Raw genomic sequence first — 54834 nt, forward strand, 5'->3', positions numbered from 1 at the left:
GGGCGGCTTCGGGAACAACCTGGTCCAGCGGGTGCCCGTGCTCTGCGTGCCGGAAGCCGGCTGAGACCGGCTGCGGCCGGACCACCTCCGCTTCTCCCGGTCTTCCCTCCCCGATCTTCCCGATCTTCCCGATCTTCCCGAGTTGCGAAGCCGCCCCCCATGAGGTTGGTTCGAAGGAGAGCCCCTGTTGGGGGTGAGCCATCGTGCTGTTCACCGATCGCGTCGACGCGGGGCAGCGCCTCGCCGAAGCACTGCGGCATCTGCGGGAGGCCGATCCCGTGGTGCTCGGACTGCCCCGGGGCGGAGTGCCGGTGGCCTTCCAGGTGGCGCGGGCCCTCGGAGCGCCACTGGATGTGATCGTCGTTCGGAAGCTGGGCGTCCCGTACCACCGTGAGCTGGGGTTCGGGGCCATCGGCGAGGGCGGGGTACGGATCATCAGCGACGACATCGTCCGCCGGGGCCATGTCTCGGAGAAGGACGTCGCGTCGGTCGAGCGGGCCGAGGCGGCCGAACTCACGCGGCAGGCGGAGCGGTTCCGGGCCGACCGGCCGCGGATCGACATCAAGGGCCGGACCGTGATCGTCGTGGACGACGGGATCGCGACCGGGGCGACGGCCGCGGCGGCCTGCGAGGTCGTACGGGCGCAGGGCGCGGCGCGGGTGGTGCTGGCGGCGCCCGTGGCCCCGCCGGACGCGATCACCTGGCTGTCCACCGAGGCCGACGAGGTGGTGTGTCTGTCGACACCGCGCGCGTTCTCGGCGGTCGGGGAGTGGTACCAGGACTTCTCGCAGACCGCCGACGAGGAGGTCGTCACCCTGCTGGCGCGGTCCGCCGCCGATCCGCCGGGGGCGGCGAAGTCCGAGGAGGTCGCGGTGGACGCGGGCGGGGCCGTACTCGCCGGTGAACTCGCCCTGCCGGACGGGGCGGCCGCGGTCGTGATGTTCGCCCACGGCTCCGGGAGCAGCCGGCGCAGTCCGCGCAACCGGGCGGTCGCGAGCGCCCTGAACCGGGCGGGCCTCGGCACCCTGCTCTTCGATCTGCTCACCGAGCCCGAGGCCGCCGACCGTGCGAACGTCTTCGACATCGAGGTCCTCGCCGGCAGGCTCGCGGACGCCACCCAGTGGCTGCGCACCCGCACCCCCGTTCCGATCGGCTACTTCGGCGCGTCCACCGGGGCGGCCGCCGCACTGTGGGCGGCGTCGGGCACCGGCCCGGAGGTCGGCGCCGTCGTCTCGCGCGGCGGCCGCCCCGATCTGGCCGGGCCCCGGCTGCCCGGCGTACGGGCGCCGACGCTGCTGATCGTCGGGGGCCGTGACACCACGGTCCTGGATCTCAACCGCCAGGCGCAGTCGGCGCTGCGCTGCGAGTGCCGCCTGGAGGTCGTGCCGGGAGCGACGCATCTCTTCGAGGAGCCGGGAGCCCTGGACGAGGTCTCCGTGCTCGCCCGCGACTGGTTCACGATGCACCTGACGCCGCAGGAGCCGTAGTGCGGGCCGGGCTGCCGGCACACCCGCGGCACCCGCAGCACCCGCAGCACCCGCCGGGTCAGCGGGGCAGCGGCAACCCCGTGTAGTTCTCCGCCAGTTCGGCCGCCGCATGGGGCGAGGCGGCGATCCGCTCCAGCTGCGACAGCTGGAGCTTCGTCTCGAACGGCGACTGAGCCGGACCGGTGTGCAGCATCGTCGTCATGGCGTACGAGAAGTGCTCCGCCCGCCAGACCCGCCGCAGGCAGGTGTCCGAGTAGGCGTCGAGCAGTTCCGTCCCGCCCCCCTCGCGCCACCGGGCCAGGGCACGGGCCAGTACGACCACATCGGCGACCGCCAGGTTGAGCCCCTTCGCCCCGGTCGGCGGGACGATGTGGGCCGCGTCGCCCGCGAGGAAGACCCGGCCGTACCGCATCGGTTCGGTGACATGGCTGCGCATCGGGAGCACCGCCTTGGACGTCACCCTGCCGCGCTCCAGCTTCCAGCCCGGGTCGCCGTCGAGGGTGAGACGGGCGTCGAGCTCGTCCCAGATCCGCTCGCTCGACCAGTCGGCGGGGTCGGTGCCGTTCGGCACCTGGAGGTAGAGGCGGCTCACGGTGGCCGACCGCATGCTGGCGAGGGCGAAGCCGCGCTCCGAATGGGCGTAGACCAACTCGTCGTACACGGGCGGCGCTTCGGCGAGGACGCCCAGCCAGGAGTACGGGTACGTCCGCTCGTACGTGGTGCGCAGGGCCTCGGGGACGGAGTCCCGGGTCACGCCGTGGAATCCGTCGCAGCCGACGACGTAGTCGCAGCTCAGGGTCTGCTCGCGGCCTTCGTGTACGTAACGGACGACCGGGGTGTCGCCGTCGGCGCCCTCGACGGAGGTGACCTCGGCCCCGAAGAGGAGCCGGTCGCCCTCGGCGAGCTGAAGGGCGACGAGGTCCTTCACGACCTCGGTCTGCGCGTACACCATGACGCTCCGGCCGCCGGTGAGGGAGGGGAAGTCGATCCGGTGCGCGCGTCGGCCGAAGCGCAGCTCGATGCCGTCGTGCGGGATGCCCTCGGCGTCCATGCGCGCCCCGGCGCCGGCGGCGCGCAGCGCGTCCACGGTGGCCTGTTCGAGGATCCCCGCGCGCTGGCGCTGTTCGACGTAGGCGCGGTCGCGGAGCTCCAGGACCACGCTGTCGATGCCCGCGTTGTGCAGGAGCCGGGCCAGGAGCAGCCCGGCGGGGCCGCCGCCGATGATGCCGACGGTGGTGGTGTGCATCAGAGTTCCTCGCTCCTCCGCCCGGGTGGGCGACTACCCGAAGTGGGCCTGCATGGCCGTGAGTAGGGATTGTGGCTGTTCGACTCCCGCGAGGTGTCCGGCGCGTGGCAGTTCGAGGAGCTGGGCGTTCCTGATGCCGTCGGCGAGTTCACGGGCGTGGGCGGGCGGCGTCGCCCGGTCGTCGCGGCCGGCGACGACGAGGGTGGGTGTGCTGATCCGGGGCAGCTCGGGCCGCAGATCGAGACCCGCCAGGATCTCGCAGCAGGTCGCGTAGGCGGCCGGGTCGGCGGACCGCAGATCGGCGACGAGGGCGTGGTGCTCCGTGAAGGCCGGGGTGAACCAGCGCGCGGGGGCGGTCCCGGCGAGCGGTTCCATGCCCTGCTCGCGGACGAGTCGGGCCCGCTCCAGCCAGGGTCCGGGTGCGCCGAAGCGTGCCGAGGAGCACACCAGGGCGAGACCCGTCACCCGGGCGGGACGGTGCGCGGCCAGCCAGGTGCCGACGGCGCCGCCGAGGGAGACCCCGGCGTAGGCGAAGGTCTCGGCGCCGAGGGCGTCGGCGAGCCGGAGGACGTGCCGGCCGAGGTCGGCGACGGACGCTCCTTCGGCGGGGAGCAGGCCGGGGCGCGACCCGCCGTGGCCGGGGAGGTCCCAGCGGATGACGCGGTGGTCGCGGGCGAGGGCGGACGCCTGGGCTTCCCAGACGCGCAGCGAGGTGCCGAGGGACGGCCCGAGGATGAGGACGGGGGCGTCCTTCGGACCCTCGGCACGGTGATGGAGCAGGTGGTCGGCACCGACGGTGGTGTTCCGGGTGCGGCCCGGTGGGTGGCTCTGCGGTGCGTCGGTCCGCGGTGAGTCGGTCCGTGCCCGCCGCTGCGGCCCGTCCGGCCACCCGTCCCGCCCGTACGCGCCTGTGGGACGCGCGGTCATGGGGTCGGCCGGGGGTGCTCCGCGTGACAGGGCCCGGTCCACCAGCGCGGGCGCGCAGCCCAGGTACGCCGCCGGGTCGGCGAGGGGTGCCAGGGCCGGGTCCTGGAAGAGGGCCGTGCCCTGCTCCGTCACCCTCCGCCGCGCCGCCGCCCGGCCCATCGTCGGCGCGAGCTCCTCCACCACCCGCTCCGAGACCACCATCCCGCCGGTCAGTTCGAGGTTCTGCCGCATCCGGTCGGCCCGTACGACCAGTCCCTCGCACAGTTCGGCGGCGGCTCGTGCCGCACCCCCCACCAGCCGCAGTGCCTCCCGCAGCGGCTGCCACTCCGCGTGCCAGGCCCCTGCCGGGCGTTCGTCCTCGGCGGCGAGCGAGCCGAGGAGGATCACCGCGAGTGCCGGGACCTGACGGGCCGTGGAGGCGATCAGCGTCGCCCGCACCGGGTTGCTCTTGTGCGGCATGGCGGACGAACCGCCGCCCGTGCCCTCCGCCAGCTCCCCCACCTCCGTGCGCGACAGCACCAGCACGTCCGCCGCGAGCTTCCCCAGCGCTCCCGCGCCGAACGCCAGCGCCGCGCCCAGGTCGGCGACCGGTGTACGCAGCACGTGCCAGGGCAGCTGCGGTGCGGCGAGGCCGAGTTCGCGCGCGTAGGCCGATGCCAGGGAAAGGCCGTCCGCACCGAACGCCGCCAGGGTGCCCGCGGCGCCGCCGAGCTGGGCCGGCAGCGAGTGCCGTACCCGGGTCAGCCGTTCGCACGCGTCCAGGACGAGAAACCGCCAGCCCGCCGCCTTGAGGCCGAAGGTGGTCGGCACGGCGTGCTGGGTGAGGGTGCGGCCCGGCATCGGGGTCGTGCGATGCGCGGCGGCGAGTGTGCCGAGCGCCGCCGCGGTCCGTTCCAGATCGGCGGTCATCAGCTCCAGTGCCCGTGCGGCCACCAGCATCAGGGCGCTGTCGAGGATGTCCTGGCTGGTCGCGCCGCGATGCACGAACTCCGCGTGGTCCGGCTCCCGTTCGGCCACCGCCGCGGTGAGGTCGGCGACCAGCGGGATCACGGGGTTCCCGCCCTCCCGTGCCCGCAGCGCCAACGACCGGGCGTCGAACCGCTCGGCCCGTGCCACGGCCGTGACGGTCCCCCCGGCCGCCGCGTCGAGGACGCGCGCCAGCGCCGCCTCGGCGTCCAGCAGTGCCTGGAGGAAGGCCGCGTCGCCGGTCGCGACTTCGACGGGGCTGCCCGCCCGTACCGGCGAGAACAGCCCCACGTCGTCACCCGGAGGAGTCCCCGATGCCGCTGATGTCGCCGATGTCGTCGGCGTCTGCGGCGTCTGCGGCGTCTGCGGCGTCGTCGAAGTCAAGGAAGACCGTCTCCTTCTCCCCCTGCAGATGGATGTCGAAGCGGTACGCCCGTTCCCCGTCGGGCCGGGCCAGCAGCGTCGGCCGGCGCTCCCGCGGCACCGCGGAGAGCAGCGCGTCGTCCCCGGCCTCGCCCACGTAGACCCGGGTGAACAGATGGTGCGTCAGCCCGCGGGCGAGCACGCACACCGACAGGTACGGCCTCGTGGCGGCGGGCGGCAGCGTCCGCAGCGACCACCGCCCGTCCGGCCCGGTCGCGACCCGCCCGAACCCGGTACCGGGCTGCCAGAACTCCAGCAGCGCGTCGGGCACCGGATCGCCGTTCCCGTCGCGTACGTGGCCGTGCACGGTGATCGCCTCGGGGTGCCCGGCCGGGGCGATGTCGCCTCCGCCCTCGTACGGCAGTGCGTGGCCGAAGAACGGGCCCAGGGTCTGGGAGGGCGTGGGAGGAAGGCCGGGCGGCGGCGTCACAGGTCCTCCCCGGGATCCGGAAGCGTCGCCGCAGGGCCGTCGAGCACGATGTCCCAGCGGTAGCCGAGCGACCACTCCGGCCACGACAGCCCGTGGTCGTAGGCGGCGACGAGGCGTTCGCGGGCCGCCGGGTCGGTCACCGACTGGAGGATCGGGTCGTACGGGAAGAGCGGGTCGCCCGGGAAGTACATCTGGGTCACCAGGCGCTGGGCGAACGCCGTCCCGAACAGCGAGAAGTGGATGTGCGCGGGCCGCCAGGCGCCCACGTGGTTCCGCCACGGGTACGCGCCCGGCCGGATCGTCGTGAAGGCGTACCGTCCCTCGTCGTCCGTCACGCAGCGGCCCACCCCGGTGAAGTTCGGGTCGAGCGGCGCCGGATGCCGGTCGCGCTCGTGTGCGTAACGGCCCGCCGCGTTGGCCTGCCAGACCTCCACGAGCTGGCCGCGCACCGGCCGTCCTGCCCGGTCGAGCACCCGTCCGGTGACGGTGATCCGCTCGCCCAGCGGCTCCCCCGTGTGCTGCCGCGTCAGATCCGCGTCCCCCGCGCCCGCGCTCCGGACGCCGAGGACAGGCCCGTGCCGTTCGGCGGCCTCCGGGTCGCCGACGGGGACGAGAGGCAGACGCGGATGCCGCAGGACGGTGCTGCGGTACGGGGCGAAGTCGCGCCGCGGATGGTCCGCGGGCTTCACCGCGTCCTCGTGCGCCGCGGCGATCTCCGCGCTGATCCGGTCCTGCCCCGGCATCCCCCCGGCCGTCATCGGCCCCGTCACCTCTCCAGGACCAGGGCCAGCCCCTGCCCGACACCGATGCACAGCGTGGCCAGGCCGGTGCCGGAGTCCGCGGCGGCGAGCTGGTGGGCGACGGCGCCGGTGAGCCTGGCTCCGGAGGCGCCGAGCGGATGACCGATGGCGATGGCGCCGCCGCGCGGGTTGACGACGGCCGGATCGAGTCCCGGCCACTGGCGCAGACACGCCAACGACTGGGCGGCGAAGGCCTCGTTGAGCTCGACGGTGCGCAGGTCGCCGAGCTCCCGGCCGGCCTTCTTCAGGGCGCGGTGGACGGCCTCGACCGGCCCGGCGCCGAAGTACTGCGGCTCGATGCCCGTGACGGCACAGGCGCCGATGCGGGCGAGGGGTTCGCGGCCGGTGGCGCGCAGCCCGTCCTCGTCGACGAGCAGCAGCGCGGCGGCGCCGTCGTTGAGCGGGGAGGAGTTGCCCGCGGTGACCGTCCCGTCCTTGCGGAAGACCGGCTTCAGCTTGGCCAGGGCCTCCGTGGACGTGCTGTCGCGGATGCACTCGTCCCGCGCCAGGTCCACTCCGTCGACGGGCACGACCTCTCCGTCGTACAGCCCCTCGGCCCAGGCCCGGGCCGCGTTCCGGTGGCTGGTGAGGGCGAACGCGTCCTGCTCGTCCCGCCCGATCCCGTACCGGTCGGCGAGCAGTTCGGCGCCGTCGCCGAGTCCGACCGTCCACTCGTCGGGCAGCCGCGGATTGACCATGCGCCAGCCGAGCGTCGTCGAGTACATCTGCTGGTGCCCGGCGGGAAAGCCGCGCTCCGGCTTCTGCAGCACCCACGGCGCCCGGCTCATCGACTCGACGCCGCCCGCGACGGCGATCGACGCGTCGCCGACGGCGATGGCGCGGGCGGCCTGGATGACGGCCTCCATACCGGATCCGCACAGCCGGTTCACCGTCGTGCCGGGCACGGTCACCGGCAGGCCGGCGAGCAGCACGGCCATCCGGGCCACGTCGCGGTTGTCCTCGCCGGCTCCGTTGGCGTCACCGAAGAAGACGTCGTCGATGCGGGCCGGGTCGAGGTCCGGCGTACGGGAGACGAGGGCGCCGAGCACTCCGGCGGCGAGGTCGTCGGGACGCACCCCGGCCAGGGCGCCGCCGTACTTGCCGATGGGGGTGCGGACGGCGTCCACGACGTAGACGTCACGAAGGCGGTCGGTCATGCCGGCTCAGCTCCTGTTTTCTCTCGTACCTCGTCGGGGGTGACGCCCGGTGCCGTCTCGACGAGCACGAACCCGTCGGCGGTCACGTCGAGCACCCCGAGATCGGTGATGACACGGTGCACACACGCCTTGCCCGTGAGCGGCAGCGTGCACTCCTGGACGAGCTTCGGGGAGCCGTCCCTGGTGGTGTGCTCGGTCAGGACGACGACCCGGCGGGCACCGTGGACGAGGTCCATGGCGCCTCCCATGCCCTTGACCGTCCTCCCCGGGACGGACCAGTTGGCGAGGTCGCCGCCCGCGGAGACCTGCATGGCTCCCAGGACGGCGGTGTCGATGTGACCGCCGCGGATCATGCCGAAGGAGAGGGCGGAGTCGAAGAACGCGGCACCGGGAAGCGTGGTGACGGTCTCCTTGCCCGCGTTGACCAGGTCCGGGTCGACGTCTTCGTCGTACGGGTACGGTCCGACGCCGAGGATGCCGTTCTCCGAGTGGAGGACGACGTCCACGCCGGGCGGGAGGAAGTTCGGCACGAGCGTGGGCAGACCGATGCCGAGGTTCACGTACGAGCCGTCGGTCAGCTCGGCGGCGGCGCGGGCGGCCATCTCGTCGCGCGTCCAGCTCATCGGCCCCGTACCGTCCTCTTCTCGATCCCCTTCGCCGCTGCCTGTCCGGGGGTGAGCGGGACCACCCGCTGGACGAAGATCCCGGGCACATGGACCGCGTCGGGGTCCAGTTCACCGGGCTCGACCAGTTCTTCCACCTCGGCGATCGTCACCCGGCCCGCCATCGCGGCGAGCGGGTTGAAGTTGCGCGCGGACTTGTTCAGGACGAGGTTTCCGTGGCGGTCGCCGCGGGCGGCGCGTACGAGCGCGAAGTCGGTGGTGATGCCGTGTTCGAGCACATGGTCGCGGCCGTCGAAGGTCCGGATCTCCTTGGCGGGCGAGGCCACGGCGACCGTGCCTGCGGGCCCGTGGCGCCGGGGCAGTCCGCCGTCGGCGACCTGGGTGCCGACGCCGGCCGGGGTGTAGAAGGCGGGGATGCCGCAGCCTCCGGCACGCAGGCGTTCGGCGAGCGTGCCCTGGGGGACGAGCTCCACCTCGATCTCACCGGCGAGGTACTGGCGGGCGAACTCCTTGTTGTCGCCGATGTAGGAGCCGGTGACCCGGGCGATACGGCCCGCTGCGAGGAGGACGCCCAGTCCGCCGCCGTCGACCCCGCAGTTGTTGGAGACCACGTGGAGCGCGCTCGCGCCGGTCGCGTGCACCACCTCGATCAGCACGTTCGGCACACCGCTGAGACCGAAGCCGCCGACGGCGAGCGACGCGTGATCCGCGATGTCGCCGACCGCCTCGGCGGCGGACCGCTCGACTTTGTCCAAGGAGACTTCCACCCGTCCGTTCGCCAGATGAACTACAGTTCATCTACGACTGGCCATGAGTCTGCGTGCACCTGGCACACATGTCAACGCCCTGGAGAACCGATGCCGGCCGCTCCCCCCGCCGAGGCCGTGGCTCCGCTGATGCGCGGTATCGCCGTGCTGCGCGAGCTCACCGACGCGGGCGGCCGGATGGACCTCGGCGACCTCGTGCGCGCGACGGGGCTGGCCCGCTCGACCGTCGACCGGATCGCGGCCACGCTCGCACGCATGGGCTACGTACGCCTCCACGGCCGTGAGGCACGACTCGCGCCCCGGCTCATGGAACTGGGCAACGCCTATCTCGCCTCGCTCGCACTCCCGGGACGGCTCGGTCCGCTCGCCGAGCGCCTCGCCGAGGAGCTGGACGAATCGGTGTCGCTGGCCGTACCCGACCGGGACGGCATCCGCTTCGTGCACCAGACCACGCGGCGGCGCGCCATGTCGCTGACGTTCCGGATCGGCGATCTGCTGCCGTACGAACGCACGGCGGCGGGCGCGGTGTTCGCGACCACCTGGACGGATGAGGAGTGGGCGGCCCGGCGCGGTCGTGACGCATCCGCCCAGGACACCGCACGGACCGCTCACGCCGTTGGCGCCGCTGACGAGACCGAAGGCACCCACGGCACCGACGACACCCACGACACCTTCCGGCAGCGGACGGGACGGGCCCGGCGGGCCGGCTGGGCCGTCGACGACCAGCTGATGGAGCCCGGACTGGTCGCCGTCGCCATGCCCGTACGCGACCCGCAGGGCGCGGTGGTCTGCGCGGTGAGCGTGGTCAGCCACACCAGCCGCCACACGGCGCGTTCGCTGGGTGAGGCCGTGCTGCCCCGGCTACGGGAGGCCGTCGCCGCGATGGAGGCGGAGTCGGAGCCGGCCCGGCCCCGGCCGGCCGGCGAGACACCCGCCCCGAGCGGACTCGCTCACTGGACCACGGCCTCCAAGCAGGAACTCGGCGCGGGCTTCGTGGAATCCCTGGCCCGCGGTCTGACCGTCGTCACCGCCTTCGGCGAGGGCCGCGCGGAACTCCCCCTCACCTCCATCGCCGAGGCCACCGGCCTGGCCCGCGCCACCGCCCGACGCGCGCTCATCACCCTGGAGCACCTCGGCTACGTCACCTCACGGGAGCGCCTCTTCCGGCTCACCCCCGGCGTCCTCTCCCTCGGCTGCCCCGCGCTGTCCCGGACGCCGCTCCCCGACATCGCCGTACCGCACATGGCGGAACTGGTCGGCCGCGTCCACGACTCCGCCTCCCTCGCGGTCCTCGACGGCGACGACATCCGCTACACGGCGCGCGTCGCCACCGAGCGGATCATGAGCGTCAACATCACCATCGGCACCCGCTTCCCCGCGTACGCCGCGTCCATGGGCCGGGTCCTGCTCGCCGGCCTGCCCGCCGAGGAGCGCGAGAACCGGATCGGCCGTACCGAGCTGCGGCCTCTGACCCCTCGTACCGTCACCGACCCCGTCCGTCTCGCCGCACTCCTCGACCGGGTCCGCGACGACGGCTTCGCGCTGGTCGACGAGGAGCTCGAAGAGGGGCTGCGCTCGCTGGCGGTCCCCGTCCGCGACCACACGGGCCGGACCGTGGCCGCGCTCAACGTCGCCATGCACACCACACGGCGCACCCCCGACGAGTGCCTGGCCCAGCTCCTGCCCCAACTCCGTGCCACCGCGACCCACATCGAGTCCGACCTCCATGTCGCGGGCCGCTTCGCCCGTGTCCCGGAGGTGTGAGGGCGCAGTCCGGCGTCAGCTCGTCCAGAAGTCCCACCAGCGCGTCATGATCAGCATTCCGATGATCCCGGCCCAGAGCACCGGCGGCACCCAGCCGAACTCGCGCAGACCGCTGCGCAGGCCGGCCGGCGCCGGGAGCATCCGGTGTTCCACGGTGTGCCGGGTGACGTAGCAGAACAGCAGGATCGTGGCGATCCAGGCGAGACAGCACCACAGGCACAGCGCGCCGATGCGGTACAGCGACTGGAACTGGAGCCAGGTGCAGAACACGACGCCGAAGAGGGCCCCCGCGTTGAGGGCGAGCCAGAACCAGCGGCGGTAGCGGGCGCCCGCCAGCAGCCCGGCCCCGACGCCGATCACGACGGCGTACGCCACGAGGCCCAGCATCGGGTTGGGGAAGCCGAAGGCCGCCGCCTGCTCGCTCTTCATGATGTTGCCGCAGGACACCACCGGGTTGAGGCTGCACCCCGGGGTGAAGCCCGGGTCCTCCAGCAGTCTGAACTTGTCGATCGTGATGACCCACGACGCGAGCAGTCCCGCCGCCCCCGCGAGGACGAGCAGCAGGGCGAAGCCCCGGCTGCCGCCGGCCTCCACCGCCGTGGTGTCGTCCGCTGCCGTCGCCGGTCGCGGGACGCGCGTCCTTGCTCGTGTCCCCATGTCTCTCCCCTGTTCCCTTTCCGCCGACCGGTTCCGCGGGTCCGTGGCCCGGCCCGTCGTCACCTGGGCCGATGCGCACACGCAGTAATCGCCGTCCCGCTCAACACGACGGATCGTCAGATTCCGATTAGCGTCGCGGATGTCCCTGACCCTTGTTGACAAGGAGACCGACCATGAAGCTGACGCTTCGCCACCCGGCGGCGGCCGCCGCCCCGGCCGCCTGGATACCACTCGAGCTCGCCGGGACCACCCGGCCGGTCGCGACCTCCGCGGCCGACCGCCCGGCGAGCGGGCCCCGGCACCTTTGATCCGCAAGGCGTAATCAAGGCCCGGCAGGCGGTCATACAGCCGCCCGCCGGGCCTTTTGCCGTCCGGACGTCATGAGTCGTCCGGATCGGCGTCACCCACGCAGCTGACGCACCGGCAGCAAACAGTGCGCGGCGGTCGACAGCACCGCCTCGTCGCCGACGAACTCCCGCAGCATGTCCTCCGAGACCGGCACCCCGGGCGCCGCCTCCGGCCAGGGCCGGGTGGCGAAGATGAAGTACACGTGACCCCGGTCGCGTACCGCGGCCAGCCACTCCTGCGGCACCGGGCACTGGGCGCTGAGATGAGGCATCGTCAGGACTGCCTGACCCGCCTCGACGAGCAGCGTGACGGGCAGACCGACGGCCTCCGCGGCGTCCACGTACTCGCTCCCCACCGGCAGCCCCACCTCTTCGAGCAGCTGCCGGGCGGCCGCCCCCGCCGCTTCGGGGCCGCCGGTGCCGTCCCCGAGTGCGTAGGCCAGCAGGAAGGGCATGTCGCGCTCGTCGTCGGGATGTTCGCCGCTCCAGGCGATGACGACGAGCGTGCCCAGTTGGGCCGGGCGGAAGGCGCGTACAGCGCTGGGGGTTGAGGTCACGGTCGGACCTTAGCGACTTATCGGGATACCCCGGGCGCCCATGTCACACTCGCGGGGGAGCCGGCCCGCCGATTACCCCGAAGGGGTCGCGCCCGCTCACTCGTACGCACCGGCACGGCGGCCCGGCAGGGGCGCGGAGGACGCGCCGGCAGGCGGTCAGGAGCCCAGCGGAAGTCCGCCGAGGAGCTGGCCCGCGCCGCCCTTGCCCTGCTTGTTGAGGTCGTTCGTGGCGCCCTGGACGGAGTTGAGCAGCGAGCCCTTCTGCTCCGTGTCCAGCGTCCGGTTCGTGATCGGCTCCACGGCGGAGGTGGTCTGGCTCGCGACCGTCCCCACGGCCCCGTTGAGGCTGGTCGGAGTGAGCTCGGAAGCGGCGAAAGCCGGGGCCGAGGCACCCGCGGCGACCAGGGAACCGGCGACGACCGCGGCGACCTTCATGGGCTTCATCAGTGAATCTCTCCTTCGGCAACGCGTGTCGCGCGCACATGTGACGTACCTTCAGGCACATTGCGGATGCTGAGCATGCCTGTCGTGCGTGCCTGTCGTGCTGTTACATGCTCTGTAACGATCCGACATCAGGTCAGAAACTCCGAATCCCCGGGATTCTCCTATCCCCACCCGAATGAAGTTCTCCGTTCGGATGTTCGTATCAAAAGCGGGGACGGCGGCGGTGCAGGCAAAAGGCCGCTCCCCCCGCCGTGGCGGGGGGAGCGGCCCGGGGACGACGCGCCGAACGGTCAGTCGTTGACGCAGGCGTTGCCGAAGGCCGGGTTGAGCAGGCCGATGACGTTCACGGTGTTGCCGCAGACGTTGACCGGCACGTGGACCGGAACCTGGACGACATTGCCCGAGAGCACGCCCGGCGAGCCCGCCGCAGCGCCCTCCGCGCCGGCGTCGGCAGAGGCAATGCCGGTGGAGCCCGCAACAGCGGCAGCGGCGAGGGTGGACAGAACGAAAGCCTTCGCGGTACGCGACATGGAGAAGCACTCCTTGGTCAAAATGTTCAGTGGCCGTGCATGACTGCCCGGTCCTTGGTTCAACGGCAGCAGGGACTGCCAGGTTGTGCGGCCGAAGGAGTGAATACCGGTCGGCCGGTACGAATGCCCCGCGTCCGGCGGCGGGTCGCCGCCGGACGCCTGGGCACGCGTCAGTCGTTGGCGCAGGCGTTGCCGAACGCGGGGTTCAGCAGGGCGACGACGTCGACGGTGTTGCCGCAGACGTTCACCGGGACGTGGACCGGAACCTGGACCACGTTGCCGGACCCGACACCGGGCGACCCCGTGGCGGCGCCGTTGGCCCCGCTGTCGGCCACGGCCGCGCCCGCGCCGCCCATCATCAGGGCGGCACCCGTGCCCACGAACATGACCGACTTGGCGATTCGCTTCATCATTCTTCCTTCCGGGTAACCGATGAGGCGCAACCATCAACGACGACATGGGAACTCCGGACACGGATGCTCGCCAAAAGGATTAATCCGGCCTCTGTCTTCCCGTGCGGATCCGGAAAGGAAAAGGGGCTAGAGTCGCCTCGCGTCCCGCACAGGCAAAGAGCACACGAAGCAAACTGCTCACCGGCCCGCTCATGTGAATACCCTTGGATATGAACCGGAATCGACGATCTGCGCAGCATGCTGAGTTCCGGCAGCAGCCGGATCGATTCCCGATGCGCGACGGCCCGAAATCCTTTCCGGAAGTGCTCCACGTCGTGCAGCCCGTCGACGGCGGGGTGGCCCGGATCGTCACGGATCTGGTGACCGATCAGGTGCGCACCGGACTCCGGGTGGCCGTGGCCTGCCCCGGCGGCGGGGTCCTCGGGGACACCGCACGCGCGCTCGGCGCCGACGTCCACCGGTGGCGCGCCGGCCGGGCGGCAGGGCCGCTGCTGCTCCCGCAGGTGGGTCAGCTCTCGGGGATCCTGGAACGGGTACGCCCGCGGGTCGTTCACGCGCACGGCGCCAAGGCCGGACTGGCCGCCCGCCTCGCCGTGCGCGGCCGGATCCCCACCGTGTTCCAGCCGCACGCCTGGGCCTTCGAGGCGGCCGACGGCATCGGCGCCCGGCTCGCGCGTCACTGGGAGCGCTATGGCGCACGCTGGACGGACCGGATCGTCTGTGTCAGCGAGGCGGAGCAGCGCGCCGGCGCACGGGCGGGCATCGAGGCCCGGTGGACCGTCGTCCCCAACGGCGTGGACACCGAGCGGTTCCGGCCCGCCCCGGAGGACCGGCCGCGCGCCCTGCCGCCCCTGGTCGCCGATCTGCCCGAGTCCGCGCCCCTCGTGGTGTGCGTGGGACGTCTGTGCCGGCGCAAGGGCCAGGACGTGCTGCTCGCGGCCTGGGAGCACGTCCTGCGCCGACTGCCCAACGCCTGTCTCGTCCTGGTCGGCGACGGACCCGGAGCCGAGGCCCTGCGCGTGGAGGCGCCCGCGTCCGTACGGTTCGCGGGCGCCGAGGCGGACGTGGCGCCCTGGTACCGGGCGGCCGACCTCGTGGTCCTCGCGTCCCGCCGGGAGAGCATGGCACTGGCGCCGCTCGAGGCCATGGCATGCGGCCGTGCCGTCGTCGTCACCGATGTCGACGGGGCCAGGGAGAGCCTGCCCCCGGGGCACGCGCTCTTCTGCCTGACGCCTTCTCAGGATCCCTACGCGCTGGCCACGGCCGTCGGAGACCTGCTGCTCAACGCCCCGCTGCGGACCACGCTGGGCCACCAGGGCCATCAGCACGTCCTCTGCGCGCATGACGTCCGGCACACCGCGGGCGCGGTCGCGGACGTCTACCGCGACGTGACGGCCGTACGGTCCCGGAGCGGGAGCCGCGTCGGCGGTTGAGCGCGGTGCGCCCGGTGGGCGTACGAGGATCCACGGACAAGAACCCCGCGTACGAGGACCCGCTGGCGCGGGGAGCCGCTGACGAGCTCGCGCGTACGTGCGCGGCCGCACACGACGCATCCGGCCGGGAGAGTCCGATGAGAGGACTCTCCCGGCCGGGAATCAGGCGGGGATCGCGGTCACTCAGCGCCGCGCGGCAGCCGCCCCGCGCCGGTACAGCAGCGCGCCACCGGCCAGCAGCGCGACCGCGGCGGCACCGGTGGCCAGCATGCCGGCGTCGCTGCCGGTCTGCGCAAGCTCACCGGACGTACCGGTCGAGTCGACGATCTGGCCGTCGTCCGGGGTGTCCACGACGGGCACCAGGACCTCAGGCACCTCGGGAAGCTCCGGCAGGTCGGGGATCTCCGGCACCTCGGGGACGTTCGGAGTGTCCGGGGTGTCGGGCGTCTCCGGCGTGTTCGGAGTGTCCGGGGTGTCAGGCGTGTCCGGGGTGTCGGGCGTGTCCGGGGTGTCCGGGGTGTTCGGCGTCACCGGAGGCTCGACCGCGCCGTTGGCGCAGGCGTTGCCGCCTGCCGGGTTCAGCAGACCGACGACGTCGACGGTGTTCCCGCAGGCGTTGACCGGGACGCTGACCGGGACCTGGACACTGTTGCCGGACGCCACACCCGGCGAGTCCGTGACGGAGCTCTCGGCGCTCGCGCCGGACTCTCCTGCCGCCGCGTCGCCTCCGCCGTTGGCGCAGGCGTTGCCGCCTGCCGGGTTCAGCAGACCGACGACGTTGACGGTGTTCCCGCAGAGGTTGACCGGGACGTCCACGGGTACCTGGACGTTGTTGCCCGACAGCACGCCGGGCGAGTTCGCGGCCTCCGCGTCGGCGCTGGAGTCAGCGCTGGCGTACACACTTGTCAAGGAAAGAATGCCGGTGGCCGCAGCGGCCGTCAGAATTCCCTTGGTCATGACCTGTCGCATCTTATTTCTTTCCCGCTTCCGCTTCGCGAGCCGGTCCTGGGATGCACCGGGCGGCACACCCCAGGACCGGCGGAAAACGACCCTTCAGGGCTGCGTGCGAGGGCTGATTGTCAGCCGTTCACACAGGTGTTGCCGAACGCAGGGTTCAGCAGGGCGAGGAGGTTGACGGAGTTGCCGCACGCATTGACCGGAATGTGTACGGGAATCTGAATGACGTTCCCGGACAGCACTCCCGGCGAACCGGTCGCGACACCCGTCGCACCGGAGTCCGCAAAGGCGGGAGCGGCCATGCCCATGGCCAACACCAGCCCCGCCAGCACCGTCGTGGTCTTCCTCAACTTCATTTCGGTTCCTTCTGTTCGGCGGTCATCTCGGCGCCGTGGTAATGCACGGGGCAATACCACTGACGCCTTGACAACGAAGAGTGCCCGCCGAAGAAACCGTCAGGCTATACAGACTCCGCGCATTCACTCGGATGCCCGTCCGGCAATTCCCGGTATTGGGGGTGGAGATGAACTCAGCCGTTGCCCTCGCCGTTGCCGGACAGCACCGGGATGTCGGACAGAATGTGCGACAGCGGCTCGTCGCCCTTGGCCTGGGTCGAGTTCTCCGTGCACTGCTGGTTCTGCGGGTTCGACAGGACGTTGACGTCCTGGACACCCACCGGCACGAGGCCGACCAGCGAACCTGCGTTGACCTTGGCGGGCAGACCGACACAGGGCTTGTTCAGCGAACCCTGGACCAGGGCGAGCTGCGGGCTCTGGTTGCCGTACGTGGCCGAGTTCCCGAACACCTGCGAGGCGCCGACGCCGCTGGCGGACGTGGTACCGGTGTCGTCACCGATCGCGAGGGCCTGGGGCGCTGCGGCGGCCGAGACACCGATTACGGAGGCCGTGACCGCAGCTGCGGCCATAACCTTCTTGATCATCACTTGATTGCCTTTCTGCAGGAACACACGAGCTCGTCTGCGCACCGACTCAAACTGAACGGCAGCCGTTTGGTTTCGGGACTTCACCCGAACAGCCCTCATGGCGCCGCCTCCGCGGCGTGTGCGGGACCGGATCGGCGAATCATTTCCGCACGCTCCGGGCGGGCGTCGCGGACAGCCCTTTGGAGTGAAGCGGAAGAACCAACTCCGGAGGCCGGAGTTGGTCAGGAGGCTCCGGGAACGGGCTCTCGGTCGGGCTCTCAGTCCCCTCTCAGAATCCCCAGAAAGGGATCAGTCGTGATCAAGAAGGCTATGGCGGCCGTCGCCGTCACCGCGTCCATCGTCGGCGTCTCGGCCGCGGCGGCACCGCAGGCCCTGGCCATCGGCAACGACACGGGTACCACCTCGGCCAGCGGCGTCGGCGCCTCGCAGGTGTTCGGCAACTCGGCCACGTACGGCAACCAGAGCCCGCAGATGGCGCTCATCCAGGGCTCGCTGAACAAGCCCTGCATCGGCCTGCCCGCCAAGGCCAACGCCGGCTCGCTCGTCGGCCTCGTGCCGGTGGGTGTCCAGGACGTCAACGTCCTGTCGAACCCGCAGAACCAGCAGTGCACGGAGAACTCGACCCAGGCCAAGGGCGACGAGCCGCTGTCGCACATCCTGAACGACATCCCGGTGCTGTCCGGCAACGGCCAGGGCAACGGCTGACCGGTCTCACGCAGTCCAGGGCCGGGCCGTCGCGGTACGCCGCGGCGGCCCGGCCCCGTGCTGTCCGGCCCCGTGCGGTCACGGGGCGCGGCGCGTCACCAGCGCGGCCAGGACCAGGAGACGAGCGCGGCCCATTCCCGGTCCTGGACGCCGGGGAGGGTTCTGCCCTGGGCGTACCAACTGGTCATGAGAGACGCGTAGATGGGCTCCACCGAACGGTCCGCGAACGGCCTGGGCGCCGGCCTCCCACGATCCGCCGGCGCCGTGGGGCTCTCCGGTTCTCTACGGCTCGCCGGAATCAGCCCCTGCCGTTCCCAACGGCCCTTGTGCTCCGCCATGACCCCAATATCCCGTACCGCTCCTGTTCTGGGTGCAAAAGAACCGAACCGCTCCGTCCGGCGCCGATCCGCGCTCCGCTGTTCGGGTTACAGGCCGCAACCGCCACCCGGACGGCGCTGTTGATCATTGCGTCACTTCATCGGTGGAGTGCGCGTCCTGAAGAAGCCCTGAAGGGAATCATCATGAAGAAGCTGTGGGCAGCCGCGGCTGTGACCGCGTCTGTGGCCGGAGTCTCGCTGACCGCCGCCCCGCAGGCACTCGCCATCGGTGACGACGCCGGCACCACGTCGCTGAGCGGCAACGACGCCTCTCAGGTGTTCGGCAACTCGGCCACGTACGGCAACCAGAGCCCGCAGCTCAGCGCGGTTCAGGGCTCGTTGAACAAGCTCTGCGTCGGTCTGCCCGCCAAGGCCAACGCCGGCTCGCTCGTCGGCCTCGTGCCGGTGGGTGTCCAGGACGTCAACGTCCTGTCGAACCCGCAGAGCCAGCAGTGCGCGGAGAACTCGACCCAGGCCAAGGGTGACGAGCCGCTGTCGCACGTCCTGGACGACATCCCGGTGCTGTCCGGCAACGGCGTCAACAACCACTGAGAACCACTGAGCCCGCCCTGCCACGGCCCGGCCCAGGGGCCCGGTCCGAAGGATCGCTCGTCGATCGCCGGACCGGGCCCTTCGCCGTGGGTGCTCAGCGCTGCTTCACCGCGCGCAGGACCACGAACTTCGGGTTGCTCGCCACGGTCTCGCAGTTGCCGAAGAGCCGCCGCAGCTTGACGTGGTAGCCGAGGTGCCGGTTGCCGATCACCCACAGCTCACCGCCGGGCCGAAGTGCCCTGCGCGAGCCGCTGAACATGCGCCAGGACGTGCTGTCGGTCAGGGCGCGATGGGTGTGGAACGGCGGATTGTTCAGTACGAGGTCCACCGACTCGCGCTCCACTCCCGACAGCGCGTCACCGACCAGGAACCCGGCCTTGGCCGCCGGTCCCGCGTTCTCCCGGAACGTCGCCTCGGCGGAGGCGACGGCCTGGAACGACTCGTCCGTGAACACCACCTCGGCGTCCGGGTTCGCGACCGCCATCGCCGTACCGACCACACCGTTTCCGCAGCCCAGGTCCACGACCCGGAGCGGGCCGCGGCGGTCCGGAAGGTGCTGGAGGAGGAAGCGGGTGCCGATGTCGAGGTGCTCGGCGCAGAAGATGCCCGCGTGGTTGGTGACCGGCCGTCCCGACATCACCCCGATGTCGGTGGGCAGGTCGTAGCGGCGCGGCCAGGGATCGCCGGCGGGGGCGGATCCGAGCAGCGCGGGATCCGGGGTGCAGAAGATCAGCCGGGCCTTCTTCACGGCCAGCGAGGTCCGGGTCGGCCCGACGATCCGCTCGAACAGCTTCAGCGTGGAGGTGTGGATCTCCGTCACCATGCCCGTGCCGACGACGAGCGTGTCCGCGGTCAGCCGCGGCGCGAGGCGCCGCAGCTGGTCCTCCAGCAGGGCCAGGTTCTTGGGGACCCGGACCAGCAGGACGTCGATCCGGTCGGGCGGTGTGTCCTGCGTCGACAGCAGCCGTACGCCGGCGGCCTCGGCGGGAGTGCGGTTGCGGGCGAGATTCGCGCGGGTCGCCTGCTGGGTCAGATACGAGTCGCTGATCTGCACGGGCCGGTGCTCGGCGGCGAGCGCCGTGACCAGAGCGCCCCAGCGGTCGCCGAGGACGACGACCGTGCCCGCGACGGTCTCGCCCTCCAGGTGGCGCAGCAGGTACTCGTCGGAGGCGTCCCAGGCACGGAGCTGGTCACGGGGGTCCTCGGGGTAGCGGGTCAGCCCGAGGTCGCCCCATGACGTGGTGAAGATGTTCATCGTGCTCTCAGGCTACGCGGCCGCCCCGGACAGCTCGGCCGCGCCGAAGGAGACGTCGAAGCGGTCGCACCAGATGCTGACGCTGGTGTACCTGTTCAGGTCGACGCCGGCGGGCAGGGCGTAGTTCTGGTCGCCCTTGTTGCCCTTCAGTTCGCCGAGGCTGACGTACGCGCCGTCGTCGAAGACGTGCCAGCCGTCCTTGCCCTCCTTCACGGGCGCGTCGGTGAGCCAGACCCGCAGGGCGGGGCCGCTGCTGGTGTCCAGGCCCTCCAGCCGCAGGGTGCGGGAGCCGTCGGGCAGCTCGACGATCCTGACCTTGCCCTCGGTGGGGTGCTCATGGCTGATGAAGGTGCCCGTGGCCAGGACCTTCGGTCCGGCGGGGGAATCCGGGGAGGACGTGGTGCCCGGGGACGACGGGGACACGGCCGCCGCCGGAAGCTCCTCCCGTACGGTCTCGTCCAGCCACAGTTTCCAGGGCTGGAACCAGTACAGCCCGGCCGCGACGAGGAGCGTGCCGACGGCCAGACCGACGGAGATCACTGATTTCTTGCTCATGGGTCCATTGAAGTCCAGGTGACGGGCTCCGTGGGCGCTCGGACCGGTGACGGAATCCTTACGGCGCGGCAGGCCCGCCGGGACCACGGACGCCGCCGATGAGCGCGGCGAGCTCGTCGTGCTCGTCCGCGGTGAGGTCGGTCAGCGGCGGGCGGACCGGTCCCGCGCCGTGTCCGGTGACGGTCATGCCCGCCTTCACGATGCCCACGGCGTATCCCGGCTGCCGGTCGCGGATCGTGGTGTACGGCAGGACGAAGTCACCGAGCAGCTTGACGACGGCGTCGTGACGGCGCTCGCGCACGGCGCGGTGGAACTCCAGGGCGAGGTCGGGCAGGAAGTTGAAGATGGCGGACGAGTAGGTCGTGACGCCGAGTTCGAGATAGGGCAGGGCGAAGGTCTCGGCGGTGGGCAGGCCGCCGATGTAGGTGAGCCGTTCGCCGAGGCGGGTGTAGATCCGGGTCATGGTGTCGATGTCGCCGACGCCGTCCTTGTAGCCGATGAGGTTCGGGCAGCTGTCGGCGAGCCGGGCGAGGGTGTCGGCGGTGTAGACGGCGTTGGCGCGGCTGTAGACGATGACGCCGAGCGAGGTGGCGCGGCAGACGGCCTCGACGTGGCGGGCCAGGCCCTCCTGCCCGGCCTCGGTGAGATACGGCGGGAAGAGCAGGATCCCGTCGGCACCATCGCGCTCCGCGGCGGCGGCGAACTCGACCGCGGTACGGGTGCCGTAGCCGGCCGGGGCGAGGACCGGGGTCGACTCGGGCGCGGTCCGCGCGGCGGCGCGGACGACCTGCCCCACCTCGCCGGGGGTGAGCGAGAAGAACTCGCCGGTGCCGCCCGCGGCGAACAGGCCGCCGGTCTCGTACGCGGAGAGCCGGGCGATGTGGTCGCGGTAGGCGCTCTCGTCGAAGGCGAGGTCGGACGGTCTGAAGTGGGTCACCGGGAACGACAGCAGCCCGGACCCGATGCGACGGCCGAGCTCGGCCGGGGTGAAGGACGTCATCTGCGTACTGCTCCAGAGGTGAAGGGGAAGGCGGCGGGAGAACTGACGCGCTCCGGAGGAGAACCGGGCCGCGGTGGGCGGCGCGTCAGGCGCGGGTGCCGGTCTCGTACGTCGCCACGGTCCAGGCGCGGGCCTGGTCGCTGAGGGTGATGCCGAGGCCGGGGCGGGACGGGACGTGCATCCGGCCGTCGCCGATGTGCAGGCGCTCGTCGAAGAGCGGCTCCAGCCAGTCGAAGTGCTCCACCCACGGCTCGGACGGATAGGCGGCGGCCAGGTGGAGGTGGATCTCCATGGCGAAGTGCGGTGCGAGCTGCAGCTGGTGGTGGTCGGCGAGCGCGGCCAGCTTGAGGAACTGGGTGATGCCGCCGATGCGCGGGGCGTCGGGCTGGATGATGTCCGCGGCGCCGGTGCGGATCAGCTCCCAGTGCTCGGCCACGCCGGCGAGCATCTCGCCGGTGGCGACGGGCGTGTCCAGGGAGGCGGCGAGCGCGGCGTGGCCCTGGGCGTCGTACGCGTCCAGCGGCTCCTCGATCCATACGAGGCCGAACTCCTCCAGTGCCCGCCCCATGCGCTGGGCGGTGGGCCGGTCCCACTGCTGGTTGGCGTCGACCATGAGCGGCACGTCGTCGCCGACGTGCTCGCGCACGGCGGTCAGCCGGCGCAGGTCCTGCTTGCCGTCGGGGTGGCCCACCTTGATCTTCAGGCCGCCGATGCCGCTGGCGAGCGAGGCCGTGGCGTTCTCCAGCACCTCTTCTGTGGGGGTGTGCAGAAAGCCGCCGGAGGTGTTGTAGCAGCGCACGGAGTCCCGGTGAGCGCCGAGGAGCTTGGCCAGCGGCAGGCCCGCGCGCTTGGCCTTGAGGTCCCACAGGGCGATGTCGAACGCGGCGACGGCCTGCGTGGCCAGTCCGCTGCGGCCCACCGAGGCGCCGGCCCAGACGAGCTTGGTCCAGAGCCTGCCGATGTCGCTGGGGTCCTCGCCGATCAGGTTCGGGGCGATCTCCTGGGCGTGGGCGAACTGGCCGGGGCCGCCGGCGCGCTTGGCGTAGCTGAAGCCGATGCCCTGGTGACCGGCCTCGGTGGCCAGCTCCACGAAGAGGAACGCGACCTCGGTCATGGGCTTCTGGCGGCCGGTCAGGACCTTCGCGTCGCTGACCGGGGTGGCCAGCGGCAGGGTCACCGAGGACAGCTTGATCCAGGAGATCGTGTCGAGCGTCGCCTCGCCCGCGCCATGCGCGCCATGCGCGGCGTGCGCGGCCTTCGTGGTCGTCTGCGTCGTGGTCACCACATCGTCTCCCTGGGTGTGAGGCGGGCGGTCCTTGCGTCGGTCACTCGACTACGCCCACGACGCTAAGGTCGGCGATCGATCCACGTCCAACATTAGTTTTGGATGTACTGATACCGGGAGGGCATGGTTGTTCACGCTGACGCAACTGACGAGCTTCGTCGCCGTCGCAGAGGAACTGCACTTCACCCGGGCCGCCGAACGGCTCCGGATGACCCAGCCCCCACTGAGCCGGCAGATCCAGCTGCTGGAGAGCGAGCTGCGCGTACAGCTCCTGGACCGCACCAACCGGTCCGTGCGGCTCACGCCGGCGGGACGCGCCTTCCTGAACGAGGCGCGCCGCATCCTGCGCCAGTCGGAGCACGCCACCCTCGCCGTACGGCAGGTCTCCGCCGGGGAGGCCGGCGCCATCGCCGTCGGCTTCACGGCGGCGAGCGCCTACTCCACGCTCGGCAAGCTGCTCGGCATCGCCCGCGAGACCATGCCGGGCACCGAGATCGTGCTGCGCGAGATGGTCACCCGCGACCAGCTGGAGGCCCTGACCGAAGGCGCACTCGACCTCGGCATGGTGCGTCCGGCGGCGATCGGTCCCGATCTGGAGACACGGCCGGCCATCCGGGAGGGTCTGCTCGCGGCCCTGCCCACCGGCCACCCGTTCACCGGCGGCGAGGAGCCGCTGCAGGTCGAGGACTTCGACGGGCAGGAGTTCCTCATGTACTCGCCCGTGGAGGCGCGCTACTTCCACGAGTTGCTGATCAGCGTCTTCCGCACCGCGCAGGTCGCGCCCGTGTTCGTCCAGTACCTCAGCCAGGTCCACAGCATCCTGGCGATGGTCAACGCGGGCTGGGGCATCGCGCTCGTCCCCGAGGCGGCGGCCCAGATGCGGTTCGCGGGCATCACGTTCAGGGCCGTCGCGCTGCCCGTGCCGCAGCCGGTCGAGCTGAACCTGGTGTGGCGCAAGGCCAACGACAACCCCGCGCTGCACGCGCTGCTGCGTCATCTGTGAGGTGGTCCGGGCGCCGGTGATGCCGCCGCCCGGACACCGGTGATGCCGGATGTCACTTCACCGCGGCCCGCAGACTCCCCATCGTCACAGGCCTGTTGCTGTCCACCGGCATCATCGTCCGCAACTACCTGTCCGACCGTGCTCGCCGACGGCAAACCAATAAGGCAACCGCGAAGGTCCGCCGGACAGGCCCTGCCGGACCTAGGCGCCGCCCTCTTCCAGGTCCCCTTCCGTCTCCAGGAACACCTGGCGCAGCGCCTCGATCACCGCCGGGTCGGGCTTCTCCCACATGCCACGGGACTCCGCCTCCAGCAGTCGCTCCGCGATTCCGTGCAGGGCCCAGGGGTTCGCCTGCTGGAGGAACTCGCGGTTCTCGGGGTCCAGGACGTACGCCTCGGTGAGCTTGTCGTACATCCAGTCGGCGACCACGCCGGTCGTGGCGTCGTAGCCGAACAAGTAGTCCACGGTCGCGGCGAGTTCGAAGGCCCCCTTGTAGCCGTGGCGGCGCATCGCCTCGATCCACTTGGGGTTGACGACCCGGGCGCGGAAGACGCGCGAGGTCTCCTCGACGAGGGTGCGGGTGCGGACCGTCTCGGGGCGGGTGGAGTCGCCGATGTATGCCTCGGGCGCGGTCCCGCGCAGGGCACGCACGGTGGCGACCATGCCGCCGTGGTACTGGAAGTAGTCGTCGGAGTCGGCGATGTCGTGCTCGCGGGTGTCCGTGTTCTTCGCCGCGACCGCGATCCGCTTGTACGCCGTCTCCATCTCGTCGCGGGCCGGGCGGCCTTCGAGGCCCCGGCCGTACGCGTAGCCGCCCCACACCGTGTAGACCTCGGCGAGGTCGGCGTCGGTGCGCCAGTCGCGGGAGTCGATGAGCTGGAGCAGTCCCGCGCCGTACGTACCCGGGCGGGAGCCGAAGATACGGGTGGTGGCGCGGCGTTCGTCGCCGTGGGCGGCGAGGTCGGCCTGGGCGTGGGCCCGTACGAAGTTGTCAGCGGCGGGCTCGTCGAGCGAGGCGGCCAGCCGGACCGCGTCGTCGAGAAGACCGATGACGTGCGGGAAGGCGTCCCGGAAGAAGCCGGAGATACGGAGGGTCACGTCGATGCGCGGGCGGCCCAGCTCGGCGAGCGGGATCGGCTCCAGGCCGTTGACGCGGCGCGAGGCGTCGTCCCAGACCGGGCGGACGCCGAGCAGCGCCATCGCCTCCGCCACGTCGTCGCCCGCCGTGCGCATCGCGCTCGTACCCCACAGGGAGAGGCCGACGGAGGAGGGCCAGTCACCGTTGTCGGTGCGGTAGCGGGTGAGCAGGGACTCGGCGAGGGCCTGGCCGGTCTCCCAGGCGAGGCGGGAGGGCACGGCCTTGGGGTCGACGGAGTAGAAGTTGCGGCCCGTCGGCAACACGTTGACGAGGCCGCGCAGGGGCGATCCGGAGGGGCCGGCCGGTACGGCGCCGCCGTTCAACGCGTGGACGGCGTGGTCGAGTTCGTCGGTCGTCGCGGCGAGGCGCGGGACGACCTCACGGGCGGCGAAGTCGAGGATGTCGGCGACGGCCTGCCCGTGCCCCTGGGACACGGAGGCGACGGCGGCCGGATTCCAGTCGGCCGCCTCCATCGCCTCGACCAGCGCGCGGGCGGCCGCCTCCGCCTCGTCGGCGGTGGTGCGGGTCGCGGCCGACTCGTCGAGGCCGAGGGCTTCGCGCAGCCCGGGCAGGGCCGTCGCACCGCCCCAGATCTGGCGGGCGCGGAGGATGGAGAGGACCAGGTTGACCCGCTCGGGACCGGTGGGGGCGCCGCCGAGGACATGCAGACCGTCGCGGATCTGGGCGTCCTTGACCTCGCACAGCCAGCCGTCGACGTGCAGCAGGAAGTCGTCGAAGCCGTCGTCGTCGGGGCGGTCGTCCAGCCCGAGGTCGTGGTCGAGCTTCGCGGCCTGGATCAGGGTCCAGATCTGGGCGCGGATGGCGGGGAGCTTCGCCGGGTCCATCGAGGAGATCTGCGCGTACTCGTCGAGCAGTTGCTCCAGGCGCGCGATGTCGCCGTAGGAGTCTGCGCGGGCCATCGGCGGGACGAGATGGTCGATGAGGGTGGCGTGCACCCGGCGCTTGGCCTGGGTGCCCTCGCCCGGGTCGTTGACGAGGAACGGGTAGACCAGCGGCAGATCACCGAGTGCGGCGTCCGGCGCGCAGGCGGCGGACAGTCCGGCGTTCTTGCCGGGCAGCCACTCCAGGTTGCCGTGCTTGCCGAGGTGGATCATCGCGTCGGCGCCGAAGCCGCCGTCCGACGCGGCGGCCGCGATCCAGCGGTAGGCGGCCAGGTAGTGGTGCGAGGGCGGCAGGTCGGGATCGTGGTAGATCGCGATCGGGTTCTCGCCGAAGCCGCGCGGCGGCTGGATGACGATCAGGAGGTTCCCGCGGCGCAGGGCCGCCAGGACGATGTCGCCTTCGGGGTTGCGGGAGCGGTCCAGGAACATCTCGCCGGGCGCGGGACCCCAGTGCTCCTCGACGTGCTCGCGCAGCTCCGCGGGCAGGGTCGCGTACCAGCGCCGGTAGTCGGCGGCGGGGATGCGGACCGGGTTGCGGGCGAGCTGCTCCTCGGTGAGCCAGTCCTGGTCGTGGCCGCCCGCCTCGATGAGCGCGCGGATCAGCTCGTCGCCGTCGCCCGATGACAGACCGGGGATCTCCTCGGCGCCGAAGTCGTAGCCCTCGTCGCGGAGTCGGCGCAGCAGCGTGACGGCGGACGCGGGGGTGTCGAGGCCGACCGCGTTGCCGATGCGGGAGTGCTTCGTCGGGTACGCGGAGAGGACGAGCGCGAGGCGCTTCTCGGCGTTCGGGATGTGGCGGAGCCGGGCGTGGCGTACCGCGATCCCGGCGACGCGGGCCGCGCGCTCGGGGTCGGCGACATAGGCCGGGAGGCCGTCCTCGTCGATCTCCTTGAAGGAGAACGGGACGGTGATCAGCCGCCCGTCGAACTCGGGCACGGCGACCTGGCTGGCGGCGTCCAGCGGGGACAGGCCCTCGTCGCTCTCCTCCCAGGCGCTGCGCGACCCGGTCAGACACAGCGCCTGGAGCACGGGCACGTCGAGCGCGGCGAGCGCGCCCGCGTCCCATGCCTCGTCGCCCGCCCGTCGCCCATCACCACCCTGAACGGCGGCGCTTCGCACCGTCACCTCCATCTCGGCGGCCTGTGCTTCGGCCGGCCTGGTGCCGCCGGCGGCGAGGACCGTGGTCACGACGGCGTCGGCGCCGCCGAGCCGGTCGACCAGCTCGGGCTCGGGGGCGCGGAGCGAGGCGACGTAGAGGGGAAGGGCCTGGCCGCCCGCGTCCTCGATGGCGTCGCAGAGGGCGCCGACGAAGGCGGTGTTGCCGCTCATGTGGTGGGCGCGGTAGTAGAGCACGGCGACCGTGGGGCCGGTCGTGCCGCGCGGGACGCGGTCGAGGGGACCCCAGGTGGGGGCGGGAGCCGGGGGCTCGAAGCCGTGGCCGGTGAGCAGGACCGTGTCGGACAGGAACCGGGCGAGCTGCTCCAGGTTGTCCGGGCCGCCGTGTGCGAGGTAGGCGTGCGCCTCGGCCGCGATGCCGATGGGGACGGTGGAGGCCTCCATCAGCTGGGCGTCCGGAGCCTGTTCGCCGGTGAGCACGACGACGGGCCGGTCGTGGGCGAGCACGGCGTCGATCCACTCCTGCCAGGCGCGGATGCCGCCGAGGAGGCGTACGACGACGAGGGCGGTGCCCTCGAGGAGCTCGGGCAGCTCGTCGAGGCGGAGGCGGGAGGGGTTCGCGAAGCGGTACGGAACCGGTCCCGCGGCCGCGCGGGCGCTGAGCAGGTCCGTGTCGGAGGTCGACAGCAGCAGGATCGTGGGCGTCGCCGGGGGCGTCGTCGCGTGCGTCATCGCGTGCGCAGGCCTTCCTCGGGGTTTCCGCGCCCCGGGTGGTCGTCGTCGGCGGGAGTTCCTGACTCACCCGGCCGCCAAGTCGAGGCCCGGTTCACAGTGGCGGGACCGCGCCGGATTCTCACCGGGCTTCCTCCCTAGGGTCCTGGGACCCTGTGCCGTCTGCATAGTAGAGGCTGCCTGCGCCGTGGGTATGCTCGCGGCCATGCCGCCCACACCCACAACCCCGGCGGACCCGGGCGAACCTCGCATACGGGACCGAGGTGACGCCTGCCCCGGCGCGCTGCGGCTGCACGCGGCGGACGACGGGCCACTGGCCCGACTCCGCGTACCCGCCGGACTTCTGACGGCGCGTCAGCTCATGGTGCTGGCCGATGCGGCGGAGCGACTGGGCGACGGTGCGGTCAGCATCACGTCCCGGGGGAACGTGGAACTGCGCGGCCTCGCCGGGGGATGCGGTGCGGAGCTCGCGGGGCTGCTGCGGGAGTGCGGCCTGTTGCCGTCCGACACCCATGAGCGGGTGCGCAATGTCGTGGCCTCGCCGCTGGCCGGACTCGACGGACTCGGCTGTGGCGACGTGCAGTTGTGGGCGCGGGAGCTGGACGCGCTGCTGTGCGCGAGCGGCCGGGCGGCGCGGCTCTCGGGCCGTTTCCTGTTCGCCCTGGACGACGGGCGGGGAGATGTGGCGGGACTCGGCGCGGATGTGACCTTGCTCGCAGAGGCGGAGGGTTCGGCGGTCCTACGGGTGGGCGCCGCCGCCTTCCGCGTACGCGCGGACGACGCGGCGCGGGCCGCGTTGGCGGCTGCGGGCGCCTTCCTGGAAGCGGCGTCGGACACGGGCGCGTGGCGGGTACGGGAACTGCCGGCGGACCGGGAGCCGGCACTGGGGGCGCACCTGGAGCGAGCGGGCGTCCCGGCGGAGGCCCGGCCCCCGGAGCCCCGCGTCCGCGACACCGTCGAGGCTGTGCGGGCGGGACCTCTGCCGGGGATCGTGAAGGGGCCCGGCGGCTGGTCCCTTTCCGTGGCCGCGCCGCTCGGGCGGCTCGGCGTCGCACAACTGCGGCACCTTCTCCCCGCTCCGGGCGGCGAGGTGCGGCTCACCCCGTGGCGCGGGGTCGTCGTGCCCGGGTTCGGCAGCCGGGACGTGGCCGGGGCCCGGCTCGGGCGGCTCGCCGACGCGGGGTTCGTCACGGACGCCGGCTCCCCCTGGTACGGGGTCGGCGCCTGCACCGGCCGCCCCGGGTGCGCCAGGTCGCTGGCCGACGTACGGGCCGACGCGACGGCCGGCGTACGGGCCGGCACGGCTGCCCGCCACGGCGGTCCGCCGGTGTACTGGTCCGGCTGCGAGCGCCGCTGCGGCCGGCCCCACGGCGCTTACGTGGACGTCGTGGCCACGGCCGACGGCACGTACCGCGTCACCGAGCCGTTCTCCGGCACCACCTCCACTTCCGCCCACGCCTCCGCCCAGACCCCTGCCTCTGCCGCCGACCGGACCGACACCCGGGCCCAGGACCGTACGAGTACGACGAAATGAGCGAGACCACAGTGTTCGACTACGAGAAGGACGGCGCGGAGATCTACCGCCAGTCCTTCGCCACGATCCGCGCCGAGGCCGACCTCGCCGCGCTGCCCGCCGACGTCAGCCAGGTCGCGGTGCGGATGATCCACGCCTGCGGCATGGTCGACCTCGTCCGCGATCTCGTGTACTCGCCCGCTGTCGTGGCCCGCGCCCGCGCGGCCCTGCGCGCCGGTGCGCCGATCCTCTGCGACGCGCAGATGGTCGCGAGCGGTGTCACCCGCAAGCGGCTGCCCGCCGACAACGAGGTGATATGCACGCTGTCGGACCCGTCCGTGCCCGCGCTCGCCGCGGACCTCGGAACGACCCGCAGCGCCGCCGCCCTCGAACTGTGGCGCGACCGGATGGAGGGCTCGGTCGTCGCCGTCGGCAACGCGCCCACCGCTCTCTTCCGGCTCCTGGAGATGATCGGCGAGGGAGCGCCCCGCCCGGCGGCCGTCATCGGCGTCCCGGTGGGCTTCATCGGCGCCGCCGAGTCCAAGGACGCCCTCGCCGGACACGGCGGCGGCATCGAGCACCTGGTGGTACGGGGGCGGCGCGGCGGCAGCGCCATGGCCGCGGCGGCGATCAACGCGATAGCGAGTGAGGCAGAGTGAGCACGCAGCAGGCCGGCCGACTGTACGGAGTCGGGCTGGGTCCCGGCGACCCGTCCCTGATGACTCTGCGGGCGGTCGAAGTCATCGCCGAGGCCGACGTGGTGGCGTACCACAGTGCCCGCCACGGCCGGTCCATCGCGCGTTCCATCGTGGCGAAGCACCTGCGCTCCGACCACATCGAGGAGCGGCTGATGTACCCGATCACGGTGGAGACCACCGACCATCCCGGCGGGTACCGCGGCGCGCTCGACGACTTCTACGAGGAGGCGGCGGAGCGGCTCGCGGCGCACCTCGACGCCGGGCGGACCGTGGCCGTGCTCGCCGAGGGCGATCCGCTCTTCTACGGCTCGTACCAGCACATGCACAAGCGGCTGGCCCATCGCTATCCGACCGAGGTGATCCCCGGGGTCACCTCGGTGAGCGCGGCCGCCGCACGGCTCGGGGAGCCGCTGTGCGAGGCCGAGGAAGTGCTGACGATCATCCCGGGCACACTGCCCGAGGAGGAGCTGACGGCCCGTCTCGCCGCCACCGACTCCGCGGTGGTGATGAAGCTGGGGCGCACCTTCCCCGCCGTGCGGCGCGCGCTGGACCGGGCAGGGCGGCTGGAGGACGCGCGGTACGTCGAGCGCGCCACGATGGACGGCGAGCGCACGGAGCGGCTGGCGGACGTGGACCCGGAGTCGGTGCCGTACTTCTCGGTGGCGGTGCTGCCGAGCCGTGTCGACGCCGTGCCTCCCGCCGCGCGTCCCCGGGGCGAGGTCGTGGTCGTCGGCACCGGCCCGGCCGGGCCGCTGTGGCTGACGCCGCAGACGCGGGGCGCGCTGGCCGGCGCCGACGACCTGGTGGGCTACACGACCTACCTCGACCGGGTGCCGGAACGGGCGGGCCAGCGGCGCCACGGCTCCGACAACAAGGTGGAGTCGGAACGCGCCGAGTTCGCACTGGACCTGGCCAGGCGGGGCCGGCGCGTGGCCGTGGTGTCGGGCGGCGACCCCGGGGTCTTCGCCATGGCCACGGCGGTGCTGGAGGTCGCCTCCCAGGAGGCGTACGCGGACGTGCCCGTACGTGTCCTGCCGGGCGTCACCGCGGCGAACGCGGCAGCGGCCAGGGCCGGGGCCCCGCTGGGCCACGACTACGCCACGATCTCCCTCTCCGACCGGCTCAAGCCGTGGGAGGTCGTCGAGGAGCGCCTGCGCGCGGCGGCCGCGGCCGACCTCGTGCTCGCCCTCTACAACCCGGGCTCGCGCAGCCGCGACTGGCAGGTGGCGAAGGCCCGCGAGGTCCTCCTGGCCCATCGGGCCGCGGACACCCCGGTCGTCGTCGCCCGCGACGTGGGCGGTCCGCAGGAGAGCGTACGGATCGTCCGCCTCGCCGAACTCGACCCGGCGGTCGTCGACATGAGGACGCTGCTGCTGGTCGGCTCGTCACAGACGCGGACCGTGTCGCGGGGCGACGGCACGACGGTGGCCTGGACTCCGCGGACGTATCCGGACTGAGCGAAGGCAGGAGCCGGGGGCGAGAGACGGAGGCGGGAGCCGGGGGCGAGAGTCCCCGCTTCGTCCGGGCTTCGGAGAGGTGCGTCAGGGCTTCGGGGAGGTGGGGGCCGGGGTGGCGGTCCCCGGTCCCGCCGACGTGCTGCGTCCCACGATCGTGCCCGCCCGGTCGATGCACACCACGTCCACCGTGACTGGCGCCCCCCGGAGCACCGCGAGCGCCTGGTCGCGGGCGGCCAGGGCCACGAGGTCGCCGAGCGGCACGCCGCGGGCGGCGCACAACTGGAGTGCGGCGAGGCCGGTGTTGGCGGTGGCCACCTCCGCCGCCAGTGCCTCGTCCGCGCCGCCCGCCCGGGCCAGTTCCGCGAGGAAACCCTTGTCGACCTGGGAGCGGGCGGAGTGCAGGTCCAGGTGCCCGGCGGCGAGTTTCGACAGCTTGGCGAAGCCGCCGCAGACGGTGAGCCGGTCGACCGGGTGCCTGCGTACGTACTTGAGCACCGCGCCCGCGAAGTCGCCCATGTCGAGCAGGGCGTCCTCCGGGAGGCCGTAGAGCCCCACGACCGTCTTCTCCGACGTCGATCCCGTGCACCCGGCGACATGGGTACGGCCCGCCGCCCGCGCCACGTCGACGCCTCGGCGGATCGAGTCGATCCAGGCCGAGCAGGAGTAGGGGACGACGATCCCGGTCGTGCCGAGGACGGACAGCCCGCCGAGGATGCCGAGGCGCGGGTTCCACGTGGAACGGGCGATCTCCTCGCCGTGGTCGACGGAGACGGTGATCTCGGCGTCGCCGGTGCCGCGGTGACGGGCCGCGACCCGCGCCACGTGGTCGCGCATCATCTGGCGCGGCACGGGGTTGATCGCGGGCTCGCCGACGTCGAGGGGCAGCCCGGGGCGGGTGACGGTGCCGACGCCGGGCCCGGCCCGGAACACCACACCGGAACCGGGCGGCAGGATCCGTACCGTCGCCCGGACCAGCGCGCCGTGGGTGACGTCCGGGTCGTCGCCGGCGTCCTTCACGACGGCCGCCATCGCGTACCCGGCCGTCAGCTCCTCCGCGGCCAGCGCGAACGCCGGCGTCTGCCCCTTCGGCAGCGTGATCGTCACCGGGTCGGGGAAGTCACCGGTGAGCAGCGCGGTGTACGCGGCGGTCGTCGCGGCGGTCGCGCAGGCGCCGGTGGTCCAGCCGGGGCGGAGACCGGTGTGCTTGAGTTGGGCGCCGCGCCCGCCCGCGGCCGTCGGCTCACCCATGGAGGTCCCCCGTGCACATCCTCGTCCTCGGCGGTACGACGGAGGCCCGCGCCCTCGCCGAATCGCTGCACGCGGACGGTTCGGGGACACGTGTGACGACATCGCTGGCCGGACGGGTCGCGGCGCCGAGGCTGCCGCCGGGCGAGGTCCGGATCGGCGGCTTCGGCGGGGCGGAGGGCCTCGCCGCCTGGCTGCGCGAGCACCAGGTGGACGTGCTCATCGACGCCACCCATCCTTTCGCCGGAACGATCAGCTTCAACGCGGCGCGCGCCGCGGACCAGGCCCATGTTCCCCTGCTCGCGCTGCGGCGGCCCGGGTGGGCCCCGGTCGCGGGCGACGACTGGCACTTCGCCGACTCCCTGGAGGAGGCGGCGCCGGCCCTCCCGGGGCTCGGCAGGCGGGTCTTCCTCACCACCGGCCGCATGGGCCTGGCGGCGTTCGCCGGGCTGGAGGACCTCTGGTTCCTGGTCCGCTCCGTGGACGCCCCGGAACCCCCGCACCCGCCCCGGATGCGGATCCTCCTGGACCGCGGCCCCTTCACCCTCGACGGCGAACGGGAACTGCTCCGGCGCCACCGCATCGACGTCCTGGTCACGAAGGACAGCGGCGCGGCGGCGACCTCCGCCAAGCTCACCGCCGCCCGCGAAGCGGGCATCCCGGTCCTCGTGGTCCGCCGCCCTCCGGTACCGGAGGGCGTCCCGGTGGCGACGACGCCGGCACAGGCGCTGGCCTGGGTGGCGACGCGGGTGTGACCGTCCCTGCCGGGCCCGGTGCCCGCGGGCCCGATTCCGGGTGGACGGCCGTGCCCTCCCGCCCGGTCTCGGCCGGTGCAGACGTGCCGCTCTCGGCCGGTGCAGGCGTGCCGCTCTCAGTCGGTGCAGGCGTGCCGGTCGCGGGCCGGGTCGTACAGGTGGCTGTCCCGGAACTGGGACGCCGCCAGCGTGCGGCCCACGATGATCACCGCGGTCTTCGTGATGCCCGCCGCCTTCGTCCGGGACGCGATGTCCTCCAGCGTGCCCCGCAGCACCACCTCGTCCGGGCGGCTGGCCATGGCCACCACCGCGGCCGGGCAGTCGGCGCCGTAGTGCGGCAGCAGCTCGGCGACGACACGGTCGACGTAGCGGGCCGCGAGGTGGAGGACGAGGAGGGCGCCGCTGCGGGCCAGCGTGGGCAGGTCCTCGCCGGGCGGCATGGGCGTGGCCTGCTGGGCGATGCGGGTCAGGATGACGGTCTGGCCGACGGTCGGGACGGTGAGTTCGCGCTTGAGCGCGGCCGCGGCGGCCGCGAAGGCCGGGACGCCCGGGACGACCTCGTACGGGATGCCCGCCGCGTCGAGCCGTCGCATCTGTTCCGCGACGGCGCTGAAGACCGAGGGGTCGCCCGAGTGCAGGCGGGCGACGTCGTCGCCCTCCTCGTGTGCACGGACGAACTCCGCGGTGATCGCGTCGAGATCGAGCCGGGCGGTGTCGACGAGGCGCGCGTCCGGGGGGCATTCGGCGAGGAGCTCGCGCGGGACGAGGGAGCCCGCGTACAGGCAGACCCGGCAGGACGCGAGTGTCCGCGCGCCGCGCACGGTGATCAGGTCGGCGGCGCCGGGGCCCGCGCCGATGAAGTAGACGGTCATGTGGAGGCTCCATCGGGGGTTCTGGTGACGGTCCATTGCGTGACGGGCATCGCCTGGCGCCAGCCGGTGAAGCCGCCGACGGGTACGGCGTGGGCCACCGCGAGCCGTACCAGTTCGCCGCCGTGCCGCCGGTACCGGTCGGCCAGCAGCGCCTCGGACTCCAGCGTCACGGTGTTCGCGACGAGCCGTCCGCCCTCCGGCAGCGCGTCCCAGCAGGCGTCCAGCAGGCCGGGCGCGGTGAGCCCGCCGCCGATGAACACCGCGTCGGGGGTGGGGAGTCCCGCGAGCCCGGAAGGCGCGGCGGCGGTGACGACCCGCAGGGCCGGCACGCCGAGCGCCTCCGCGTTACGGGCGATGCGTCCGGCCCTGCCCGCGTCCCGTTCGACCGTGATCGCCCGGCACGAACGGTGCGTGCGCATCCACTCGATCGCGATCGAGCCGGATCCGCCTCCGATGTCCCACAGCAGTTCCCCGGGCGCGGGCGCGAGCGCGGCGAGCGTCGCGGCCCGCACATGGCGCTTGGTGAGCTGGCCGTCGTTCTCGTACGCCTCGTCCGGCAGTCCGGGGACGGCGCCGAGTCGCAGGGCGCCCGCCGCGCGGACGCACTCGACGGCGATGACATTGAGCGGGTCGCCGGGCGGGTGGTCCCACCCCTCGGCGGTGCCGGACCGCTCGTGCTCCCGCCCGGAACCCAGTTGTTCCAGCACCCGGAGCCGGCTGGGGCCGAAGCCCTTCGCGGTGAGCAGCGCCGCCACCTCGCCCGGGGTCGACGCCCCCGCGCTCAGCACCAGTACCCGGCGGCCGTCGTGCAGCGCGGCGGTGAGCGAGCCGGGCGGCCTGCCGACCAGGGTCACGGTCTCGGTCTCCTCCAGCGGCCAGCCGAGGCGAGCGCAGGCGTACGAGAGGGAGGACGGATGCGGCAGGACGCGCAGCGCGCCGACGCCCGCGATCTCGGCGAGCGTGCGGCCGATGCCGTAGAACATCGGGTCGCCGCTCGCGAGGACCGCCGTGCGCCGTCCGGCGTGCGCGGCGAGCAGACCCGGCACGGCGGGTCTCAGGGGTGACGGCCAGGTGACCCGCTCGCCCGCGCACTCGGCGGCGGGCAGGAGGCCGAGCTGTCGTGCGCCCCCGATGAGGACGTCGGCGTCGCGCAGGGCCGCCCGCGCCGAGGGACTCAGCCCGTCCCAGCCGTCGGCACCGATCCCGACGACGGAAACGGCGGGGTCGGTCGGACGACGGTCGGCACTCACGGACCGTGACTCTACTGTCCGCGCAGGTGGGCACCAGTGCGCGGGCACGAGACCCCGGTCACCGGTGTGCACGGTCATCAAAGATCATGTAATGGTACGGTAAAGAAACATCCGTTCGGCATCCGTACGGCCCACTGCTCAACTCCTGTGCCGCCCCGGGAGGCAGCCATGGGTACACGACGCACCTCCCTGCCGGGCGTCGGCACGCAGTACGACTTCACCACCGAGAGCGGCCGCCACCTCTCCGTCGTCATCCACCAGGACGGCCGCCGCTTCCTCGGCTTCTACTCGGCCGACGACCCCGACGCGTGCGACGCCACCGTGCCGCTGTCGCCGGACGAGGCGACCGCGCTCGCCCACCTCATCGACCCGGCCCCCATCGAGGCCGTGCGCACCGACGGGATCGACCTCGTCACCGAGCACATCCCCGTCTCGGCCCGCTCCCCTTACGCGGGGCGGCTGCTCGGCGACACCCGTGCCCGTACCCGCACCGGTGCCTCGATCGTCGCCGTACTGCGCCGGACCAGCGCCCATCCGTCCCCGGGGCCGGAATTCCGGCTCGCGCTCGGGGACACGCTCGTGGTGGTCGGCACCCGGGAGGGGGTGGACTCGCTCGTCGAGATCATCTACGGACCCGATTCCGGGCCCGGGCCCGAGCCCGAGAGCGCGTCCGGGTCCGAGCCGGAACACGGACCTGGACCCGGCGGACCCGGCCCCGGACCGGCAAACGGACCCGGACCGGGAAGCGGACCCGGACCGGGAAGCGGACCCCGGAGCGGACCCGGATCCACCCCCGCGCCGGGAGGCTGACCGTGCACAACACGACCTCCCTGCTCATCGAACTCGGCGCGATCATCCTGACGCTCGGACTGATCGGCCGGTTCGCCGGACGTATCGGGCTCTCCCCGGTACCGCTCTATCTGCTGTCCGGTCTCGCCTTCGGCACGGGCGGCCTGCTGCCGCTCAGCGCCAGCGAGGACTTCATCGCCGCAGGCGCCGAGATCGGCGTGATCCTGCTGCTTCTGCTGCTCGGCCTGGAGTACAGCGCGTCCGAGCTGGTGACGAGCCTGCGCACGCAGTACCCGTCGGGCCTCGTGGACTTCGTCCTCAACGCGCTGCCCGGCGCGGGCGCGGCGCTGCTGCTCGGCTGGGGGCCGGTGGGCGCCGTGGCACTCGGCGGAGTCACCTGGATCTCCTCCTCGGGCGTGATCGCGAAGGTACTGACGGACCTGGGCCGGCTCGGCAATCGCGAGACCCCGGTGATCCTCGGCGTCCTCGTCATCGAGGACCTGTCGATGGCCGTCTACCTGCCCCTGCTCACGGCGCTGCTCGCGGGCCTCGGCCTGGCCGGCGGCAGCATCACGCTGCTGATCGCCGTGGGCACGGTCTCCGTCGTTCTGTACCTCGCGCTCCGTCACGGCCGGGTGATCAGCCGCGCCGTCTCCTCCGACAACCCGGAGCTGCTGCTCCTGGTGGTGCTGGGGCTCACCCTGCTGGTCGCCGGGCTGGCGCAGGAACTGCAGGTGTCGGCGGCGGTGGGCGCGTTCCTGGTCGGCATCGCGTTGTCGGGCGAGGTCGCGGAGGGCGCGCGCCGGCTGCTCAGCCCGCTGCGGGACCTCTTCGCGGCGGTCTTCTTCGTCTTCTTCGGGCTGTCGACCGATCCCACCGCGATCCCGCCCGTCCTGCTGCCCGCGCTGCTGCTGGCGCTGGCGACCACCGTCACCAAGATCGCCACCGGCTGGTACGCGGCCCGGCGCGGCGGCATCGGCTCGCGCGGCCGGCTCCGGGCGGGCGGCGCGCTCGTCGCCCGCGGCGAGTTCTCGATCGTCATCGCGGGTCTCGCGGTCGCCGTCGAGCCGCGGATCGGGCCGCTCGCCACCGCGTACGTGCTGATCCTGGTGGTCCTCGGCCCGCTCGCCGCCCGCTGGACGGAGCCCACGGTCCATCGCGTCCAGTCCTGGCTCCGGCACGGGCCGAGCCCGCTGCCACCGCACGGCACGGCGCGCGAGGCGGCACCGGACGAGGTCGCGTCGTCGCCACGGAGCGGCTGATCACTTCCGGGCGTGCTCGCCCACGTGGAAGAGCAGCCGGACGAAGCCCGCGAACGCGTGGGTGGCGAGGACGTACACGAAGACGCGCGGCGCGACACCGCGCTCCTTGCAGCGCTCGCTCCGGCTCATCCACGGTCTCCCGAGGGACGGATACGCCGCCTCGGAGTACGGGCGGAATAGAACCCCGGGTCACCGTCGTTCCCCCACACAGTTTAAGGTTCAACCAAATCGAACCCCCTGGAGGCGAGCGCGATGCAGTTCGGGATCTTCACCGTCGGTGACGCGACCACCGATCCGACCAACGGCCGGACCCCGACCGAGAACGAGCGGATCAAGGCGATGGTCGCCATCGCGCTGAAGGCCGAGGAGGTCGGACTCGACGTCTTCGCGACCGGCGAGCACCACAACCCGCCGTTCGTGCCGTCGTCCCCGACCACCATGCTGGGCCACGTCGCGGCGCGCACCGAGAACCTGATCCTCTCCACGTCCACGACGCTGATCACCACCAACGACCCGGTGAAGATCGCCGAGGACTACGCGATGCTCCAGCACCTCGCGGACGGCCGGGTCGACCTGATGATGGGCCGCGGCAACACCGGTCCGGTCTACCCGTGGTTCGGCCAGGACATCCGACAGGGCATCCCGCTCGCCATCGAGAACTACGCCCTGCTCCGCAAGCTGTGGCGGGAGGACGTCGTCGACTGGGAGGGCAAGTTCCGTACGCCGCTGCAGGGCTTCACGTCCACGCCGCGGCCGCTGGACGGCGTCCCGCCCTTCGTGTGGCACGGGTCGATCCGCTCGCCGGAGATCGCCGAGCAGGCCGCGTACTACGGCGACGGCTTCTTCCACAACAACATCTTCTGGCCCGCGGAGCACACGAAGCGGATGGTCGAGCTGTACCGCAAGCGGTACGCGCACTACGGGCACGGCACCCCGGAGCAGGCGATCGTCGGTCTCGGCGGACAGGTGTTCATGCGGAAGAACTCGCAGGACGCGGTCCGGGAGTTCCGCCCGTACTTCGACAACGCGCCCGTCTACGGGCACGGCCCGTCGATGGAGGACTTCATCGAGCAGACACCGCTGACCGTCGGCTCCCCTCAGCAGGTCATCGACCGGACCCTCGGCTTCCGGGAGTCCGTGGGCGACTACCAGCGCCAGCTGTTCCTGATGGACCACGCGGGCCTTCCGCTGAAGACCGTCCTGGAGCAGCTCGACATTCTCGGCGAGGAGGTCGTGCCGGTGCTGCGCAAGGAGTTCGCCAACCTGCGGCCCGCCGGGGTCCCCGACGCGCCCGTCCACCCGGCCGTCGCCGCGCGCCGGACCGCCACCACCTCCGACGCCACTCCCGCCGCTCCCTCCAAGGAGGCCTGACCATGGAGCAGCTGAAGCTCGTCGCCGTATCGGCGGGGCTGAGCAGCCCCTCGTCGACCCGGCTGCTGGCCGACCGGCTGGCGGACGCGGCGCAGGAGCGGCTCGCCGAGCAGGACCGCAAGGTGGAGGTCGAGGTCGTCGAACTCCGCGACCTGGCCACCGCCATCGCCAACAACCTGGTGACCGGCTTTCCCTCGCCCGCGCTCGGGGCCGCGATCGACGCGGTGACGGGTGCGGACGGCGTGATCACGGTGACGCCGGTCTTCACGGCCTCGTACAGCGGGCTGTTCAAGTCGTTCTTCGACCTGATCGACCCGCAGGCGCTGACCGGGAAGCCGGTGCTGATCGCGGCCACCGGCGGCACCGCCCGGCACTCGCTCGTCCTCGACCACGCGCTGCGGCCGCTCTTCGCGTATCTGCGGGCGCTGGTCGTACCGACCGCCGTGTACGCGGCGTCGGAGGACTGGGGCTCGGGCGGCGACGAGTACACCGAGGGCCTGCCCACGCGGATACGCAGGGCCGGCGGTGAACTGGCCGGGCTGATGGTCACCACCCGGGACGCGCGGGACGCACGGGCGGAGGAGTCCGGTGAAGCGACGGACTACGAGCGGCAGCTGGCGGACCTGCGCTTCGACTGACGCTCTCGGGCGGCGGCCGGTGGTTCCACCCCCGTGGGAGCCACCGGCCGCCGCCGCGCCCCGCTCTCACTTCCGGTTGTAGAGCCGCATCGTGACCGCGCCGAAGCCGATCACGAAGAGCGCACCCCAGCCCAGCGTCCAGGCGATCTCCGCCGCCGGCCAGTTGCCCGCCATCAGCTCCCGTACCGCCGTGGCCAGATGGGTGACCGGGCTGTTGTTGACGAAGGCCTGCAGCCAGCCCGGCATCGTCTTCGGGTCGACGAAGACGTTGCTCAGGAAGGTCAGCGGGAAGATCACCATCATGCTGACGCCCATCACGGACTTCTCCGTGCGCAGCAGCAGCCCGAACATCGTCCAGATCCACGAGAAGGCGAAGGAGAAGACGAGCAGCAGCGCGACGCCGAGCAGCACACCGACGAACCCGCCCTCCGGCCGGTAGCCGATGATCACGCCGACCGTCAGCATCACGGCGGACGCAATGACGTAGCGGACCACGTCGCCGAGGAGATACCCGACCATCGGCGCGGGCCGCCAGATCGGCAGCGTACGGAAGCGGTCGAAGACACCCTTGTCGATGTCGGTGTTGATGGCCACGCCCGTGTACATCGTGATCATCACGACGCTCATCACGAGGATGCCCGGCAGCAGGAACTGGATGTACGCGTCGACCGAGCCGGCCAGTGCCCCTCCGAAGAGGTACGTGTACATCAGCACCATCATGATCGGGAACGCCGTGACGTCGAAGAGCTGCTCCGGCACATGCTTGATCTTGAGCATGGCCCGCCAGCCGAAGGTCATCGACGCCGAGAGGGCGCTCGGCCGCGGCGGGCGCTCCTTGGCGACGAGGAGGGCGGCCAGATCCTCGGTTCTCGGGCCGGCGAAGGTGACGTCCTCGGCCTCCTGCGTGGCCGTGGTGCTCATGGTGCTCATGCGGCGGGCTCCTTCTCGATGGTCTCCGCGTTCTCGGCGTTCTCCGCGCTCCCCGAGGTCCCGGTGTCGGGCCTGCGGTCGGTGAGGGCGAGGAAGACCTCGTCCAGGCTGGGCTGGCCCAGCGAGAAGTTGTCGACGGTGATGCCCTCCCGGGCCAGTTCGGCCAGTGCCGAAGCGGCCTGTTCCGCGGCGCCGAGCTCCGTGCCGTGGCCGTTGACCCGGGCCGTGAGGGCGACCGGGTCCGGGTCGAGCTGGACCGTCGCTTTCAGTGCGACGGTCAGGACGCGCTCGGCGTCCGGGCGCTGGTGGGCGTCGCGCAGCCGGACGTGGACGGCACCCGAGCCGACCGACGCCTTCAGCTCGCCCTTGGTGCCCTCGGCGATCACCCTGCCGTGGTCGATGACGGCGATACGGGACGCCAGCTGATCGGCCTCGTCCAGATACTGCGTGGTCAGCAGTACCGTCGTGCCCTGGGCCACGACGGCCCGCACGATGTCCCAGACCTGGTTGCGGCTGCGCGGGTCGAGTCCGGTGGTCGGCTCGTCCAGGAACAGCAGGTCGGGCGTGCTGAGGATGGACGCGGCGATGTCGATACGGCGCCGCATACCGCCCGAGTAGTTCTTCACCTGGCGGTCGGCTGCCTCCGACAGCCCGAAGGCGCTCAGCAGCTGGGCGGCGCGGTCCCGCGCGGCCGGCTTGCCGTGGCCGAGCAGCCGGCCGAGCAGCAGCAGGTTCTCGGTGCCGGTCAGGTCCTCGTCGACCGAGGCGTACTGCCCGGTCAGGCTGACCCTGCCGCGCACGGCGTCGGCGTCCTTCAGCACGTCGTGGCCGAAGACCCGCGCCTCACCGCCGTCCGGTCTCAGCAGGGTGGCCAGCACCTTCACCGTGGTCGTCTTGCCCGCGCCGTTCGGGCCCAGGAGGCCGTAGACGGTGCCGGCGGGGACGCGGAGGTCGACGCCGTCGACGGCCCGGTTGTCGCCGAACACCTTCACCAGGCCGGTCGTCTCGATGGCCAGATCTGTACTCATCGTCGGGTTCCTTCGGTTCCTTCGCCGGAGCGGACGCGAAAAGGCCTTCCAAGGGGTACAGACTGGTGCTGCCCCGAAAACTCACCGCACGGCACGACACGATGGCACGCCACGACCCACACGTCACGACATGACGAGGCACGGCGGCCGGACCGTGATCCGGCAGCCGCGCCTCGCAGGGCACAGCTGATCAGGGGCAGTGCAGGGACGGCGGCGGGGCCGGTCCTCGTGCACGGTCAGTCCTCGTGCACGGAGAACGAGTCAGTCCTCGTACACGCAGAACGAGGTCAGTCCTCGTGCACGTAGAAGGTGTAGAACATCACGCAGAACGTCGCCGCCGTGATGATCACGGCCAGGACGATCGCTGTGAGGACGCTGTCCCCGGACAGGCTGTTCAGATAGCCGACCGCGACGCCGACGAGCGCCGCGTACGCCACTGCGCGGAGCCCTCGCGGCAGGCGGTGCTGATAGCGGCCGAGCGCGTAGCAGAGCCCTGCCAGCACCAGGCAGGAGATGAGCCCGATCGCGAACTGCGCGCCCGCGGACTCTCCGGACGTACGGGCGATGAAGGACGTGTAGAGGCCGTAGAGGACACCGATCACGACCGGCAGCGCGATGCCGAGGGAACCGAGGTGCCGCGCGGGCACCGTCGTGTGGGCCATGGCAGAGCTCCTTCCGCTCCATCCACTTCTCCATCCACCAGCGGACACCCGCACGGCAGCCGCGGCAAGTGGATCAGGCCCGGACCCCCGGCCGGAGGCCGATCTGGAGGCCGATCCGGAGGCCGACCCGGAGGCCGATCCGGCTACGAGGCCAGGGCGGCCAGGTGCCGCAGCGCCCGCGCCAGCTCCTCCTCCGGTGGCGAGGCCAGCCCGATCCTGACCGCGTCGGGCGCCGAGCGGGCACCGGACGCGAAGGCCGAGCCGGGCGTCACCGCGATCCCGCGCTGGGCCGCGGCGGCGACGAACGTCTCGGCACGCCATGGCGCGGGAAGCCGCCACCAGCAGAAGTACGCCCGCGGATCGGTGCTGATGTCGAAGCCGCCCAGCACCTGGCGCACCAGCCGGTGGCGCGCCGCCGCATCGGCCCGCTTGGCCGCGACCACCGCTTCGACGACACCCGTCCCGCTCCATCGCGTCGCCGCCGCCAGGGCGAACCCGGCGGCGCTCCAGCCGCCCGAGCGCAGGGCCCGGGCCAGCGCCTCCCGGTGCGCGGCGGGCGGGACGAGGTAGCCGACGGTCAGCCCGGGTGCGAGCCGCTTGGAGAGGCTGTCCACCAGCAGGGTCCGTTCGGGCGCGTGAGCGACGAGCGGAGCCGGGGCGTCGGGCGCGAGGAACGCCCAGGTGGTGTCCTCGACCGCGATCAGCCCCGTCGACTCCAGCACCTCCGCGACGGCGGCCCGCCGCGCCGCGCCCGCGGTCAGGGCCAGCGGATTGTGGAGGGTCGGCTGGACGTAGACGGCGGAGAGCGCGGCCGTGCGGTGCGCGGTGGCGAGCGCGTCCGGTCGTATGCCCTCCGCGTCCGTCGCGATCGGGACGAGGACGGCACCGAGCCGTTCGGCGATCGTCTTGACCAGCGGATACGTCAGTGTCTCGACGCCGAGCCGGCCGCCGGGCGGCACCAGTGAGGAGATGGCGCCCGCGATCGCCTGGCGCCCGTTCCCCGCGAAGAGGATCCGCTCGGGGCCGGGGGTCCAGCCGTTCCTGGCCAGCACCGCGGCCGCGGCGGCACGCGCTTCGGGAGTGCCGTCGGGAGCCGTCGGCCGGGTCGCCACGGCGAGGACGTCGGGGCGGGCCAGGGCGGCGAGTTCCCGAGCCATCAGCTCCGACTGACCGGCCACGACCGGATAGTTGAGCTCCAGGTTGATCGGCACCCCGCCGATCCCCTCGGTGAGCGCGGTTCCCGGCGGCGCGGACGCCCCGTGCTCCGCGGACGCCGCGCGTACGAACGTCCCCCGTCCCACCTCGCCCACGACGAGTCCTCGCCGGACCAGTTCGCCGTAGACCCTTATCGCCGTGGACGGCGCGATCCGGCGCCCGCGCGCGTAGGTCCGCTGCGGCGGCAGCCGGTCGCCGGGCCTGAGCCGGCCGGCCGCGATGTCGGCCGCGATCTCGTCGGCGAGCCGTCTGAAGTCCTGCACCGCGCACCCCCGTCAGCATTGCACCGAGAGCAAAGATCTTATTGCACCGACAAGTTGGGGCGCCTAGCCTCGTGAACATGCCCTCCGCACTCATCGACGCCCCGGCCGCCGGTCACGAACCCCTGGTCGTCGGTTACGAGGACAAGGGTTCCGGTCCCGCCCTGGTCCTCGTCCACGGCCACCCCTTCGACCGGACCATGTGGGCGCCGCAGCTCGCGGCCTTCTCCGCCACGCACCGGGTCGTCACGCCCGATCTGCGCGGCTACGGCACCTCGTCCGTCGTCCCCGGCGTCACCCTGCTCGGCGACTTCGCCACCGATCTGGCCGCGCTGCTCGACCACCTCGGCATCCGGCGCTTCGTCCTCGGCGGCCTCTCCATGGGCGGCCAGATCGCGATGGAGTGCTACCGCCTCTTCCCGGAACGGATCGCCGGGCTGGTGCTCGCCGACACCTTCCCTGCCGCCGAGACCGGCGAGGGCAGGGCGCAGCGCAACGCCATGGCGGACCGGTTGCTCGCGGAGGGGATGCGCGGATACGCGGACGAGGTACGGGACCGGATGGTCGCCCCGTACAACACCGCGGTCTCGGCGGCCGTCCACCGGATGATGCTCGCGGCGCCGCCGGAGGGCGCGGCGGCCGCGCTGCGCGGGCGGGCCGAGCGGCCCGACTACCGCGTGTTGCTCACCGGGGTCGCGGTTCCGGCGCTGGTGGTCGTGGGCCGGGACGACGCGTACACCCCGGTGGCGGACGCCGAGGCGATGCACGCGGCCATCCCGGACTCGACCCTCCGCGTCATCGAGGGAGCGGCCCATATGCCGAACCTGGAGCGGCCCGAGGAGTTCAACGCGGTGCTACGGGCGTACCTCGAACGGCTCAACTGAAATATCCGATATACGCCGTCTGAACCATGCTGGCGCCATGAGCCAGAACACTGCACCGAGTGCACCCCGGAGTGCCGGCCCGAACACCGACACCGGCTGGGCGGCGGGCGGCACGCTCTTCGCCGGTGTCCTGATGATGGTCACCGGCATCATCAGCATCTTCGAGGGCATCGCCGGCATCGCCGAGGACGAGGTCTACACCCGGGTCGGCGACTACGTCTTCTCCTGGGACCTGACCGCCTGGGGCTGGGTCCATCTGATCCTCGGGATCCTCGTGGGGATCACCGGCTGGGGAATCCTGAAGAACATGGAATGGGCACGGTATACGGGTGTCGCCCTGGCGTCGCTCAACATCATCGTCCAGTTCCTGTTCCTGCCGTACCAGCCGGTGTGGGCGATCTTCTCGATGGCGATCTCGGTGTTCATCATCTGGGCACTGATCACCACCGAGTCCCGCACCACGGCCTGAGCGTCCGGCACCGGATCGCCGTCGGCCGCGATCAGCGGCCGACGGCCGGCGCCGCTCACCACCGGCCGGCCGCTCACAAACGGTCGGCCGCTCGCCGTCAGTCGCCGCCCGCCAGCAGGTCGAACTCGTGCGCGTCGTGCGACGAGAAGATCCTGACCAGCCGCGGATGGGCGCGGCGCAGCTCCATCAGCCGCTCCAGCTGACTCAGCCGCTGTTCGTGGTCGTCGGCGACGAGCCGCTGGTGGAGCGCGAGCGCGCGCGGGCAGCGCGGGCGGCGGAGATCGGTCTCGCCGTGGAAGAAGTACGCGTCGCCCGCGTGCAGCAGCCAGCGGTCCGGCTCCTGGACGGCGACCGCGCTGTGCCCCCTGGTGTGGCCGGGCAGCGGCACGAGCATGATGTCGGGGGACCGCAGCACCCGGGACGCGGGGAAGCCCAGCCAGTGCGAGTCGGCGGCGTCATGGACGACCCAGTCGACGCCGTGCGCCCACTGGGCGGGCAGATAGCGGTTCGCCTCCAGACGGGTGTCGCGGCGCATCGCGGCCCGGTACTCGTCGGCCATCACATGGACGCGTGCCTGCGGGAAGTCGGCGAGGCCACCCGCGCGATCCAGGTCGAGATGGGTCATGACGATGTCGCGTACGTCGTAGGGGTCGTAACCCAGCGCCCGGACCTGGTGCACCGCCGTACGGGACAGATCGAGCACCGGCCGCATCGTGTGGCGGAAGAGCGCGCCGAGGCGCCGGGGGTCGGAGACCTCGGCGGCGCCGATGCCGGTGTCGACCAGGACGAGACCGCTGCCGGTCGCGATCAGCATGCAGTGGGCGACGAGCGGCGCGCCGCCCAGGGGGCGCATGGGCGCGCAGTCGAGGTGATGGATGGTGAAGGCGGAGCGTCGCTGGCGGGTCGGGGTCGTGCGCACAGACATCTGTGCCTCCTGCTCACAGGGGGATACCCGGCGCGAGACGGCCGGGCTGGGAGAGGATGGTGGCCGTGCTGTTGTGCTCGGCGAACCGGTTGCTCGTGGCTCCGGTCCTGAAAGGCGCTCGTGCGGATGGCCCCGTCGTGCGCGGCCGATCCGTCCGACATCTCGCCCTGCCTCCACAGCAGTTGCGCCACTTACACCGTAAGTACGAGACAGGAGCGAAGCACTTACGCTGTAAGTCGTCAAGCGTTACCGCGCGTAGCCACCCGAAAGAGGAGCCGTTGTCCATGGCCCAGCGATCGAGACCCGAAGTCCCCGGCCCCCGGGAACCGTTGAGCCGGGACCGGATCGTCGGCGCGGCACTCGTGATCATCGACGAGGAAGGCATGGACGCCCTGTCCATGCGGCGGATCGCGGCCCGGCTCGGCGTCCAGGCGATGTCGCTCTACAACCATGTGCGGAGCAAGGACGACATCCTCGACGGGGTCACGGAGTTCATCACCACCGACATGCACATGCCGCAGCGGATGACGGGCGACTGGGAGGACGGCATCCGCTCCATCGCGTACGGCTTCCGGCAGGCGTCGCTGCGCCACCCGCGCGCCTGCGAACTGGTCCTCATGCGCCAGCTGTCCACACCGACGGCACTCGCGCCCGTGGACACGATGATCGCCATGATGCTCGACCACGGCTTCGACGAGGAGACCGCGGTGCACGCGCTGCGGCTGTTCATCTCCTTCCAGGTCGGCACGCTGCTGCGGCAGTTCCACAGCACGTCGGGACCCGCCGGCGACGCCAAGGACGGGGCGGAGCGGGAGACCGTCCGCACCGCGTACTTCGCGGCCTCCGGCTTCCCCGCGGTGGCGAAGGTCGCGCCGATCCTCGCGGTGAACGACCACGAGGCGGAGTTCGCCTTCGGGGTGGAACTGCTGATCACCGCGCTGCGGGAACTGGCCCCGGTGGGACAGGACTGAACCGGGCCCGGTCCGCACCGCCACCGCCGAGTGGCCGAACGGATGGCGGTGCCGCAGTCTGGGCGTATGAGACCAGGCCATGGCATACGCAACGCCGTCATGGCCGCCGTGACCGCGGTGGTGGTCACGGCGGGGATGACCGGCTGTTCCGACACTGACGAGACACCCAAGTCCGCGGCGTCCAAGGCGGGCGCGGCCATCGAGTCCGCGACGGCCGCGGCGGCGTCCGAGATGGCCAAGGTCAAGGGCGGCCTCAACGCCGCGACGGACGTCAAGGCGGGTCCCACGACGGCGGACGGCGACCGCGTCACCTCGGAGATCACGGCGACGAACCCGACCGGGGAGGCCACGGACTACACGGTCCTGGTCAACTGGAAGGACAGCGACGGGAATCTGCTCGACGCGACCGTCGTCTCCATCGACGGCGTCCCGGCGGGCGGCACGAAGTCGGCGACGGCCCGCAGCAACCGGAGCCTCACGGGCACTCCGGCAGCGGACATCGGGAAAGCGGTACGGCACTGACGGCACCGGCGCCGACCGTCCCCACCGCCGGACACACGGACGAGCTCCGGCCCCCACCCGGTGACCGGGACCGGACGGTGCGACCGGGGGAAGCGGGCACGGCCCGACGAACTCTTCCGGCGGCTGGGGCGTTGGCTTGGCATGGGGCCTGGAACGGGATGGCGGCGCGTCGCCGCGTGGGCCGGTGGGCTGGTGCTCGGCGCGGTGTCCGTCGTCGTCGGATGCCGGATCGCCGGTGTCGACGGATACACGCCCGTGCCGCAACTGCTCGCGTTCCTGCCGTGGCTGCTGGTGCCCGCCGGGCTGGGCCTCGCTCTCGCCCTGTTCGCCCGGCGGCGCGTGCTCATCGCGTGGGCGCTCGTCGTGCTCGCCGCGACCGGCTGGTACGTCCAGCCGTACGGACCGGAACCCGGCCCGCCGCGCGGCCCGGTCGTCGCCCGGCTGGAAGTGCTCACCGCCAACGTCGAGTTCGGACGGGCCACGCCCGATCTGATCGCCGCCGTCCGGCGCGAGGAGCCGGACCTCGTCTTCGTCCAGGAGTGCGACCGCGCCTGCTCCGCCGCGCTCGACGCCGCGATCTCGCGCGCCGACTACCCCTACCGCAACGTCGTCGAGGGCGATCTCGCCGCCGGGTCCGCGATCCTCTCCGTCCACCCGCTCAGCGACACCGCCGGAATCCCGGGCGTCCTCGCCATGCCGGGCGCCGAGGCGAGGATCGGCGGGCGCACGGTCCGGCTGCAGCTCGCGCATCCCCTGCCGCCCGTCCCCGGCGGGCTCGGCTCCTGGCGCGAGGAGCTCCGCCGCGTGCGGGCCTACGCGGCGACGGGCCGGGGGACACCGACGATCCTCGCGGGCGACTTCAACGCCGGTCAGGACCACGCCGCCTTCCGCGACGTCCTCGACTCCGGCGTCCTGTACGACAGCGCCCGGCTCGGCGGCGCGTTCCGGACCCCGTCCTGGCCGGCCACCGCACCCGCACCGCTCGGCACACAGATCGACCATGTGCTGGTGAGCGATGATTTCGCCGTACGCGATGCCCGGTTCCTCGACCTCTCCGGCACCGACCACCGCGCACTGCTCGTCGGCCTCGCACTGCACAGGGGGTGACATGAGGGATCGATCACGGCTGGCTCCACCGCCCTGGCTGGTGTCCGGGCTGCGCCCGCGGACCACGCCGGTCAACTGGGCCGCCGTCGCCCGCGCCTGCGTCGCGATGTCCGCACCGCTGGCCGTGGGCTTCGCCATGGACCGGCCCGCGTACGGGGCGCTCGTGTCGATGGGCGCACTGTCCGGGGTCATCGGCGACACCGCCGACGCCTACCGGATGCGGATCTTCAACATCGCCGTACCGCAGCTCTTCGGGGCCGTCGGCGTCACGCTCGGCACGCTCGTGTACGGCGAGGGGTGGCTCGCGGTCGGCGTGCTCACCCTCGTCGCGCTCGTCTCCGGCATGATCTCGTCGATCGGCGCGCTCGCCTCCGTGTCCGGACTGCTGCTCCTGCTCAACGCGGTGGTCGGGGCGGGCCTGCCGCTGCCCAGCCCCTGGTGGAAGGCCCCACTGCTGCTCGGCCTCGGCGGCATGGTCGTCCTCGCCCTCGCCCTCCTCGGCTGGCCGCTGCGCAGCGGGGTGCCCGAGCGGGCGGCGGTCGCCGGCACCTACCGGGCGGTCGCGGATCTGCTGGCCGCGGCCGGCAGCGACACGTACGACGAACGCCGCCAGGACGTCACCCAGTCCCTCAACACCTCCTACGACCTCGTTCTCGCCCGTCGCGCGCGCGACCACGGCCGCAATCCGACCCTCGTACGGCTGCTGGCCCAGCTCAACGCCCTCATCCCGGTCGTCGAGGCCGCCCCGGCCGCCCATCAGCGCGGCCGTCCCCTGCCCGAGGCGATCCCCGCGGTGGTGCGGGCACTGGCGGACGCGGTCGAGCAGGCCCGGACCGACCTGCCCTGCCCGGACCTGCCGCGGCCCACCACCCCGACCGAACGTGCCGTCGACGACGCCCTGCGGCACGCGGCGACCGTCGTCCACGAGTCCGACCCCGATCCGTACAACGTGGACGACCGCCTCGGCCGCCCCGCCGCGCTGCGCATCCGGATCCGCCGCACGGCCCGCAGCGTGCTGCTCTCCGACGCGTCGTGGCGGTACGGGCTGCGGCTCGCGCTCTGCATCGGCATCGCCCAGGCGCTGGTCTCGCTGGTCGTGCTGGACCGCTCCTACTGGATCGCGCTCACCGTCACCTTCGTCCTCAAACCGGACTTCGGGTCGGTCTTCTCCCGGGCCGTGGCACGCGGGCTGGGCACGGCGGCAGGGCTGGTGGTGGCGGCGGCCGTGCTGGCGGAAGTGCCCCGCGGCTGGTGGGACGTGCCGGTGATGATGGTGCTCGCGGCGCTGATCCCGGCGTTCACGGCGAAGGGGTACGCGTTCCAGACCGCGGCGATCACACCCGTGATCCTGCTGCTCTCCGACCTGCTGAACCGCCAGGGCATCGGCCTGATCAGACCGCGTCTGGTGGACAGTCTCATCGGCTGCGCGATCGCGCTGATCGTGGGCTATCTGCTCTGGCCGGAGAGCTGGCACACCCGCATCGGCGACCGGCTCGCGGAGTCCGTCGACGCGGCGGCGCGGTATGTGGAGCAGGCCTTCGGCCGGGACGGCGACCAGGTCGAGCGGGTGCGATCCCGGCGGCGGCTGTACCGGGACCTGTCGGCGGTGCGGTCGGAGTTCCAGCGGGCGCTGACCGAGCCGCCCCCGACGGGGACGCGGGCGGCCGCGTGGTGGCCGCTCGTCGTCGCGGTCGAGCGGATCGCGGACGCGACGACCGCGGCGAGGGTGCGCGTGGACCACGGGGCCTCGCCGCCGGCGGCGGCCGAGGTCGCGGCGGTGGTGGGCGAGCTGCGGGCGCTCGCGGACGGGATCCGCTCCAGCGAGGAGCTCGTCGAGGTGCGCGCGGACCTGAAGGGAGACGACAAGAGCGTCGTCGAACCCCTGCGCCAGGAGGTCACAGCGGCCCGCGCGATCGCCTCACCCCGGCCCTGACCGCCTCGCCCCCGCCCCGACCCGCGGCGCTCACGCGCCGCGGCCGTGGAGGCGGTCCATGTCCCTGCGCTCGCGCTTCGTCGGACGGCCGGTGCCGCGGTCGCGGACGCCCATGGGTGCCGTGAGCTCGCGCGGCGGAGGCGGCGGCGAGTGGTCCACGTAGCACTGGACCGCCGCCGGGGCGCCGACCCGTTTGCGGATGATGCGGGAGACGGTGACGATCCGCTCGCGGCCCGCGTGGAAGAGCCGCACCTGGTCCCCCGCCTTCAGCGCGTGCGCGGGCTTGACCCGCTCGCCGTTCACCCGGACATGACCGGCGCGGCAGGCCGCCGCCGCCTGGGAGCGGGTCTTGGTGAGCCGCACGGACCAGATCCAGCTGTCGACGCGTACGGTCCCTTCCGTGCCCCCCGGGGTCCCTGCTTCATCCGCCATACCGACGAGAGTACGGGGGGAGACTACGATGCGCTTCCGTCTCCCGTTGCGGAACAACCCCTTCAGCGCGGCCGACGACTCTGATCCATCGCCACATGCCCTGCCACACAAGGACATTCGATGAGCAGCAATTCCGGCAGAGGGCTCCAGCCCAACGTCCTCGGCACGTTCGACACCATCGTGATGGCGGTCGCCGGGAGCGCCCCCGCGTACTCGCTCGCGGCGACCACCGCCGTCCTGGTCGGGGCCGTCGGCCTGGCCGCCCCCGCCGCACTGCTGTACTGCGCGATACCCATGCTCGGCATCGTCCTGGCCTTCAGCCGTCTCGGCCGGATCGACGTCAACGCGGGAGCCAGCTACTCCTGGGTGGGCCGGACCCTCCACCCGTTCCTGGGCTTCATCTCCGGCTGGGCGCTGGTCGTCTCGGCGACGATCTTCATGGTGGCCGGCTCGCTTCCGGCCGGCGCGATGACCCTCGCCCTCTTCGACCCGGGCCTCGCCGGCAACACCGCGCTGGCCACGGCCGTCGGCGCCTGCTGGTTCCTGGTGATGGTGCTGGTGGTCCTCGGCGGCGCCCGGCTGACCGTACGGGCCCAGCTGCTCATGTCCGGGGTCGAGATCCTGCTCCTGCTGCTCTTCCTGCTCGCCGCCCTGCTGCACAAGGGCTCCGCGGTCTCCTTCGACTGGTCCTGGCTGGGCTTCTCCCACTTCGACGGGGCGTCCGGATTCGCCTCGGGTGCGCTGATCGCCGCGTTCTACTACTGGGGCTGGGACGTCACGAGCAACCTCAGTGAGGAGACCCGCAACAGCCGCAGGACCGCGGGACTCGCCGCCCTCGTCGGCGTGGGCGTGGTCCTCCTCCTCTTCGTGGCGTTCACGATCGCGGTCAATGTCATCCTGACCTCGGAGCAGATCAAGGCGGGCAGCGGAAACGTCCTCGGTGTGCTTGGTGACGCGATCTGGCCGGGCGTCGGCGGAAAGCTGCTGATCATCGCGGTGCTGCTGTCGACGGTCGCCACCCTGGAGACCACGCTGATCCAGGTCACGCGCTCGCTGTTCGCGATGGGCCGCGACCGTACGATGCCCGCTGCGCTCGGCACGGTGCACCCCCGCTGGAACACGCCCTGGGTGGCGATCGGCGTGGTCGGCGTGGTCGCGCTGGTGATGTTCGTCGCCGCGACCGCGCTCGGCACGGTCGGCGACATCCTGTCCGACGCGGTCAGCGCGATCTCGCTGCAGATCGCGGTCTACTACGGGCTCGCCGGCCTCGCCGCGGTCGCCGCGTACCGCCGGATGCTGCTGACGTCCGTGAAGAACTTCCTGCTCGGCGGGGCGTGGCCGCTGCTCGGCTCGGCCTTCATGTTCTGGATCTTCTTCGAGTCGCTGGGGGAGCTGAGCACCGCCTCGATCGCGATCGGCCTCGGCGGGCTGGTCGTCGGTGTGGTGCCGATGCTCTGGTACTGGCGGCAGGGGAGCACGTACTACCGGCCGGCGAAACTGGACGCGGCCCGGTCGATCGAGGCGGAGGTGCCCTACGCCGCTGCCGCGCCGGGCCCGCGCGACGCCATGGCCACGGACTTCTGAGGCAGAAAGCAGGCAGGGACATGGCTGCTGCTCGCCGCCGCTTCGAGCCGGACTTCGATCCGGACCTGGGTGACCGTGCGCTCACGCAGGCCCGCCACGACATCGTGATCGGCCGGTGGCAAGGCGTACGGGACCTGCTGCACACCACCGGCCAGGACTGGCCGCGCCGCACGCACCGGGTACGCCAGCTCTCGCACGCCGCGGCGGGTTCCTCGGCGGTCGAGGCCTGGCGGGCGGCCGAACCGGACAGCCCCGACGCGGCCGTGCTGCGGGCCGCGACCGAGGTGGTCCGGGTCTTCGACCACGCCATCGCGCAGGGCCGCGGGTCGGCCATGGACCGCGGACGCATCGACGTTGCGGTGATGGCCTGCCTCGGCGCGGCCGAGGCGGCACCGGCCGACCCGATGCCGTGGGTGTCGCTGCTGACCGTGGCCCGGCTGTACGAGGGCGGCGTCGGACGGCGCCAACTACGCACCTGGTGGGACGAGTTGCGGCGCCGCGACGCGGACAACATCGAGGGCCATGTGCAGCTGCTGCGCTACTGGTCGGCGCGCTGGCACGGCACGCACGGCTCGATGTACGACGTCGCGCGGGACGCGGCCGGCGCGGCACCGCCCGGATCGCCGCTGCCGGTGCTCGTGCAGATCGCACGGGTCGAGGAGTTCCGGTACGTCGCGGAGGGCGCCCGGGGCCGTGCCCCGGTCCGCGACTTCGGCCAGCACTGGAAGCACGAGCTGGCGGTGACCGAGGTGCGGCGCACCTGGGAGCGGTGGATCGGCGGGCGGGAGAACGGCCCGGTCCTCCCGGAGGAGGTCGCCGAGCTCAACTATCTGACGCACGCGGCCTGTTACGCCGGCGAGACGGAGGTGGCGCGCAGGCTGTTCATGATGCTGGGGACGAGGGCGGCGCGGGTGCCGTGGTCGTACACGGGAGACCCGGCCGAGCAGTTCGTCCGCTTCCGCTCGGCGACGGAGCAGGGCTGACGCCGAAGTGCCCGAAGCCGGCACGGAAGTGTCGGAGGCGACGCAGAAGTGCCGGAAGACGACGCCGAAGTGCCTGAAGTACCTGAAGGGACCCCTCCCCGTGGGCCCGGCGGGAGCTGCCGGGCCCACAGGGTTCACCGGAGTCAGACGCCGATGTCGCGGCCGTCCTTGCGGTAGACGGCGACGACCGACGGGCGAACGATCCTGCCCGGCCCGTCGGGCCACACCGACGCGGGCTTCTCGACGGTCGCGCCGTCGATCTCGCCCGGGTGCTGCACGGCCACGATCACCCGGCGGTCCTGGATGATCGGCCCACAGGTCTCGGCACCCTTCGGGACGGTGAGGAACTGCTTCAGCTCACCGCGGCGCTCGCCCAGCGTGGCGACACCGAACAGACCGTCGTGGGAGCCCAGCTGGGCACCGTCGGTGGAGATCCACAGGTTGCCGTGCGGGTCGAAGGCCACGTTGTCCGGGCAGGAGATGGGGCTGACCGTCTCCTTCGGGTACCCGGCGAAGTAGGTGGCCGGGTCCTCCGGGTCACCGGCGACCAGGAACAGCCGCCAGGCGAAGCCGTCGGCCGACGGGTCGTCCCAGTGCTCGGCGAGCTCCAGGATCTGGCCGTGCTTGTTCAGGTTGCGCGGGTTGGCCTCGTCCGCGCCGGCCTTGCCGGCCTTGCCACGGTCGGTGTTGTTCGTCAGCGCGACGTAGACCCGGCCGGTGCGGGGGCTCGGCTCGACGTCCTCGGGACGGTCCATCTTGGTGGCGCCGACCTTGTCACCGGCGAGGCGGGTGAAGACGTACACCTCCTCGGCGGTCATGCCCTCGACGTGCGAGACATCGCCGGTCGCCAGCGGGATCCACACGCCGCTGCCGTCGAACTCGCCGTCGTTCGGGAGCTTGCCGGTGCCGTCGATCTCGGCGGCGGGGGAGTCGCCGGTGAGCTTCGCGACGTACAGCGTGCCCTCGTCGAGCAGGGTGAGGTTGTGCTCGCGGGCGGCGCGGCTGTTGCCCTTCTTCATCCGCTTCGACGAGACGAACTTGTAGAAGTAGTCGAATCGCTCGTCGTCGCCCATGTAGACGACCGGACGGCCGTCACGGGTGAGGCGCGGCTGCGCGGCCTCGTGCTTGAAGCGGCCCAGCGCGGTGCGCTTGCGGGGCGTGGAGTCCGGGTCGTACGGGTCGAGCTCGACGACCCAGCCGAAGCGGTGCGACTCGTTGGGCTCCTGGGCGGCGTCGAAGCGCTTGTCGAAACGCTCCCACTTGCGCTCGGTGGCGCTGGTGCCGAGGCCGTAGCGCTTGTCGGTGGCGCTGCTGCCGTTGGCGAAGTACTGGTTGAAGTTCTCCTCGCCGTGGAGCGTGGTGCCCCACGGGGTGGTGCCGCCGGCGCAGTTGTTGAGCGTGCCGAGGACCTTGGTGCCGGTCGGGTCGGCGGACGTCTTGAGCAGATCGCTGCCCGCGGCGGGACCCGTGAGCCGGAACACGCTCGTCGCCGTCAGACGGCGGTTGAGGTAATGGCGGCTGACCGGCGTGAGCTTGCCGCTCCTGCGCTCCTCCTGGACGACGACGACGGACAGCCCGTGCGCGGCCC

General features: G+C 72.4%; 54 protein-coding genes, 2 pseudogenes and 1 riboswitch (2 of these 57 cut by a window edge). Of the genes and pseudogenes, 24 read left to right on the forward strand and 32 right to left on the reverse strand.

The window, feature by feature from the left end:
* A protein-coding gene (locus tag ACIQMR_RS05825) for a sulfite oxidase (protein WP_401383332.1) crosses the window boundary here: on the forward strand, positions 1 to 64 show its end. Its footprint begins 1076 nt before the window's first position; the window shows 64 of its 1140 coding nt (coding positions 1077–1140); the start codon falls outside the window, past its left edge; it ends in the stop codon at positions 62 to 64.
* A 139-nt stretch (positions 65 to 203) separates the two neighbouring features.
* A complete protein-coding gene (locus tag ACIQMR_RS05830; protein WP_401383334.1) occupies positions 204 to 1487 on the forward strand; it encodes a phosphoribosyltransferase family protein in 1284 nt (427 codons plus the stop codon).
* Between the two features lie 58 nt (positions 1488 to 1545).
* Here the strand turns inward: ACIQMR_RS05830 and ACIQMR_RS05835 are convergent, their stop codons facing one another.
* From ACIQMR_RS05835 to ACIQMR_RS05870, 8 genes and pseudogenes are all read right to left on the reverse strand, one after another.
* Positions 1546 to 2733, reverse strand: coding sequence for a 4-hydroxybenzoate 3-monooxygenase (locus tag ACIQMR_RS05835; protein WP_401383337.1), 1188 nt, complete (start codon positions 2731 to 2733; stop codon positions 1546 to 1548).
* Between the two features lie 33 nt (positions 2734 to 2766).
* Positions 2767 to 3660, reverse strand: a complete 894-nt coding sequence (locus ACIQMR_RS05840; protein ID WP_401384080.1) for an alpha/beta fold hydrolase — start codon at positions 3658 to 3660, stop codon at positions 2767 to 2769.
* An 18-nt stretch (positions 3661 to 3678) separates the two neighbouring features.
* Positions 3679 to 4917, reverse strand: a pseudogene (gene pcaB / locus ACIQMR_RS05845) (3-carboxy-cis,cis-muconate cycloisomerase); the annotation flags it as partial.
* A gap of 4 nt (positions 4918 to 4921) precedes the next feature.
* Complete coding sequence (locus ACIQMR_RS05850; protein ID WP_401383339.1) at positions 4922 to 5479, reverse strand: protocatechuate 3,4-dioxygenase subunit alpha; 558 nt, start codon at positions 5477 to 5479, stop codon at positions 4922 to 4924.
* Entirely contained in the window at positions 5476 to 6222 is a 747-nt protein-coding gene (pcaH, locus tag ACIQMR_RS05855; RefSeq protein ID WP_401384081.1) for a protocatechuate 3,4-dioxygenase subunit beta, read from the reverse strand. Before pcaH ends, ACIQMR_RS05850 begins: the two co-directional genes overlap by 4 nt.
* 23 nt (positions 6223 to 6245) lie before the next feature.
* The gene (locus ACIQMR_RS05860; RefSeq protein WP_401383342.1) at positions 6246 to 7436 is read right to left on the reverse strand and encodes a thiolase family protein; all 1191 of its coding nucleotides are present in this window, start codon (positions 7434 to 7436) and stop codon (positions 6246 to 6248) included.
* Positions 7433 to 8059 (reverse strand): CoA transferase subunit B, encoded by a 627-nt coding sequence (locus tag ACIQMR_RS05865; RefSeq protein WP_401383345.1) that lies wholly within the window; start codon positions 8057 to 8059, stop codon positions 7433 to 7435. The genes ACIQMR_RS05860 and ACIQMR_RS05865 overlap by 4 nt, the downstream gene beginning before the upstream one ends.
* Positions 8056 to 8814, reverse strand: a complete 759-nt coding sequence (locus tag ACIQMR_RS05870; protein WP_401383347.1) for a CoA transferase subunit A — start codon at positions 8812 to 8814, stop codon at positions 8056 to 8058. Before ACIQMR_RS05870 ends, ACIQMR_RS05865 begins: the two co-directional genes overlap by 4 nt.
* 102 nt (positions 8815 to 8916) lie before the next feature.
* On the opposite strand from ACIQMR_RS05870, the gene ACIQMR_RS05875 reads away from it, so the two are divergent.
* A complete protein-coding gene (locus tag ACIQMR_RS05875; protein ID WP_401383349.1) occupies positions 8917 to 10590 on the forward strand; it encodes an IclR family transcriptional regulator C-terminal domain-containing protein in 1674 nt (557 codons plus the stop codon).
* A 15-nt stretch (positions 10591 to 10605) separates the two neighbouring features.
* Here the strand turns inward: ACIQMR_RS05875 and ACIQMR_RS05880 are convergent, their stop codons facing one another.
* On the reverse strand, positions 10606 to 11247 hold the full coding sequence (locus tag ACIQMR_RS05880; protein WP_401383352.1) for a vitamin K epoxide reductase family protein: 642 nt from the start codon (positions 11245 to 11247) through the stop codon (positions 10606 to 10608).
* A 173-nt stretch (positions 11248 to 11420) separates the two neighbouring features.
* Here ACIQMR_RS05880 and ACIQMR_RS05885 point away from each other — a divergent pair, with 173 nt between their 5' ends.
* Complete coding sequence (locus ACIQMR_RS05885) at positions 11421 to 11555, forward strand: hypothetical protein (protein WP_401383353.1); 135 nt, start codon at positions 11421 to 11423, stop codon at positions 11553 to 11555.
* A 92-nt stretch (positions 11556 to 11647) separates the two neighbouring features.
* On the opposite strand, the gene ACIQMR_RS05890 is transcribed toward ACIQMR_RS05885, so the two are convergent.
* From ACIQMR_RS05890 to ACIQMR_RS05905, 4 genes are all read right to left on the reverse strand, one after another.
* Positions 11648 to 12151, reverse strand: coding sequence for a DUF5949 family protein (locus ACIQMR_RS05890; RefSeq protein ID WP_401383356.1), 504 nt, complete (start codon positions 12149 to 12151; stop codon positions 11648 to 11650).
* 156 nt (positions 12152 to 12307) lie between these two features.
* Positions 12308 to 12595, reverse strand: coding sequence for a hypothetical protein (locus ACIQMR_RS05895; RefSeq protein ID WP_401383358.1), 288 nt, complete (start codon positions 12593 to 12595; stop codon positions 12308 to 12310).
* A 290-nt stretch (positions 12596 to 12885) separates the two neighbouring features.
* The gene (locus ACIQMR_RS05900; RefSeq protein WP_266380688.1) at positions 12886 to 13125 is read right to left on the reverse strand and encodes a chaplin; all 240 of its coding nucleotides are present in this window, start codon (positions 13123 to 13125) and stop codon (positions 12886 to 12888) included.
* A 170-nt stretch (positions 13126 to 13295) separates the two neighbouring features.
* Positions 13296 to 13535, reverse strand: coding sequence for a chaplin (locus tag ACIQMR_RS05905; RefSeq protein ID WP_401384083.1), 240 nt, complete (start codon positions 13533 to 13535; stop codon positions 13296 to 13298).
* A 275-nt stretch (positions 13536 to 13810) separates the two neighbouring features.
* Between ACIQMR_RS05905 and ACIQMR_RS05910 the strand changes: the two genes are divergently transcribed.
* Positions 13811 to 14971: a glycosyltransferase gene (locus tag ACIQMR_RS05910; protein WP_401383360.1), complete on the forward strand. Its 1161-nt coding sequence runs from the start codon at positions 13811 to 13813 to the stop codon at positions 14969 to 14971.
* Between the two features lie 183 nt (positions 14972 to 15154).
* Here the strand turns inward: ACIQMR_RS05910 and ACIQMR_RS05915 are convergent, their stop codons facing one another.
* The 3 genes from ACIQMR_RS05915 to ACIQMR_RS05925 all read right to left on the reverse strand — a co-directional run bounded on the left by ACIQMR_RS05915 (position 15155) and on the right by ACIQMR_RS05925 (position 16868).
* Positions 15155 to 15940 carry a chaplin gene (locus tag ACIQMR_RS05915; protein ID WP_401383362.1) on the reverse strand — a complete coding sequence of 262 codons (786 nt, stop codon included), beginning with the start codon at positions 15938 to 15940 and terminating at the stop codon, positions 15155 to 15157.
* Between the two features lie 110 nt (positions 15941 to 16050).
* Complete coding sequence (locus tag ACIQMR_RS05920; RefSeq protein WP_266384257.1) at positions 16051 to 16284, reverse strand: chaplin; 234 nt, start codon at positions 16282 to 16284, stop codon at positions 16051 to 16053.
* 173 nt (positions 16285 to 16457) lie between these two features.
* Positions 16458 to 16868: a rodlin gene (locus ACIQMR_RS05925; RefSeq protein ID WP_266380680.1), complete on the reverse strand. Its 411-nt coding sequence runs from the start codon at positions 16866 to 16868 to the stop codon at positions 16458 to 16460.
* A gap of 297 nt (positions 16869 to 17165) precedes the next feature.
* Between ACIQMR_RS05925 and ACIQMR_RS05930 the strand changes: the two genes are divergently transcribed.
* Both ACIQMR_RS05930 and ACIQMR_RS05935 read left to right on the forward strand, forming a co-directional pair.
* Positions 17166 to 17576, forward strand: a complete 411-nt coding sequence (locus ACIQMR_RS05930) for a rodlin (RefSeq protein ID WP_401383367.1) — start codon at positions 17166 to 17168, stop codon at positions 17574 to 17576.
* Between the two features lie 521 nt (positions 17577 to 18097).
* Positions 18098 to 18505 carry a rodlin gene (locus tag ACIQMR_RS05935; RefSeq protein WP_401383369.1) on the forward strand — a complete coding sequence of 136 codons (408 nt, stop codon included), beginning with the start codon at positions 18098 to 18100 and terminating at the stop codon, positions 18503 to 18505.
* A 94-nt stretch (positions 18506 to 18599) separates the two neighbouring features.
* On the opposite strand, the gene ACIQMR_RS05940 is transcribed toward ACIQMR_RS05935, so the two are convergent.
* From ACIQMR_RS05940 to ACIQMR_RS05955, 4 genes are all read right to left on the reverse strand, one after another.
* Complete coding sequence (locus tag ACIQMR_RS05940; protein WP_401383372.1) at positions 18600 to 19760, reverse strand: methyltransferase; 1161 nt, start codon at positions 19758 to 19760, stop codon at positions 18600 to 18602.
* A 12-nt stretch (positions 19761 to 19772) separates the two neighbouring features.
* Complete coding sequence (locus ACIQMR_RS05945; RefSeq protein ID WP_401383375.1) at positions 19773 to 20315, reverse strand: DM13 domain-containing protein; 543 nt, start codon at positions 20313 to 20315, stop codon at positions 19773 to 19775.
* A gap of 58 nt (positions 20316 to 20373) precedes the next feature.
* Positions 20374 to 21315: a 5-dehydro-4-deoxyglucarate dehydratase gene (gene kdgD / locus ACIQMR_RS05950; protein ID WP_401383378.1), complete on the reverse strand. Its 942-nt coding sequence runs from the start codon at positions 21313 to 21315 to the stop codon at positions 20374 to 20376.
* A gap of 85 nt (positions 21316 to 21400) precedes the next feature.
* Positions 21401 to 22600, reverse strand: coding sequence for a mandelate racemase/muconate lactonizing enzyme family protein (locus tag ACIQMR_RS05955; protein ID WP_401383380.1), 1200 nt, complete (start codon positions 22598 to 22600; stop codon positions 21401 to 21403).
* Positions 22601 to 22727: 127 nt separating this feature from the next.
* On the opposite strand from ACIQMR_RS05955, the gene ACIQMR_RS05960 reads away from it, so the two are divergent.
* Positions 22728 to 23603 (forward strand): LysR substrate-binding domain-containing protein, encoded by an 876-nt coding sequence (locus ACIQMR_RS05960; protein ID WP_401383383.1) that lies wholly within the window; start codon positions 22728 to 22730, stop codon positions 23601 to 23603.
* A 201-nt stretch (positions 23604 to 23804) separates the two neighbouring features.
* On the opposite strand, the gene cobN is transcribed toward ACIQMR_RS05960, so the two are convergent.
* A complete protein-coding gene (gene cobN / locus ACIQMR_RS05965; RefSeq protein WP_401383386.1) occupies positions 23805 to 27491 on the reverse strand; it encodes a cobaltochelatase subunit CobN in 3687 nt (1228 codons plus the stop codon).
* A 36-nt stretch (positions 27492 to 27527) separates the two neighbouring features.
* Positions 27528 to 27663: riboswitch (cobalamin riboswitch) on the reverse strand.
* A gap of 33 nt (positions 27664 to 27696) precedes the next feature.
* Here cobN and ACIQMR_RS05970 point away from each other — a divergent pair.
* The 3 genes from ACIQMR_RS05970 to ACIQMR_RS05980 are packed head-to-tail and all read left to right on the forward strand — an operon-like array spanning position 27697 to position 31159.
* Positions 27697 to 29025, forward strand: coding sequence for a cobalamin biosynthesis protein CobG (locus ACIQMR_RS05970; protein WP_401383388.1), 1329 nt, complete (start codon positions 27697 to 27699; stop codon positions 29023 to 29025).
* Entirely contained in the window at positions 29022 to 29663 is a 642-nt protein-coding gene (locus ACIQMR_RS05975; RefSeq protein WP_401383391.1) for a precorrin-8X methylmutase, read from the forward strand. The genes ACIQMR_RS05970 and ACIQMR_RS05975 overlap by 4 nt, the downstream gene beginning before the upstream one ends.
* Positions 29660 to 31159: a precorrin-2 C(20)-methyltransferase gene (locus ACIQMR_RS05980; RefSeq protein ID WP_401383393.1), complete on the forward strand. Its 1500-nt coding sequence runs from the start codon at positions 29660 to 29662 to the stop codon at positions 31157 to 31159. Before ACIQMR_RS05975 ends, ACIQMR_RS05980 begins: the two co-directional genes overlap by 4 nt.
* A gap of 84 nt (positions 31160 to 31243) precedes the next feature.
* Here ACIQMR_RS05980 and ACIQMR_RS05985 read toward each other — a convergent pair whose 3' ends face one another.
* Entirely contained in the window at positions 31244 to 32407 is a 1164-nt protein-coding gene (locus ACIQMR_RS05985; RefSeq protein ID WP_401383395.1) for a cobalt-precorrin-5B (C(1))-methyltransferase, read from the reverse strand.
* 11 nt (positions 32408 to 32418) lie between these two features.
* On the opposite strand from ACIQMR_RS05985, the gene ACIQMR_RS05990 reads away from it, so the two are divergent.
* Positions 32419 to 33159 (forward strand): cobalt-precorrin-6A reductase, encoded by a 741-nt coding sequence (locus tag ACIQMR_RS05990; protein WP_401383398.1) that lies wholly within the window; start codon positions 32419 to 32421, stop codon positions 33157 to 33159.
* 116 nt (positions 33160 to 33275) lie between these two features.
* Here ACIQMR_RS05990 and cobM read toward each other — a convergent pair whose 3' ends face one another.
* On the reverse strand, positions 33276 to 34031 hold the full coding sequence (gene cobM, locus ACIQMR_RS05995) for a precorrin-4 C(11)-methyltransferase (protein ID WP_401383401.1): 756 nt from the start codon (positions 34029 to 34031) through the stop codon (positions 33276 to 33278).
* Complete coding sequence (gene cbiE, locus ACIQMR_RS06000) at positions 34028 to 35281, reverse strand: precorrin-6y C5,15-methyltransferase (decarboxylating) subunit CbiE (protein WP_401383403.1); 1254 nt, start codon at positions 35279 to 35281, stop codon at positions 34028 to 34030. Before cbiE ends, cobM begins: the two co-directional genes overlap by 4 nt.
* Before the next feature lie 168 nt (positions 35282 to 35449).
* On the opposite strand from cbiE, the pseudogene ACIQMR_RS06005 reads away from it, so the two are divergent.
* Both ACIQMR_RS06005 and ACIQMR_RS06010 read left to right on the forward strand, forming a co-directional pair.
* Positions 35450 to 35908: pseudogene (locus ACIQMR_RS06005) on the forward strand (cation:proton antiporter regulatory subunit); the annotation flags it as partial.
* 185 nt (positions 35909 to 36093) lie between these two features.
* Entirely contained in the window at positions 36094 to 37332 is a 1239-nt protein-coding gene (locus tag ACIQMR_RS06010; RefSeq protein ID WP_401383406.1) for a cation:proton antiporter, read from the forward strand.
* On the opposite strand, the gene ACIQMR_RS06015 is transcribed toward ACIQMR_RS06010, so the two are convergent.
* Positions 37333 to 37461, reverse strand: a complete 129-nt coding sequence (locus ACIQMR_RS06015) for a DUF6126 family protein (protein WP_401383409.1) — start codon at positions 37459 to 37461, stop codon at positions 37333 to 37335.
* A gap of 123 nt (positions 37462 to 37584) precedes the next feature.
* Here ACIQMR_RS06015 and ACIQMR_RS06020 point away from each other — a divergent pair, with 123 nt between their 5' ends.
* Both ACIQMR_RS06020 and ACIQMR_RS06025 read left to right on the forward strand, forming a co-directional pair.
* Complete coding sequence (locus ACIQMR_RS06020; RefSeq protein ID WP_401383412.1) at positions 37585 to 38703, forward strand: LLM class flavin-dependent oxidoreductase; 1119 nt, start codon at positions 37585 to 37587, stop codon at positions 38701 to 38703.
* A gap of 2 nt (positions 38704 to 38705) precedes the next feature.
* Complete coding sequence (locus ACIQMR_RS06025) at positions 38706 to 39341, forward strand: FMN reductase (RefSeq protein WP_401383414.1); 636 nt, start codon at positions 38706 to 38708, stop codon at positions 39339 to 39341.
* Positions 39342 to 39407: 66 nt separating this feature from the next.
* On the opposite strand, the gene ACIQMR_RS06030 is transcribed toward ACIQMR_RS06025, so the two are convergent.
* The 4 genes from ACIQMR_RS06030 to ACIQMR_RS06045 all read right to left on the reverse strand — a co-directional run bounded on the left by ACIQMR_RS06030 (position 39408) and on the right by ACIQMR_RS06045 (position 43439).
* Complete coding sequence (locus tag ACIQMR_RS06030) at positions 39408 to 40262, reverse strand: ABC transporter permease (RefSeq protein WP_266384252.1); 855 nt, start codon at positions 40260 to 40262, stop codon at positions 39408 to 39410.
* A gap of 5 nt (positions 40263 to 40267) precedes the next feature.
* Positions 40268 to 41299 carry an ATP-binding cassette domain-containing protein gene (locus ACIQMR_RS06035; RefSeq protein ID WP_401383416.1) on the reverse strand — a complete coding sequence of 344 codons (1032 nt, stop codon included), beginning with the start codon at positions 41297 to 41299 and terminating at the stop codon, positions 40268 to 40270.
* A 287-nt stretch (positions 41300 to 41586) separates the two neighbouring features.
* Positions 41587 to 41961, reverse strand: coding sequence for a hypothetical protein (locus ACIQMR_RS06040; RefSeq protein WP_401383419.1), 375 nt, complete (start codon positions 41959 to 41961; stop codon positions 41587 to 41589).
* A 143-nt stretch (positions 41962 to 42104) separates the two neighbouring features.
* Positions 42105 to 43439: a PLP-dependent aminotransferase family protein gene (locus ACIQMR_RS06045; RefSeq protein ID WP_401383422.1), complete on the reverse strand. Its 1335-nt coding sequence runs from the start codon at positions 43437 to 43439 to the stop codon at positions 42105 to 42107.
* A gap of 77 nt (positions 43440 to 43516) precedes the next feature.
* On the opposite strand from ACIQMR_RS06045, the gene ACIQMR_RS06050 reads away from it, so the two are divergent.
* Positions 43517 to 44320 (forward strand): alpha/beta fold hydrolase, encoded by an 804-nt coding sequence (locus ACIQMR_RS06050; RefSeq protein WP_401383425.1) that lies wholly within the window; start codon positions 43517 to 43519, stop codon positions 44318 to 44320.
* A gap of 37 nt (positions 44321 to 44357) precedes the next feature.
* Positions 44358 to 44789 (forward strand): hypothetical protein, encoded by a 432-nt coding sequence (locus tag ACIQMR_RS06055; protein ID WP_401383428.1) that lies wholly within the window; start codon positions 44358 to 44360, stop codon positions 44787 to 44789.
* Between the two features lie 97 nt (positions 44790 to 44886).
* Here the strand turns inward: ACIQMR_RS06055 and ACIQMR_RS06060 are convergent, their stop codons facing one another.
* A complete protein-coding gene (locus ACIQMR_RS06060) occupies positions 44887 to 45714 on the reverse strand; it encodes an MBL fold metallo-hydrolase (RefSeq protein WP_401383431.1) in 828 nt (275 codons plus the stop codon).
* Positions 45715 to 45998: 284 nt separating this feature from the next.
* Here ACIQMR_RS06060 and ACIQMR_RS06065 point away from each other — a divergent pair, with 284 nt between their 5' ends.
* From ACIQMR_RS06065 to ACIQMR_RS06080, 4 genes are all read left to right on the forward strand, one after another.
* Positions 45999 to 46685, forward strand: a complete 687-nt coding sequence (locus tag ACIQMR_RS06065) for a TetR/AcrR family transcriptional regulator C-terminal domain-containing protein (protein ID WP_401383434.1) — start codon at positions 45999 to 46001, stop codon at positions 46683 to 46685.
* A 66-nt stretch (positions 46686 to 46751) separates the two neighbouring features.
* Positions 46752 to 47207, forward strand: a complete 456-nt coding sequence (locus tag ACIQMR_RS06070; protein ID WP_266380589.1) for a hypothetical protein — start codon at positions 46752 to 46754, stop codon at positions 47205 to 47207.
* A gap of 141 nt (positions 47208 to 47348) precedes the next feature.
* Complete coding sequence (locus tag ACIQMR_RS06075) at positions 47349 to 48314, forward strand: endonuclease/exonuclease/phosphatase family protein (RefSeq protein WP_401383437.1); 966 nt, start codon at positions 47349 to 47351, stop codon at positions 48312 to 48314.
* A 1-nt stretch (position 48315) separates the two neighbouring features.
* Positions 48316 to 50247: an FUSC family protein gene (locus tag ACIQMR_RS06080; protein WP_401383438.1), complete on the forward strand. Its 1932-nt coding sequence runs from the start codon at positions 48316 to 48318 to the stop codon at positions 50245 to 50247.
* A 30-nt stretch (positions 50248 to 50277) separates the two neighbouring features.
* On the opposite strand, the gene ACIQMR_RS06085 is transcribed toward ACIQMR_RS06080, so the two are convergent.
* Entirely contained in the window at positions 50278 to 50679 is a 402-nt protein-coding gene (locus ACIQMR_RS06085; protein WP_401383440.1) for an RNA-binding S4 domain-containing protein, read from the reverse strand.
* Between the two features lie 120 nt (positions 50680 to 50799).
* On the opposite strand from ACIQMR_RS06085, the gene ACIQMR_RS06090 reads away from it, so the two are divergent.
* Together ACIQMR_RS06090 and ACIQMR_RS06095 are read left to right on the forward strand one after the other, a co-directional pair.
* Positions 50800 to 52263, forward strand: coding sequence for an APC family permease (locus ACIQMR_RS06090; protein ID WP_401383443.1), 1464 nt, complete (start codon positions 50800 to 50802; stop codon positions 52261 to 52263).
* Between the two features lie 20 nt (positions 52264 to 52283).
* Entirely contained in the window at positions 52284 to 53246 is a 963-nt protein-coding gene (locus tag ACIQMR_RS06095; RefSeq protein ID WP_401383445.1) for a hypothetical protein, read from the forward strand.
* A 143-nt stretch (positions 53247 to 53389) separates the two neighbouring features.
* Here the strand turns inward: ACIQMR_RS06095 and ACIQMR_RS06100 are convergent, their stop codons facing one another.
* A protein-coding gene (locus ACIQMR_RS06100; protein ID WP_401383447.1) for a PhoX family protein crosses the window boundary here: on the reverse strand, positions 53390 to 54834 show its 3' portion. It continues 628 nt past the right edge of the window; 1445 of the gene's 2073 nt are visible here — the last part of the coding sequence; its start codon lies beyond the right edge, outside the window; the stop codon is at positions 53390 to 53392.

It is taken from the genome of Streptomyces sp. NPDC091376 (genome assembly GCF_044757085.1).
GTDB lineage: Bacteria > Actinomycetota > Actinomycetes > Streptomycetales > Streptomycetaceae > Streptomyces > Streptomyces pratisoli.

Coding starts and splice junctions, on each gene's coding strand:
- ACIQMR_RS05835 (WP_401383337.1), bottom strand. CDS start 2,733: ATGCACACCACCACCGTCGGCATCATCGGCGGCGGCCCCGCCGGGCTG.
- ACIQMR_RS05840 (WP_401384080.1), bottom strand. CDS start 3,660: ATGACCGCGCGTCCCACAGGCGCGTACGGGCGGGACGGGTGGCCGGAC.
- pcaH (WP_401384081.1), bottom strand. CDS start 6,222: ATGCCGGGGCAGGACCGGATCAGCGCGGAGATCGCCGCGGCGCACGAG.
- ACIQMR_RS05860 (WP_401383342.1), bottom strand. CDS start 7,436: ATGACCGACCGCCTTCGTGACGTCTACGTCGTGGACGCCGTCCGCACC.
- ACIQMR_RS05865 (WP_401383345.1), bottom strand. CDS start 8,059: ATGAGCTGGACGCGCGACGAGATGGCCGCCCGCGCCGCCGCCGAGCTG.
- ACIQMR_RS05875 (WP_401383349.1), top strand. CDS start 8,917: ATGCCGGCCGCTCCCCCCGCCGAGGCCGTGGCTCCGCTGATGCGCGGT.
- ACIQMR_RS05880 (WP_401383352.1), bottom strand. CDS start 11,247: ATGGGGACACGAGCAAGGACGCGCGTCCCGCGACCGGCGACGGCAGCG.
- ACIQMR_RS05885 (WP_401383353.1), top strand. CDS start 11,421: ATGAAGCTGACGCTTCGCCACCCGGCGGCGGCCGCCGCCCCGGCCGCC.
- ACIQMR_RS05895 (WP_401383358.1), bottom strand. CDS start 12,595: ATGAAGCCCATGAAGGTCGCCGCGGTCGTCGCCGGTTCCCTGGTCGCC.
- ACIQMR_RS05900 (WP_266380688.1), bottom strand. CDS start 13,125: ATGTCGCGTACCGCGAAGGCTTTCGTTCTGTCCACCCTCGCCGCTGCC.
- ACIQMR_RS05905 (WP_401384083.1), bottom strand. CDS start 13,535: ATGAAGCGAATCGCCAAGTCGGTCATGTTCGTGGGCACGGGTGCCGCC.
- ACIQMR_RS05910 (WP_401383360.1), top strand. CDS start 13,811: ATGCGCGACGGCCCGAAATCCTTTCCGGAAGTGCTCCACGTCGTGCAG.
- ACIQMR_RS05915 (WP_401383362.1), bottom strand. CDS start 15,940: ATGCGACAGGTCATGACCAAGGGAATTCTGACGGCCGCTGCGGCCACC.
- ACIQMR_RS05920 (WP_266384257.1), bottom strand. CDS start 16,284: ATGAAGTTGAGGAAGACCACGACGGTGCTGGCGGGGCTGGTGTTGGCC.
- ACIQMR_RS05925 (WP_266380680.1), bottom strand. CDS start 16,868: ATGATCAAGAAGGTTATGGCCGCAGCTGCGGTCACGGCCTCCGTAATC.
- ACIQMR_RS05935 (WP_401383369.1), top strand. CDS start 18,098: ATGAAGAAGCTGTGGGCAGCCGCGGCTGTGACCGCGTCTGTGGCCGGA.
- ACIQMR_RS05940 (WP_401383372.1), bottom strand. CDS start 19,760: ATGAACATCTTCACCACGTCATGGGGCGACCTCGGGCTGACCCGCTAC.
- ACIQMR_RS05945 (WP_401383375.1), bottom strand. CDS start 20,315: ATGAGCAAGAAATCAGTGATCTCCGTCGGTCTGGCCGTCGGCACGCTC.
- kdgD (WP_401383378.1), bottom strand. CDS start 21,315: ATGACGTCCTTCACCCCGGCCGAGCTCGGCCGTCGCATCGGGTCCGGG.
- cobN (WP_401383386.1), bottom strand. CDS start 27,491: ATGACGCACGCGACGACGCCCCCGGCGACGCCCACGATCCTGCTGCTG.
- ACIQMR_RS05970 (WP_401383388.1), top strand. CDS start 27,697: ATGCCGCCCACACCCACAACCCCGGCGGACCCGGGCGAACCTCGCATA.
- ACIQMR_RS05975 (WP_401383391.1), top strand. CDS start 29,022: ATGAGCGAGACCACAGTGTTCGACTACGAGAAGGACGGCGCGGAGATC.
- ACIQMR_RS05985 (WP_401383395.1), bottom strand. CDS start 32,407: ATGGGTGAGCCGACGGCCGCGGGCGGGCGCGGCGCCCAACTCAAGCAC.
- cobM (WP_401383401.1), bottom strand. CDS start 34,031: ATGACCGTCTACTTCATCGGCGCGGGCCCCGGCGCCGCCGACCTGATC.
- ACIQMR_RS06015 (WP_401383409.1), bottom strand. CDS start 37,461: ATGAGCCGGAGCGAGCGCTGCAAGGAGCGCGGTGTCGCGCCGCGCGTC.
- ACIQMR_RS06020 (WP_401383412.1), top strand. CDS start 37,585: ATGCAGTTCGGGATCTTCACCGTCGGTGACGCGACCACCGATCCGACC.
- ACIQMR_RS06025 (WP_401383414.1), top strand. CDS start 38,706: ATGGAGCAGCTGAAGCTCGTCGCCGTATCGGCGGGGCTGAGCAGCCCC.
- ACIQMR_RS06030 (WP_266384252.1), bottom strand. CDS start 40,262: ATGAGCACCACGGCCACGCAGGAGGCCGAGGACGTCACCTTCGCCGGC.
- ACIQMR_RS06035 (WP_401383416.1), bottom strand. CDS start 41,299: ATGAGTACAGATCTGGCCATCGAGACGACCGGCCTGGTGAAGGTGTTC.
- ACIQMR_RS06040 (WP_401383419.1), bottom strand. CDS start 41,961: ATGGCCCACACGACGGTGCCCGCGCGGCACCTCGGTTCCCTCGGCATC.
- ACIQMR_RS06050 (WP_401383425.1), top strand. CDS start 43,517: ATGCCCTCCGCACTCATCGACGCCCCGGCCGCCGGTCACGAACCCCTG.
- ACIQMR_RS06055 (WP_401383428.1), top strand. CDS start 44,358: ATGAGCCAGAACACTGCACCGAGTGCACCCCGGAGTGCCGGCCCGAAC.
- ACIQMR_RS06060 (WP_401383431.1), bottom strand. CDS start 45,714: ATGTCTGTGCGCACGACCCCGACCCGCCAGCGACGCTCCGCCTTCACC.
- ACIQMR_RS06065 (WP_401383434.1), top strand. CDS start 45,999: ATGGCCCAGCGATCGAGACCCGAAGTCCCCGGCCCCCGGGAACCGTTG.
- ACIQMR_RS06070 (WP_266380589.1), top strand. CDS start 46,752: ATGAGACCAGGCCATGGCATACGCAACGCCGTCATGGCCGCCGTGACC.
- ACIQMR_RS06075 (WP_401383437.1), top strand. CDS start 47,349: ATGGGGCCTGGAACGGGATGGCGGCGCGTCGCCGCGTGGGCCGGTGGG.
- ACIQMR_RS06080 (WP_401383438.1), top strand. CDS start 48,316: ATGAGGGATCGATCACGGCTGGCTCCACCGCCCTGGCTGGTGTCCGGG.
- ACIQMR_RS06085 (WP_401383440.1), bottom strand. CDS start 50,679: ATGGCGGATGAAGCAGGGACCCCGGGGGGCACGGAAGGGACCGTACGC.
- ACIQMR_RS06090 (WP_401383443.1), top strand. CDS start 50,800: ATGAGCAGCAATTCCGGCAGAGGGCTCCAGCCCAACGTCCTCGGCACG.
- ACIQMR_RS06095 (WP_401383445.1), top strand. CDS start 52,284: ATGGCTGCTGCTCGCCGCCGCTTCGAGCCGGACTTCGATCCGGACCTG.